Below are 47,105 nucleotides of genomic sequence, written 5' to 3'. Positions count from 1 at the left end.
TTGTTATTTGTGATGTCAATGATCTTTATTCTTTCCGCTTAGCCGGACCGGGGAAAGACGCCCCTTGTTCCGATTTGCGGTTGCAAAAGTAGAAACTTTTTTCCATCTGGCAAAATATTTTCTGAAAAAATTTTGAAATATTTTTTAACTGTCTTAATTTCAGCCAAAAAAACTTCTGAAAAACTCCATCCAAATTCGCCTGTATAAATTACTGCTCTACTGCGCTCCCCGTTCTCTCGATTAGGGACTGCAAAGATAGAAACTTTTTGGAAAACTCAAAATAAAAGCAAAGAAATATTTGTGTATTATGGCTGATTTTTAAGTAATGAATTGATTTTTAGACCCAAAAAAATGAGTTCAACAAATAAAAAATTCCCCTCTAAAATTAATATCACCCCTAATTATTCCCAAAACACACGTAGACATCTGTTTTTTATAAAGTATATCATCTAGGAAAATATAGGTCATGAGTGTAATAGCAATGTTGAATCAAAAAATTTGATAACCTCGCCAGTCGCATATGGATTCTCAATTAGTACTTAAAGCCATTTACCTGCATAAAAAAAAATCCCAGTCTTACGGAAAAGGCTGGGATTAAAAATTTATTAATCTTAATACTTATTTGTTTAATTGCTTACTTAGATTTACCGCATCCTGATAATTTGGATTCAACTGCAGCGATTTTGCTACATAATCCTTTGCTTTAGCCATATCAGTGTCTTTCACCAAGAGTGCGACTGCAAAATAGGCGTAGGACAAGGTCAGCTTGTTAGGTTCCAGTTCCTCGGGTTTTACGGTAGCAATATATTTATCATAACTCGAAATATACTTTTCGTAAGCTGCCTGAGCAAGTTCACCTTGGCCGGCGTGCTGATAAGCTAAACCTTGGCTGTAATAAGCCGGTGACCAATCAGGAAGCAGTCCACTCATTTTTTGCCAAGAGAGAATCGCTCCGTTCCAGTTTTTTACATCCTCGTATGCTTTGGCCAGCATATATAGTGAATTGGTATCTTGAGGATTTGCAAGAACTGCTTTTTTCAAGGATTCAATTTGTGGACTTGTGGGACCAGCATCTACGACCGCCTGGTTGATGCTTCCGCCTCCTTTAATTTTCATCAACTCTTCATCCCACTTCATGGTTTCATCCTTTGCAGCTTTCGCAATGGCTATTTTTTGCTGTGATTCCGCCTGCAAAGTAGCTTTTTTGGCGGGATCTGTTTCTTTTTGGGCCAAACCTGCGGCAATCAATCCATCAAGACCTTGATCCGCCGGCAAAACTCTAGATGGATCTGCTTTTGATATGAAAAGGTCCAAATTGGATTTTGCACCGGTATAATCACCATCCGCAAATAACAAGTAGGCTCTCAGCTTATACTTTATCAAATCGTCAACTTTATCGAAAACCTTATCCAAATATAGCTTTGAATTCTGGTAGTCTTCGTTTGTAAAGAATAATTTTGAAATTTCTAGCTGGGTATCCGGATCTTCATCTGCATATTTTGCGTAGTTAATCAAATCTTGGGTTGCCAATGCGTTTTGCTGATATTTGATGTCATATCCCGCTTTTGCTTTGTAGGCAGGAGCAAAAGTTGGGTCGGTTGCGATTGCACGGTCTATACTTTCTTTCGCTTTCTGCCATTGCTGTGCCTGCATCCACAATGTGCCAATTCTGGTATACACCGATGCTTTGTTTTTCGCTGTTGGAAGTGCCTTTTCATATGCAGTCATCGCAGCTCCCGCTACTTGTGGACTGTTGGTAACTTTCAATCTGTAGGCATCGCCCAACACGTAATAATAATTTGCCGGTGTGCCATTTTTTGCCGATTTTTCTACTGCTTTGTTCAAAAGATCAATCGCTAAATCAGCATTCGCAGATCCTCCAAAAAGAGTTAATGCTTCTGCTGCGCGGAAAAGAACCTCCGCATCTTTTTCTCGAGAATCTTTGACAATATTCTGGATTTCGGCCACCGCTGTTTTATCTCCTTTACCTAATCTCACGGAAGCTAATCCAATTCGGTTCAGGTAACTTTTTTTGTCGATTGCCAATCCTTTATTAAATTCTTCAGTTGCTTTTTCAAAGTTTGGCTCAAATTGAGTTAAATACGAGTTGCCTAAATAAAAATAATTTTCAGCAGTTGCCGATTTTGCTACCATTTCCGTGAAAACCTGTCTTGCCGCTGCATACTTATGACTGTCCGCATTTGCAATTCCCTCCTGCAATGTTTGAGCAAAGACGAAGCCCGATAAAAAGCTTGCCGCAACTCCTAAAGTAATTTTTTTAGTTAGATTCATTATATATTTCATTTTAATTTGTTTGAATTATAAAAATACTTTTTACTATATGCCAATTTTTATACCAAAAAATAAAGAATGGCAAATTTAAAGAAAAGTTTTAAGAAAAAATTAGCGCATCTGCACTTCGCGCTGATAGAGATTGTATTTCTGCAGCCCTTCTTTCTGCACAATCATTTGCCCCAATTGAGTACAAGAAAACCTGATAAATCCGTTTGCTAGGTTAAAATTTGCCTCACTGGTCAAGAAATAAAGCACACGTGAAAAGGGGTATTTCATCTCGCGCAGATTTTCAATATTGGGTTCAAAAAGCCTGCCTTTATCTTCAACTGGCAATACTTTAATCATTGATCGCAGAAATGTGGCTTCTTTTCCGTAGGGACGAGAAATAGTGTTTAAGCTGATTACCCCTATTTTATCAGGATACTTGGATAACTGCTGTACGACGTTTTCGTTACCGGTAATGATATTGAACTTCAGGTCACTTGGCGCTTTACCCAATTTCTGGGCAACAAAATTTAAGTTGCTGCTGTTGGTACCGTCAAAGATGAACCGTTTTTCATCTGATTCCAGGCCCTGTCGGATCTCATCCAATGAAATTTTCTCAATTGACGAGTTCTTAGGAACTATAAATACAACTGCATCCACCGCAAATCTAGCCGGCAAAAGCTCAAGGTCAACTTTATTCTTGAACGCTTCTTTCTCATTTTTCGAAAGATCGCGCGACATGACTATGATTTTTGCCTTTCCATTGAGCAGATCCAAAAACGCCAGATCTTCTTTTTGGGTAACGACTTTTAATTTGGTTTTTGGATAACTTATCATATATCCTTCCGCTAAAGCCTCGGTTACGCTTTTAAATGATTCATCTGCAACGATGGTTAGCTCACCCTCGTTATATGAAGGAACTTTGATTTCAGATTTTTTGCAACTTGCAAAAAAAAGAAAAAGAAAAACTAATAACAGACTACCTTTCATCTCCATTGTTTTTTATTCGGTAAACAGCCCTAATTATCCGAAAGCAGCCATAAAGCACCATCAAACCACCTAAAGCATACGCAATCGGCACTTCCAGCTGGCCGAAAAACCAGCTCCTGACCATGACGAATATTCCTAAAACAATATAGAGCAACCCTGCAAGTAATGATAACCAATTAAACATCGTGGAAACAAATATATTAAAAAATGTAAAAAAGAGAAGCATCTGCTTCTCTTTATGCAATTTACTACTATTAAAAATTATTCAATACGCATAGTAAGTGGTAATCTGTAATATGAACGAACATTTTGCCCGTTGATTTTTGCAGGTGCCCATTTTGTTTTGATGGACTTCACCGTTCTTACCGCTTCAGCATTCATCGCTGAGTTAGATCCTGTAGCTTTCACATCACTGATGCTACCATCTCTTTCTACTACGAAAACTACCGAGGATTTCATTTCTCCTCCTCCGCTGTCTGCAAGACTTTCAGTATCAAAACTGCTCATAATCTTGCCTCTGAAAGCATTGAGTCCACCAGGAAATTCTGCTTGCTGCTCCACATCGCTATAAATCTGTGTTTCGGAAACCGGAGGTTTCACTTCTACAGTTTGTGTCGCATTACCGGTAGATGGAGGTGGCGGCGGCGCAGTGTAGCTTGGTGTCTTCACTCCTTCCTGATTCACCAAACCTGTAGTGGTTTCCAACTGCTTAGAGATTGGCGGCGGCGGCGTTTCCACTTTTGGAGCCTTCACCGGTTCTGGAACCACGTTTTGGATAATCTCCTGTTTCGGTTCTTCTTTTGGTGGTGGCGGTGGTGGTGGCGGTTCATCTTTTGGCTGCTCAATGATCTGTTCTTTATCCGGAAGGATATCGATCAAATTAGCATTTACCTCTGTTGTTTCTTTTGCATTCATCTGCTTGATTTTCATAATCACAAACGGTGTGATCGCAGCGATGCAGAACAAAACGGTTCCCATAATAAATGCTTTGGTGAGCATCTTTCTGTAGTTAGACCTTAGATCATAGGCTCCATACTCCTTATTTCTATGCTCAAATACAATTTCATCCAGTGTTGGAGTACTATTGTAATTATTATCTTCTGCCATTTTTCTTACTTTAAAAAATTAAGAGTAAATATTCTTATTTAGTTGGCGGGTTTACTGCAGCAGTCTCTCCCACTTTCTGTTTGTAAATGGCTTCTTCCCATGGCTTGATATCGGTGATCCCGTAAATCTCGTTTTTGGTAATGGCCATTTCGTCTAGAATATCTACAAAGTTTTTATATACGGCGTCATCCGTTGGTTTGATAATGACGGTAAATTTGTCTTTATCTTTCGCGTTGGCTTTTGCCTGCTCGATTACTTTTGTAATCCCTTCTCTGTCAAAAGTTGTTTCCTTAAGGTTTTCAGCAGTAAGTCCTGCTCTGTCCAACTGGTGATAGAAAATTCTGTTATCTTTTCCTATAATTATAGAAATGGAATTCGTTAAGTCGATTTCCGTATCAGGTGGTTTTTGGTTTTCTTTCGGCTTTGCCGGAAGGCCTAAATCCATCACATTCGGTTTGTTAAAAGTGGTAACTAACATGAAGAATGTAATCAAAAGGAACGCCAAATCCACCATTGGGGTCAAATCCACGTGCGGTACCTGCTTTTTCGAGCGTACCTTACCGCCTTTCCCGCTGCTGTCTTTTACTTGTACTTCTGCCATTTCTTAATTATTTGGTGACACTTCCTGACTTGTTATTAACCAGAATTTTAGGAAATCGATATCCCTCAACCCCTCAAAAAGTGATTTCACTTTCGGGTATTTCGTTTCTACATCTCCTTTAATTGCCAGTTTGTAGTCAGGGTTTACCGCAAGACTTTGCTGCACCCAGTCAATAAGCTGTCTGTTAGTGCTGTCCATTGGGATGCCTGTTTTGCTCTTATATGCCTTTCTATCTTCATCGCTCAAATCAAGGAAACCTTTCATTTGGTTCATTGGGACACCAATCGACTGTACGTTTGCGAATGCAACCTTTTCTTTGTCGGTAAATGTCATGCCATATTTCTGACCCATTTTATCCAGCAATGCCATCCTTTCACTTGCATTTTCCACTGGTGTAAAATAGAATCTTCCGTCTGTGGTGCTGAGAATAGTCATCAAACTCGCATCAGGAAGCAGTTTTTCAGAAATTGAAGATGGCGTTTTGATTGTCTCGACGTCAGGTTTTGCAAACTGAGCCGTGAGGATAAAGAACGTAAGGAGTAGGAAGGAAACGTCCGTCATAGCGGTCATATCCACCCTAATATTATGTCTTTTTGGTTTGACTCTCGCCATTATTTATCTGTTAATTAATTGAACTTCTAATTTTTTTTATTGGAGGGTTTTTTATTAGAAAAGTTAAACCTTCCGAATACTTGCAAAAACTCCTTAGTGGAATTCTGCAAAAGACTGCTGAATTGACATTGCGATCTCATCGATCTTAAACGTCAATCCGTCAATTTTAGAAGTAAAGAAGTTATAGATAATAATCGCAACCGCAGAAGTACCAATACCCAAAGCAGTATTTACAAGTGCTTCAGAGATACCGATTGAAAGCGCTGCAGAGTCTGGGGTACCACCACCTGAACCCAAAGCGTGGAACGCCTTGATCATCCCGATTACCGTACCAAGAAGTGCAACAAGGGTTGCAACTGTACCAAGAGTTGAAAGAATCATCATGTTTTTCTCCAACATTGGCATTTCAAGCGTTGTAGCTTCCTCAATTGACTTGTTAAGTGAAACCATTTTCTGCTCCTTGTTCAAAGAGGTATCGTGTGCTAATGCCTTATAAGTGGTTAAACCTTCTTTTACCACATTACCCACTGAACCCTGCTGAGCATCACACTCTTCCAAAGCCTCATCGATTCTATTTTGGTTAAGAAGCGTTCTAACTTTTGACACGAAGTTATCAAGATTTCCAGCGCCAGAAGCTTTTCTAAGAACGAAGAAACGCTCAATTGCGAAAACGATTACAATAATCATGAAAGAAATCAGGATCGGTACGATCGGTCCTCCCATGTAGATAATTCCTAGGAATCCATCCGGATGAAGCTCTTTGGCTTCCACATCAGAGAATGATACTGATGATAAACCGCTCAGTCTCGGATCTGCCTTAAAATTACCTGGACTTCCCAAAACAAATAAATAAATAGCAATCCCGATAAGGATAAGGATCGGAATTATAAGAACAGGATTTAACCCACCCATCTTTTTAGCAACTACTTGCTCCTCGTTGTTTGAAACATTCATTTCCATACTAAAACTAAATTATAATTGTTATTTTTTAAAATTTTCAAGGTGTAAAATAAAGTCAAAATATTCAATAATGCAAGTATTTACACCTTAACAAAATCATTTTTTTTGTTGTTAAGAAACCTTAACATTGCATTATTATTAATAAATAAATTCAAATTTGATAATAATAGCCGATTTTAAAAATAGTCTTAAAAATTCAAAAGAAATACCCCCTTTTTTTTACGACAGATTTACATTTGTTTTTAAAATATTTTTTTTCAGTGGACAATATTAATGATTTTTTTTGGAACGATTATGATTTTTTTTGCCGAATTTCCCGCCAAATGACTGATAGTTCGCTCATCTTTCATCGCAATTTCCTCGATTTCCTTAGTGGACAAATCTGCCGATAATTCAAGTTTGAACCTCATCTTTCCATTAAAACTTACCGGATATTGAATGGCGTCCTGCTCCAAATATTTCTCATCAAAAACAGGGAATGGCTCGAACTCGATTGAAGTGGAGTAGCCGAGCTTTTCCCAAAGTTCCTCCGCGATATGTGGCGCGTAAGTGGAAACCAAAATTGCAAAAGGTTCCAAGATCTTTCTTTTGTTGGTTTTCAGTTTTTGAAACTCATTTGCCGCAATCATGAACTGCGCCACCGAAGTGTTGAAAGAAAAATTTTCGATGTCTGAAACCACTTTTTTAATTAAGGTATGCAGAACCCGCAATTCCTCTTTCGTAGGCTCCTCCTCTGAAACATTGAACTTGTCCCCATCAAAAAACAGATTGTAAAATTTTTTCAAAAATCCGTAAACTCCACTCAAACCTTGTGTATTCCAAGGTTTGCTTTGTTCCAACGGACCAAGGAACATCTCATACAAGCGAAGACAATCTGCACCGTATTCTTCACAGATATCATCAGGATTAACGACATTGTACTTGGATTTGGACATTTTTTCTACTTCTCGTTCTGTGATGTATTTTTCATTTTCCCATAATAAAACCGCATCAGCAAATTCAGGATTACCTTTCTCTTTCAATTTTTGCAAATCTAATTCATCAGTTGCAGCCTTTAAAAAACTAATATCAATATGTTTATTTGGTTGAAAGTGTAAATTAAATGTATTGTAACCTAAATTATAATCAAAATCCTCAAAACCAAAGTGATTAGCAATCATTTTAAATCTTTCGAGATACTTTAATATTTTCTGATCCAAATCCGACGACAAATCTGGTTTTACTTGCTGCAATTTAATTTCAGCAAGTCTTTGATAATTATCATTTATAAAATTTATATCAGATTTTTTTAATAGGACATATTTCGAATTAGAAAAGCTTAAATAGGAATTTTCCTCATCCTTTACTTTAAAGTGCGGTCTCAAAATGTGAACAAAAGCGCTCATCCCCAAAATCATTCCCTGATTGATCAGTTTCTTGAAAGGCTCATCATGATTAATATACCCTCTGTCCTTCAAAAACATATTCCAGAAACGGGAATAGAGCAAGTGACCGGTTGCGTGTTCGCTTCCACCGATATACAAATCCACCTGCCCCCAATAATCACAGAGTTTTTTGTCGGCAAATACCTCTTCGCTTTTCGGATCCATGTACCTTAAAAAATACCAAGAACTTCCTGCCCAACCCGGCATTGTGGAAAGTTCCATCGGGAAAACTGAAATATGATCGATCAATTCCGTGGAAACCACTTTTTGATTGTTTTCATCCCAAGCGAAATTTTTTGCATTTCCCAATGGCGGATCGCCATCTTCAGTGGGGAGATATTTTTCAACTTCCGGCAATTCCAGCGGAAGTGCGGAAACCGGCAAAGTATATGGCATTCCGTCCTTATAATACACAGGAACCGGTTCTCCCCAATATCTTTGGCGAGAGAAAATAGCATCTCGCTGCCTGTAATTTGTGGTTCCGTGACCAATTCCGCGGTTTTCAATCTCGTCAATGATTTTGGTCTTGGCGGTCTCGTAATCCAGTCCATTCAAAAATTCGGAATTGACACAGACCGAATCTTTCGAATCGTAAGATGCTTCCTGAATGTCGATATCATTTTTAATGACATTCACAATGTCCAATCCAAATTTCTTTGCAAAACGGTGGTCACGTTCGTCATGTGCCGGAACTGCCATTACAGCTCCAGTTCCATAACCCATCAAAACATAATCCGAAATATAAATTGGAATTAGCTTTTCTGTAAACGGATTAATAGCAAAACTCCCTGTAAATGCGCCGGAAACATTTTTCACATCCGCCATCCGATCGCGTTCGGTCTTTTTGGACGTTTCTTCAATATATTGGTCAACTTCAGTTTTTTGCGAAGGAGTTGTGATTTTTTCTACCAAAGGGTTTTCAGGCGCCAAAACCATGAAGGTTGCTCCAAAGATGGTGTCGGGTCGTGTGGTGAAAACCTCAACAATTTCCTGCTCTTCACGATGCTCCGCAGCCGGAACCTCAAATTTCACAGACGCTCCCTGCGATTTCCCGATCCAATATTCCTGGGAATCCTTCAGCGGTTGCGGCCAATCAATTTTATCCAAACCCTGCAACAACCTTTCGGAATATGCGGTAATTCTCATGCTCCACTGCATCATTTTCTTTTGGAAAACCGGAAATCCGCCACGTTCAGATTTTCCGTCTTTCACCTCGTCATTCGCTAAGACTGTTCCCAATGCGGGACACCAATTCACGGTAGTTTCAGCTCGATACGCCAATCTGTAATTCAACAGAATATCCTGCTTGTCCAGTTCTGAAGCATTCTTCCATTCTTCTGCCGAGAAATTGAGCGCATCACTTTGAACAGCCGATAAACCGGCAGTTCCATTTTGTTCAAAAAATTGGATCAAGGTATCGATAGATTCTGCTTTGTCGGTGGCTTTATTATACCAGGAGTGAAAAAGCTGGATAAAAATCCACTGCGTCCATTTATAATAGGAAGGATCAGAAGTTCTTACTTCCCTGTTCCAATCGAAAGAAAAACCAATCTTTCTCAATTGCTCCTCATATCTCGTAATGTTTTCCTGGGTGGTGATCGCGGGATGCTGACCGGTTTGTATCGCGTACTGCTCCGCCGGAAGTCCGAAGGAATCGTAACCAACTGGATGCAACACATTGAAACCCTGATGCCTTTTAAACCGGGCGTAAATATCTGACGCAATGTATCCGAGCGGATGTCCCACGTGCAGTCCCGCACCGGAAGGATATGGAAACATGTCCAAAACATAGAATTTTGGTTTGGTGGTGTCGTTTTCAGTTTTATAGGTTTGATGGTCTTCCCAATATTTCTGCCACTTTTTCTCTATCGCTTGATGGTCGTAAAACATTCTCTTCGAATTAATTTATAATGAATAATTTTAGTAGTCGCAAATTTAAGGTTTTGGAATGAGAAAATCTTTCAATTTATCACCGGATGATTTCAAACGCTGAATGAGTATATTTGCAGAAACACTTTCGATGGCCGAAGTTTCCATTATCACTCCATGTTATAACTCTTCTAGGTTTCTTGATGAAACCATTCGATCGGTGATGAACCAGACTTTCACCGATTGGGAATGGCTTATTACAGATGATCAATCCTGCGATAATTCGGTAGAAATCATTAGAAAAATCAATGACCCCAGAATCATTCTAAGCATCACCGAAAAAAACGGTGGAGCCGGTCATGCACGCAATCTGTCTTTAGCGAAAGCAAACGGAAGATACATCACCTTTCTGGATGCTGATGATTTCTGGGAACCCAACTTCCTGGAAGAAATGGTAGCTTTCATGAAGAACCAAAACGCGGAGCTTGCCTATTCTAACTATGCAAGATGCGATGAACATCTGAATCCGAAAATCGGAGATTTTAACGCCAACAAAGAAGTGACTTTCCATAATTTGCTGAAGACTTGCAGATTGTCTTTGCTAAGTTCCATGTATGATTCCCAAAGAGTTGGAAAAGTGTTTTTCCCCGAGGGAAATAAACGGGAAGACCATGTGATGTGGCTGAATTTGCTGAAAAAAATCCCGGTCGGAAAACCGCTTCCGAAAACTATGGCGAAATACAGGATGCATCCATCGAGCATTTCCCGCAAGAAAAGTCATATAATGAAAGACCAATATCTGGTTTACAAAGATTATATGAAATTCTCTACTTTAAAATCCATGTACTACACCGCAAACTGGGCAATCAACGGGTTTATGAAATATTCCAAGATTTTCAATTAAAACACGAACTGCAATTTCCACCATGGAGATTTAGGCATTCAATGAATTTGCCCAAATACAGGACTTTTTACAAGACCCCTTTGTCAGCAAGGATTTTCTGTACCACGTAATCTGTTGCATTAGGCTGGGAACTGATGAATCTTTCAGCATGTTCTCCCATTTTTTTCATCAGGGTCTCATCGTTTAAGACTTGCAGAATATAAGGTGCGGCAAAAAACTCGTCTTCAAAGGATTTGCCACCATTTTGTGCGATGAGCTCGTCTGCTTCTGGATTTTTTTCATACTGGTCGCCAAAGAAAACCGGTATTCCAAATGTGGCAGCTTCCAGAACATTGTGAAGTCCTTTCGTGTGAAAACCGCCGCCAACAACCGCAATATCGCCGTAGGAATAAAGTTTGGAAAGCAAGCCAATACAGTCAATAATCAAAACCTGTGGATTCAAAATCGCCAGACTGGAAGAATTTGTGATCTGCGAATACAGGATCGCATCCGGAAAAATCCTCTTCAGATGATCCACCCGTTTCAAATCGTGTGGCGCAATAATCAGTTTCACATCCCGGTTTCTACTGGCAATCAACTCTGCGAGTCTTTCCTCCGATTCCCACGAACTTCCGAAAACGATGGTTTTCTTTGACTGTTTAAAATCGTCAATATACTTCACAAAATTATCCCGCTCCCGCAGTTGCTTTACCCGATCAAAACGCGTATCGCCCGCTGTGGAAGATTTTTTCAAACCAATTTCTTTCGCCAATGCCGAAGAATGTTTCGTCTGATGAAAAATCCAGTCCACATTTTGGTCCAGCTGTTTCACAAACCAACTTCCATAAGCCTTAAAGAAAACTTGCGTCTCCCTGAAAAGTGCAGAAACCACATAGATTTTCGCGCCCCGTTTTTTCAATTCGTTTAAAAGATTGTACCAAAATTCATATTTGATAGTGATGAAAATATCGGTATTGAAATTCGACATGAAATCCACAATCCACACCTTCAAATCAAACGGAAGGTAGCAAACCGCATCAGCAATATGATCTTTCTTGATCATGTTATCATATCCGGAAGGCGAAAAAAAGGTAATCAAAATCTTATGTTCGGGAAATTTCACCTTCAATTTTTCCAAAACCGGGAGTCCCTGTTCATATTCTCCCAAACTTGCGGCGTGCATCCAGATCACCTTATCTTTCCGCGAAAATTTTTCATTCACGATTTTGCAGCTCTGCCTCCTTCCCGCCAAACCTTTCTTCAATTTATAATTAAAGACCGCCCCAATTTTCATGGCGGAAATCAAAAGGGAGATGAATATGTTGTATAGGAATTGCACTTTAGTAGAGATGATGATTTAATGCGATAATGTGTAGATGCTGAAAAACGCTTAATTAATCTATGCTTTTTTTCTTCAAAAGCAGCTGCGAATATATCAATATTCCCACTACAAATAAAGCGACCAATCCTAAAACATAATCCGAAATAGGGCTCAATCCATCCATTTCATGTAATGAAACCCGAATACTTTCATAAGTGATGACGGCAAAAATCGCCATCGTCAAAACATTCAGAACATCCACAATAATTCCTGTAAGCTCTCGGTTTTCCTTAATTCTGTTGGGCAGGTTTAGAAATATCGATTGGGGATTCCGTGACAGATAAAACACGAAAACATACATTAAAGTTGAAATTCCCACCAAAAGCCAATTCATGCTTTTTGGACCAAATCCGTCCGCTTTTCCACCGATTCCAAAATGGACGGGAACCGTTTCCGGCAGCTTTGCATAAGTAATCCAGGTGTAAACCCAAATGAAAACCAAAAGGAAAAAGGCAATGATTTTTAGAAAAAATGAAATGTTTTTGAGCATAAAATTTTACTTTTTCCGATTGAAAATCCGTGTAATTGTGAGCGCTTAAAAAATCCTTTTCAAAAACCGCAACTTATGCGTATGCTTCTTCAAATCTGCATTGTAAATTCCTGCGGAATCCAGTGAGTCGATCCGGACTTTTCCATAAGCATGAATAATTTTCTGGTCGTCCAGCATGATTCCCACATGCGAAATCACACCATCCTGGTTTTCAAAAAACGCCAAATCTCCAGGTTCTGCTTCTTCAATGAAATCCAAAACTTCTCCCAGTTCAGCTTGTTGATAGGCATCTCTCGGCAATACTTTTCCGTGAACTTTATAGACCAATTGGGTAAATCCGCTGCAATCGATCCCGAAAAAACTTCGCCCGCTCCACAAATAGGGTACATTTAAAAACTTTTTCGCAGTTTCGGCGATATTTCCGGGATTAGGATTTTCAAATGTCCCGATTTCCGCATTGATTTCGCTTCCGATGGAAAGCAGGGTTTTTCCCTCCTTTAATTCAAAAGTCTCAAAAGTTTTTTTCAGGGTTTCTGTTTTCCGATCTGCAAAATCATCTTCCGAGATCTTTGCAATCTGCTTGGAATCTATCCAGCCTTCGTAACCATCAAAATCAATCCGGATTTTGGAAAAGCTTCCGTCAATCTCCAAGATTTCACAACTTTCGCCATACAAAAGTTGGGAAGTCATTTCCGACTGGTGGCTGTTTTCCGCCCGAATTGGTGCGATGGAAACGGAACAGATATATTTATTTGGCATCGTTCAGATGATTTGATTTTGTTTGAAGTTTCAGGACGATCTGCCAAACGGTAGATTTCAATTTTCAAGTCTTAAAACTAACTGCGAAGAAAATTCACTTACGAAGGAAAATTCACGCGCAGCAATTCACCTACCTCCTTCGCAGCATATTTACTCCATCTCGCAAAGGTAAAATAAGATTTTCAAAATCTTCATCTTTCGCCACCAAATCGTTGAGCTCTTTGATGCTTTTGGTGGATTGCTGTTTCGGGTTTTCCTCCAAAACTTTCCCGTACCAAAGCACATTATCAAACAAAACAACTGAACCCGATTTCAAATGAGGCTTAATGAGCTTAAAATATTCCACATAATTTTCTTTGTCCGCATCGATAAAAACCAAGTCGAAAATCTCGTCGGTTTTCCTTAAATATTCTAATGCATTCTGAATCCGAAAATCAATTCTGCCCGAAAATTCACTTTCCGCAAAATACCTTTTCGGGAGATAGGCCAATTCCTCATTCACATCCAAAGTAGTGATTTTACCGTCCTTTGCCAAACCTTCCGCCATACAAAGTGTGGCATAACCAGTGAAAGTTCCCACTTCCAAAATGTTTTTTGGCTGAAGCATTTTAGAAATTATGGAAAGCAGCCTACCTTGCTGATAACCGGAAATCATGTGCGGTTGGGTAGTTTTCTGGAAAGTTTCCTTTCGCAACCGCTTCAACATTTCCGGTTCCGCCGAAGCGTGGGTTTCTAAATAACGGTCCATTTCCGGACTGTTTTCTTCGAAAAAACTCATTTTAAAAATGTTTGGTATCCAAAATTACTGTTTTCAAAATAAAAAAAAATAAAAAAAAAATAAAAAAAACCTCAAAAAAACCTCATAGGTTTTGAAAACCTATGAGGTTTAATGAGGTTTAATGAAGCTAAAAGCAATTAGCCAATTAATTCTTCACCGGAGCGATATCCATCAATTTCATGAACTCATCGAGTTTCGGCATGATGATGATCTCGGTTCTTCTGTTTTCGGCTCTTCCGGAAACGGAAGCGTTCGTAGTTTTCGGATTATATTCGCTTCTTCCGCCCGCAGTGATTCTGTTTGGATTCACCCCGAATTGGTTTTGCAGGATTTTCGCCATGGAAGTCGCCCTCAAAGCAGAAAGATCCCAGTTGTCTTTAGGCAGGTTTGCAGAATTCAAAGGAACATTATCTGTGTTACCTTCGATCAGCACGGAATAAGTATCATAATCGTTGATCACTTTTGCTACTTTACCCAAAACTTCTGCAGCTTGCGGAAGCACGTTGTAATCTCCAGTTTTGTAAAGCATTTTGTCGGAAAGTGAAATCATCACCACTCCCTTCAAAACTTTCACCTGAACATCCTGATCGGCAACATTGTCCAGAGATCTCTTCAACTTGTTGGAAAGTGCCAAATTCAGACTGTCGTTTTTCGCATTGGTTGAAATCAGCTGCTTGATGTATTTATTGGAAGCATTGATCTCGCCAATCAGCTTGTCGATATTTGCGGAACCTTTCCCGGTATTCGCCAAACAAGCGTCAAGAGAAGATTTTAATGCGCTGTTTTGGTCTTTCAACAAAGTATTTTCGCTGGTCAAACCTGCGTTGGTAGCCTTCAAATCCTGAATTTCTCGCTGTCTTTCACCAATATTGGTAATACACTGGTTATAATTCAAATTCAGAGCGTCATACTGCTTCTTGCTCACACAAGAAGTCATCGTAACCGCCATCACGCCGACGGCAAAAATTTTTCCTAAATTCATAGTACTGTTTCAATTTGTTTAGTCAAAAATAGAGAATTCATTTTAAACGGAAGAATTATCTTTGTACCAATATCGTTAAATAATCCTTAAAAATGCTTACCAGCAAATTGTTTGCCACAATACCGTTTCAACTTTTGCCTGATTTTCAGGAGCAAACTTTTTTGTTGGCGGTAAGCGGCGGAGCAGATTCCATGGTCCTTTTGCATCTGTTTAATGGTTTGGGGTTGAAGTTCGAAGTTGCACATATCAATTACCGACTCAGAAATGAAGATTCCGATCTGGACCAAAAGTTGGTGGAAAATTATTGCTTGAAGCACAACATCGAGTTCCATCTTTACCGGGTTTCCGAAAAAGACCAAAAACCTGAAAACTCGATTCAGCTATGGGCAAGAAATCTGCGCTATGATTTTTTCAGGAAAATCCAAAAAGATCGAAACCTGGAATTTTTGGTGACTGCGCATCATTTGAATGATGAGCTGGAAACCTTCCTGATCAACCTTTCACGCGGTTCCGGAATAAAGGGATTGAGCGGAATTCCTTCTAACGAAAATAAAATCATGCGTCCGCTGCTTCATTTTTCCAAAGCAGAAATTTATGCTTTTGCCGAAAAAAATGGAATTGAGTTCCGGGAAGATTTATCCAACCAAAAAAACGACTATTTAAGAAATGGTTTCCGAAACCAGGTCATTCCGCAAATCCAGGATATCTCACCGAATTTTTTGAATGGCTTTCGGGATTCCATCCATTATTTAAGCGAAGCCAATGATTTTATTCAAAATGAAATTGAAAAAGCCCTGCAGGAAATTGTCCTTAAAAATAATGGTGAGGAAACCACTTTAAACCGAAAAGAAATGCTTTCCAAACCTGCTTTCATCGTCAAAGAAATCATCAGAAGATTCGGCTTTTCAGGAGATGAAATCGATAAGGTGATTTCCGGCGAAAACGGGAAGCTTTTCAGAAGCAAAACGCATGAACTGCATATTTTGCGGGAGGAAATTTTGTGCGTGAAAAGAAAGATAAAGTAAATCATAATGCCTAATTTTGGAGGCTTAATAAAGTTAGAAATGAAATTCAGAAATTATTTAATCCTAATTCTGGTCTTCCTTTTTCAGGGAATTTCGGCACAGATTAAGGATCCGGTAAAATTCAAATACAACATCAATTCCCTTCCCAATAATGAATACGAAGCTGTTTTAACGGCAACAATCGACAAAAACTGGCACATTTATTCCAAAGATTTGCCACCCGATTCTGGAATCCCAACCGAAATGAAATTGACCTCCAAAGACGGAATCCAGCTCATCGGGAAAGTGGTGGAAGTGGGAAAAAAACATGACGAGTTCTCTGAAGCTTTCGGGGCACAAATCGTCTATTATTCTGATCTGGTTCAGTTTAAGCAAAAATTTAAACTTAAAAATAATTCCAAACCGGCAAATGTTGTAGCAGAAATCACCTACCAAACCTGTGATGACCGGGTCTGTCTGGCGCCGAACACTTTGGAATTTGAACAAAAAGTGACACCAAGTGCTGCCGAAACCGAACTGATCACAAATGCTGAAGCCAAACCGGGAACCGAGACAGATCTGGATTCTGCCAACATGACGGAACCAACGGAAACCGTAGCCTCAAAAACAGCTTCACCGGTTCCAACCGAGCAAAAAGGTTTAAAAGTAGCCTCCATCGAACATGAAAATCCACTGACCGATTGCGGCGTGACCAAACAGAAAAACAGCGAAAATTTCTGGACTTATCTGCTGCTTGGATTTTTCGGCGGATTGATCGCATTGCTCACTCCATGCGTATTCCCGATGATTCCACTCACGGTTTCGTTTTTTACCAAAGGTTCTAAAAACAAGGCAAAAGGAAAACGCGACGCAATGATTTACGGATTCTTCATCCTTTTGATTTTCGTGGTGCTTTCCGTGCCATTCCATATTGTGGACGGAATTGCGGGAAATATTTTCAATGAAATTTCCACCTCGGTTTGGCTGAATGTCACTTTTTTTCTGATCTTCTTATTTTTCGCGGGAAGCTTTTTCGGATATTACGACATCACTTTGCCGAGTTCCATTGCCAATAAATCTTCAAAAGCCGAAGAGGCAGGTGGATTGATCGGAATCTTCTTTATGGCATTGACTTTAGTCATCGTTTCGTTTTCCTGTACGGGTCCAATTTTGGGAAGTTTGCTCGGAAGCGCGGTGACCGGTTCGGCAAATGTACCCCTGCTTTTAACTTATGCTTTGGCCGGATTCGGACTGAGTTGGGCAATTATTTTCGGACTTCTGGCCTTATTTCCACAAGCGCTGCAAAGTCTGCCGAAATCTGGTGGCTGGATGAATACCGTGAAAGTGGTTTTGGGATTCATCGAACTGGGATTGGCTTTGAAGTTTCTATCGAAAGCGGATTTGGTTTCGAAAACATTTTTCCTGAAACGGGAACTTTTCATTGTGCTGTGGATCGTGATCACCATTGGTTTGGTTCTTTATTTATTTGGCAAAATCAGATTTCCGCATGATGACAAAAAACCGAGAATTTCATGGGCCAGGAAACTTTTCGGAGTTCTGGGAATTGCGTTTACCGTTTATTTAATCCAAGGACTTTTTCCCGGCGAAAGACCGAAACTCCAGCATTTGAGCGGAATTCTTCCACCGATCAATGTGAGCTATCTTCACGACGAAAAAGACGGCATTCTGGGTATGCATCCTGAACACGACTATTTCAAAGCGATTGAAATGGCCAAAAAAGAAAATAAACCTTTACTCATAGACTTCACCGGTTTCGGTTGCGAAAACTGCCGTAAAATGGAGGAATTTGTCTGGAGCGAACCCGACATCTTACCAATGCTTCAAAACGACGTGGTTCTGGCATCGCTTTATGTGGACGACAAAGAGGAGCTTCCAATACATGAGCAAACATCTGTGGACATGGGAAATGGACAAAAGAAAAAAGTGAAAACCATTGGAGATAAATGGTCGCTTTTCCAGCAGATCAATTTCAATAACAATTCCCAACCGCATTACGTTTTGATGACGCCAGACGGAAAAGTCATCAACCATCCCGTTTCCGGTTACATGCCGAAAGAGGATTTCAAAAACTTCCTGAAATGCGGGATTGAATTTTTTAAAAATAAGCGGTGATTAATTAACGCTGAATATTAAACAGCTAGTAATACAGAATCCCGATCGTTGTGAACTTTCGGGATTTCTTATGTTCCACATTTAAATAAATTATTGAATTGTCAAGATTTTTAAAATTAAGGTATAAATATTGATGTCGAATTTAAAATTACTTATCAGTTTTTAAATAATTTTCAAATCTTATTCAATTCTTAAAAATACCATTATGGAAAATCTTGCCCAAAAACAGACGAATACCGGAAAGAAACCGCTGACCAACAAAAAAGCCATCCATATCGATATGACACCCATGGTGGATTTGGGATTTCTGCTGATTACCTTTTTTATGCTTGCAACCCACTTCTCCCAACCAAATGTAATGGACTTAGGTTTACCCGCGAAAAGCCTCACTCCGACAAACACAGTGATTGATTTCCGCAATCAGATTACTTTCCTCATCGGGAAAGATAACCGAATTTTCTATTACCAAGCCGAATCAAAAGACTTAAATAAAAATGTTTTAAGGGAAACAACTTTCGAGGGGAACCAAATTGCGAAAATCATTTCCAATGCGAAGAAATCCGCTCCAATACCTGACATTTTCACCGTCATCATCAAACCAACAGACGATTCCAGCTATAAAAACTTCGTGGATATGCTGGATAATATGGGTATTACGAATAATGAGCGATATGGAATTTCTGATATAAAACCCATCGAAAAAGATATTTACACAAGCGCGATTGAACCGTAAATAGGGCAGAAAAATCAACTGCCAAAATTTCCTGTAATGCTTTATCTTTAGCTATCGAAAACATTTTGTCATGGATAATTCTTCAGCAATTGGCGGATTACTACTTCTCGGGATGATCGCTTTTATTTGGTTGCTTCCGATATTCAGCATTCTTTTTTCGCGGAAGACTTCGGGCGGCGAAAAGCTAGCCTGGTTGTTAGCGGTCCTATTCGTTTCATGGTTTGCATGGATTTTTTATTTGCTGCTGGCGCCGATCAGCAAAAAGGTTTAGAAACCATTCGTTTCATCGATTATTTCTCAAAAAGTTACAGAAGATGTTCCGAATCACTGGAATCAATTTTTGTTTTTGGTATTTCGGTCGATTTTATAATTCTTAAAAAAAATATCATGGAATTCTCATTTCCATACTCTTCTTTTAATTATATTTGCGAATCTTCAATAAATTAAACTATGAAAAAACTTTTATCAGTTGTTGCCTTTTTGACATGTTTACTAGTCTTTGGCCAAAAGGATTATCAAAAAGTCCGTGTTTATTACAGCAACCAGGCCGAACTCAGCCAGGCCATAAAATTAGCCCAGACTGAACCCAGAACATTTAAAAAAGGAGTTTTCTTTGAATGCGAAATTCCAAAAGTCCTTGCCGACGAAATTCGCAATGCCGGATTGAAAATCGAAATCCTGGAGCCCAATCTCCGGGAATATTACGACCGACTGGAAAAGGAATTCGATGCCAAAAGCATCACCAGTTCCTGCCCTGGTTTTGCCATTACTGATCCTGTGAATTACAAAGCCGGAAGCATGGGTGGGTATCTGAATTACAACGAAGTGATGGCCGAACTGGACCTCATGAAGACGCTTTACCCAAATCTGATTTCAGCTAAGGCGGCAATTTCTACTTATACCACTTTTGAAAACCGTCCGATTTATTACGTGAAAATTTCAGACAATCCGCAAACGGAGCAAAACAAGAAAAGAATCCTGTACACCGCTCTGCACCATGCACGTGAACCCGGATCATCACAGCAGCTGATTTATTATATGTGGTATCTGCTGGAAAACTACGCAACCAATCCCGAAATCAAATCTTTGGTTGATAATACCGAAATCTATTTCGTTCCTGTGGTCAATCCAGACGGATTCGTTTACAACTCTACCACCAATCCCAATGGCGGCGGAATGTGGCGTAAAAACCGCCGTTCCGGTTATGGGGTTGACAACAACCGAAATTATGGTTACCAATGGGGAACAACCGGAGTCAGCACCAATCAAAATAATGACACCTACTGCGGTCCAAGTGCTTTTTCCGAACCAGAAAATCAGGCCATAAAATGGCTTTGTGAACAGAAAAACTTTGGAGTCGCCATCAATGCACATACCAGTGGGAGACTTTTGCTGTATCCCTTTAGTTATGATTACAATAAGCTGACACCCGATGATTTCGCTTTTCAAATGACCTCTGCGGAGATGGTTCGGCACAGCGGTTATCAGAATCAGATTTCTTCAGCACTCTACCCATCTTCTGGAGATGCTGATGACTGGATGTACGGAGATACTTCTACAAAACCAAAGGTGTTTTCATTTACCGCAGAAATCGGTAATAATTTCTACGAACCTTCCGGACAAATCAAAAGCATCAGTGCGGGAATGGTATATACCAATCTTTCTGCATTAAGATTTCTCCATAATTATGCTGTTTTAGATGATACTTCGGATTTTTTTATCAGCACTCAAAATGCTCAGTTTCAATACTCACTGAAAAGGCTCGGATTCGTTGACAATCAAGATTTTGTGGTGAAAATTACGCCGGTTTCGGCAAACATCAACAGTGTGGGCACTCCGAACACCCATTCCGGAATGACTATCGGGCAAACTGTTAATGGATCAATTTCACTGAACCTGAAACCAACCATTGCCAATGGCGAAGCAGTGACTTTCAAAGTGGAAGTGGACAACGGAAATTATGTGCAAACCAATTATGTTACCAAGTTTTATGGAAACGTGGTCAATAAATTCTCCGAACCAGCAAACACCATCGCTCAATGGACCAAAACGGGAAAATGGGATATCACCACTTCCCAATATGTGTCCTCTCCAACTTCGATCACAGATTCACCAACAGGAAACTATTCCAATAATTCGGATACTAACATCCGAACAACCAATGCAATAAATTTGACCAACGCAGTTGCGGCACAGTTAGAATTCAAAGCAAGATGGAACATTGAAAAAGTATACGATTATGTGGCATTGGAAATTTCGACCAATGGTACGACTTGGCAACAACTCTGCGGAAAATATACCAGTCCAGGAACTAGCAATCAGATTTCAGGGCAACCGATTTATGATGGCGTGCAAACTACTTGGATAAAGGAACAGATAGACCTATCTGCCTACATTGGCCAACAAATTTATCTCAGATTCAGATTAAAAAGCGACGCATCAACCACTGCCGACGGGTTCTACTTTGACGACCTTTATGTGAGAACCATTTTAAACGGAAGCTTAGCCGCTTCAAGTACACCAATTGAAAATGCCAAAATATATCCGAACCCGACTTCTGACCGATTGTTTGTGAAGGATTTCGAGAAATTCAAAACCTACAAAATCTTCTCGATGGACGGAAAACTGCTTCAATCAGGAAAAAGCACCGCAACCATTGATGTAACTAAACTTGCAAACGGAATCTATGTCGTTGAACTCGATGGCGGTTCCTTGGTTTTAAGGGAAAAATTAATGATCAAAAAATAGCGGATCCCTCATTAAAAAAGAAACCCATTGTAACATCTACAGTGGGTTTTTTAATATATTTTCGATTCCGGTTTATGGATTCGTATTAGGAACACTGCTGAAACCCAGGGAGGTTTTCACAGAAATATCAGATGTTGGCGATTGTTTCAAAACATAAACCAGCCTTTCCTGAACCGCACCGGATTTCATGATATGGTCAAAAGTGGAGGAAGTGTTCAAGTCCAAGGAAAGCGAAGTTCCCACATTATCCGGAATATCTTCTCTGGAAGCTACCAAAACCTCATTGCTGCCGTTGTTTGACAAATATACTTTCACCGATTTGAAAATTCCCATACTCGTATTGGAACCCACAGATATCGTAGCATTGGAAACCCGGATGTCTTTCACATTTGCTCCCGATCCGGTCAATTGGTTAATGCTTTGCGCCACGGAAACGTTGGAAAGCGTGGTATTCGCAGGCGATCCCGCAGTAACCAAAATGGTCGCATTATAAGGAAACGTATTTTGCAAAATCGATGAAACGGTGGAACAACTCGCTAAAGTTGCGGTGGCAACTATGGCTGATAAAAATAAATTTTTCATAGTGGTAGGTATTAATTGAAACCTTTTATTCAGAAATTGTACCAAGACGAGGTTTTAACAAAAAATTAACGGTCACGAATCTTCAACGCAAAATTACATCCTTTTGCCTTAAAAAACAGAAAAAATGCTTTTGGCACCTCTAAAAAAAATCTGAAACACCTTTATTACATCAGAATTGTTTTCACTTTTTTTCACACCGCCATTCGTCTTCCAATGCATAAGCAATAAGCCAATCGCGATTTGGAGGAAATATGACGGCATCGCCGTGCCAACCGTTCATGAAATCGTCATTTACATTTTGTACAAAATCCTGTAAGTCGATTTCCAATAAAAACGCATATTTTAGCCAGCAAATCAACACTTTTTTTTCTTCAAGTTGGTGCAGCTCCATCAGTTCCCGCATCACTTCATCGGGTTGATTGCCATAGCCGACAACGGGCGCATCCAAAATGTAACGAACCGGATTTGCACTTGGGTATTTTTCCAGGGCGGTTTTAACCTCTTTGTCTTCATTCGTAATCAAAACATCGGAAAGTTTGTATTTTGCCAGATTTTCTTTACGAATATACTCTCGAAGAAGTTCGTGAAACTCCAGCGGAATGCACCGAAATGAAACCACGCTGTATTTGATCCCAGAGTTTTGAAGCTCCTCCAAAACCTCCAGAAAAGGCGCAATGTTACGTGTCACAAATTCGCTGAACCGAATTCGAATCTGCAGTTGAGCCCTCTTTTCCTGGAGTTGGTTTCGTTGGTTGGGATTCATGTTTCAGATGTTATTATTGAAAAAAACTTATTCTTAATTGACGAGTACTTTCTGTTCCCTTGCCGCCAAACCCTCAAAAAAAGATTTGTAAACAGAAGTTCCACTTTGGAAGAAAGGCTCATTAGTGCAGGTAGAACTCCCTACAATCTCTTGAATAATTAGGGTATCCGGAAATGCAAACATATTCACACAAGGGAGCAACTTGTTCCAATTTAAGTTTACTTTTCCCGATGTTTCATTCCAAACCGAACAATTTATTTTTTTTGCAGCGAGTAACATTCGGTTGTTTTCCGAGGTTATCTCTTTGGTGAATGCATCTTGTTTCTGTTTGTACTGCTTTAATTTCGCATCAAATTCATCCGAAAATTGTTTTCGCATTATTTCTGACTCCGCTTCAAGTTTTTTTAAACTGGCGATTTTTAAATTGAATTCTTCTTGCAGTTCCTTTGTTTTTTGTATTTGATTTTTTGTTAAATCTGCTACAAGCTGCGTGATTTCCACAGATAGCGCTCTGTTTTGCTCATTTATGCTTTGAATGCCCTGTTTTTCCTGTTCTGCATCAAGTTGAGTAATGAGTAGCTCGTTTTCTGCTATTTTTTGTTTGTTCTGATCTCTTTGGGCAGCATTGTTTTCTTTGATCCGGGCAAGTTCGGTTTCTTTTTTCTCGTTAAACTCTTTTTCCAGCCAGCCTTTTTTCGCTAAAAGTATTTTTTTGGAGCTAGATTGGATTAGTGCTTTTGAACCGGAGATCAAAACATCTTCCAACCAAATCTTATGTTGTGATTGGGCATCTTCTAACAATTTTTTCTCATAATTCTTGCTGTGTTGGGTAATTTCTTCACACAGTTTGATATTGTTTTTCTTGATTTTTTCGATCTCATCGTATTGCTTGATGATCGCTGGATCTCCTTTTTCAAGATTTTGCAGCTGCACTTTTTTGATGGCTGTTTTTTCAGAAAACGATTTTCTTGTAGTTTCAATTTCTGCAGTAGTAGCTGGGATTGCATAACCTTTCACATCACCCAAATGTTTCTCAAAACTCTCGCCTCTTTTTTCAAAATCCGATTTCCAGCCGCCGCATTGGCTGCATCTCGCACCAATTTTCATGTCGGCAATCAGATTATCGCGTTCTTTGTTTAGCGCCGCTAATTCGTCCCGTAACTTGGCGATATTATCTTTCCAGCGTTTTTCCAATTCGGGGATTTTATTTCTGATCTGGTTTATTTTTTCTTCATTGCCTTCATATAAAGCAGCTTTGCTTTCCACAGCTGTTACTTCTGAAATGCCAATGGTTTGCGCGGATAAAACGGCATGCAAAACAAAAAAAGCTATGAATGCTATATTTTTCATGAATGATTTTTAATAAAATTAATTTCCAAAGGGATCGTCTTCAGCTTTTTCCAAATCAACCAAATACTGGAGTGCTTTCATCAACTTTTTGCCATCTTCTGAATCAATTTTTGGATAATAAAGAATCAAATAAGACTCCAACTTGGACGAGCTGCTTGTATTGTATTCTCTGTAATACCAGTTATAGTCAAAGTTCCGGTTATTGGGATGTTCTTTTTGGGTTTGTGTGTAATCTGTTCTATCTAATTTCACCGCATCAGAGCCAAAGCTTATTTTAATCTTACCTATTGAGGCATTATCAGAATCCACCCCTGCATCGGTAATGGATTTGATATAAGCAGCATTAAAGCTTCTTTCAAACTTGGAACCACTATATCCCCCATTCATTTTATCTTCCCGTACCCATTCATAGTCTTTTATACTTTTTGTTTTACCGTTGCTCCAATACTCATTGTAACTGTATTTTCCTTCTCCGAGAGATTTGAAATTGTTTTCCAGGATATAGACCCGCGTTTTATTTGACCATGCTGATGTGTAACCAACAAGGTCTTTCAGCTTTTTATTAATATAATTTACAGTTTCCTCCTTTGTTAAGCTCGCCCCTTGAGAATAGCACAGGTTAAAGCTTAAAAGCATTAATAAAAAAATTGTTAATCGTTGCATATTTGTCATATTAAAGGTTTACATTTTTTAAAGTGGAAAATGATATGATTTTCTGTTTTAGAACTCCATATTCTCATAATGCCAAAGATATCTGGGATTTCATAACCAAACAATACCCACCACTGGGTATTTTTAACAAAAAATGGATATATTTGAGTTTTGACACCATGTCAATTAAGTATTTATCAGTAAAAGCCAAGATTTATTCCGTATGAAAAACTACGATGACATAGAACAGAAGCTCTTTCAGATCGAGCGGAATCTTTCCAAGGATTCTTTTGACATTGCCGATATTTCAGAAATCATCCCGGCTTCCATCATGGTTCACAGCCTAAGCAAAGGCGCTCCGCAGCAAATCCTGTACATGAATGAGTGGGGCTGCAATAATTTGGGTGTGGAACTTGAAGAGCTCAACAGCTTGCGAGAACAATACTACGAGCAGTTCTTTATCCGGGAAGAGACCAATGCCATCATTCCACAACTTTTAAGCTACTGCAATGAGGGAGACTATTCCCGGCAACTCAATTTTTTCCAGCGCGTGAAGCTTTACAAGTCGGATAAGCACCGGTGGTTTTATACCGTTTGCAAATTATTGGATAAAAATGATGAGCAGCAGTTGATCATGCTCTCGACACCCATTGAAGGTACAGGAACATTGATGGAAAAGGTAAAAAAAGTCCTAGACGAAAACGAGTATATAAGACTCCATTACAAAAAATTCGCATTGCTGACCAAACGTGAAAAAGAAATCCTCGCATTACTAAGCGGCGGAAAGTCATCGGCAGAAATTGCAGACCTGCTTCACATCTCAAAAGAAACGGTTTCCACACACCGCAAAAACATCATCAAAAAATTAGAGGTAAAATCTTTTACGGAACTGCTGCGTTTTGCCCTTGCTTTTGATTTGGTTTCTTAGAGCAGATTGAATAAAATCATCCGGACACCACAAAAACAACCTATATTTGATAAATTTTCCGATATGAAAACCGTCTGTTTCCTTTCCTCAATACTCTTTTCGCTAATTTCCATTATGGCAAATTCACAAAAACTCACCACTTATGTCAATCCTTTTGTCGGAACCAAAAATATGGGCCACACTTTTCCCGGCGCTACCGCTCCATTTGGAATGGTGCAGCTTTCGCCGGAAACCAACCAGGTTCCTTATGCAATGGATGGAAAATACAATCCCGAAACTTACCGATATTGTTCCGGTTATCAATATGATGACAAAACGATATTTGGTTTTTCTCACACCCATTTCAGCGGAGTCGGTCATTCCGATTTGGGCGATTTTCTGGTAATGCCCACCGTAGGGAAACTGAATCTGGAACCCGGAACGGCGGAACAACCAGGAAGCGGATATCACTCCCGGTTTTCAAAAAATACCGAGAAAGCAAGTCCCGGATTTTATCAGGTTTTTCTTGATGATTATGGAATTAAGGCGGAATTGACTTCCAGCGAAAGAGTTGGTTTCCACCGTTACACTTTTCCGAAATCTTCAGCATCGCATATCATTTTGGATTTGATGTCGAACATCTACAATTACGACGCTAAAAATGTGTGGACTTTCGTGCGGGTTGAAGACAACCAAACCATCACCGGATTTCGGGAAACGACTGGTTGGGCAAGAACCCGAAAGGTTTTCTTCGCCATGAAATTTTCAGAACCATTTAAGAACTATGGCAGAAAACGTTACGAAAAAGTGGAATACAACGGCTTTTACCGAAAATTCAACGAAAATGAAAACTTCCCGGAATTTGCAGGAAGACAGATTCGGGCATATTTTGATTTTGACACGAGCGAGCATGAACAGATTTTGGTCAAATTTGCGCTTTCGCCCACGTCAACTTCCGGCGCGCTAAAAAACCTGGAAGCCGAAATTCCGCACTGGGATTTTGATAAAACCAAAAAAGAAACCGAGACAAAATGGGAAAAGGAACTTTCCAAAATCGAGGTAGAAACTTTAACCGAAAACGATAAGAGGACCTTCTACACAGCAATGTACCACACGATGATGTCGCCAATTCTTTACCAAGATGTCGATGGAAAATATTTGGATATCGACCAAAACATTCACAATGCGAAAGATTTTACCAACTACACTATTTTTTCACTTTGGGATACTTATCGGGCGCTTCATCCTTTATACAATATTATCCAGCCGAAAAGGAACAACGATTTTGTGAAATCCATGCTTTCGCATGCGCGACACAGCGTACACAAAGCCTTGCCGATTTGGTCCCATTATGCCAATGAAAACTGGTGCATGATCGGTTATCACGCAGTTTCGGTTCTCGCAGATGCCATGGCAAAAAACACCACCGATGCCGATTTGAAAACCATGCTCAACGCAAGTGTGACCTCATCTAACCTGAAATATTATGACGGAATCGGTGAATACCTAAAATACGGATATGTTCCCGAAGATAAAAGCAATTCCTCCGTTTCAAAAACATTGGAATATGCTTATGACGATTGGTGCATCGCTCAAATCGCCGAAAAACTGGGCGACGAAAAAACCAAATCCGAATACCTGAAACGCAGTGAAAACTACAAAAACGTCTATAATCCGAAATCCGGATTCATGCACCCGAAACTTTCCGATGGAAGTTTTAAAACAGCTTTTGATCCAATGGACACTCACGGACAAGGATTTATAGAAGGAAACGCCTTTAATTATGGACTTTATGTTCCTCAAAATGTTCCGGAAATGATTAAGATGATGGGCGGAAAAAACAAGTTCTCAAAACATCTCGACGAAATTTTCACTACCGAAATCGCCGACAAATACATTGAAAAGAACGAAGACATTACCCGGGACGGAATCATCGGGAATTACGTTCACGGAAACGAGCCCGGTCATCACATTCCGTATTTGTACAATTGGACAAATGACGCCTGGAAAACCCAGGAAAAAGTTCGGATGATCATGCGGAAAATGTATTCAGACGGTGAAGACGGACTCTGCGGAAATGATGATGCCGGACAAATGAGTGCGTGGTATGTTTTTTCGGCGCTCGGTTTTTATCCGGTTTTACCGGGTTCTGCTGAATACCAATTCGGTTCGCCTTTGCTAAAATCCGCAAAAATCAATCTGGAAAACGGGAAAACTTTAAACATCAAAACCGAAAACCAGTCGGAGAAAAATGTATATGTCTCCAAAATTTTCGTGAATGGCAAAGAAATTAAAAACCACATACTGAAACATTCCGATATTGCGAACGGAGGAGAGATTGTTTATGTGATGGATGGTAAAAAGTAAGTGAAAGAAGCACAATTGATGGGTTACTTTCTGCGTAAAACAATTTAAATTCGGGAAATCTGCAAGAAATTAAATATCTTTGAACTTACAAAAAAAAGTAAAATGCTCAATAATTTAAGGCACAATTTGGAAAGGCAATGGTTCGGCGTTCTCACGAGAATGGGCACGAAGCTGGGAATTCCAGTGTCCAAACTCCGGGTATTTTTCATCTATTCCACCTTTGCTACGGCAGGAGTTTTTTTCCTGATTTATTTGGGACTCGCCTTTACACTTTGGATCAAAGATATGTTTATCACCAGAAGACCGGGCGTTTTTGATTTGTGAATTGCCGCCAATGCAAGATTTTTTTTCGAAATTTCAAATTAATGGCATGAAAATTTATGCGAATAATTGATCCGCAAAAATTTTAATTCTCACTAATATTTCATCGTTTTGGAGTTTTTACAATTGACATCATCGGAAGATTTCCGTGCGAAAAACATCTATGAATCCTACTGCGCTTCCTTTATCGAAGACGAAAGACGGAGCGAGAAACAGTTTCAGCAACTCTTTGCACATCCTAAAGTAAAGGTATTTTCGGTAATTGACCAATTTGAAAATATCGGATACCTGATTCTTTGGGAATTGAGCAACTTCACATTTGTGGAGCATCTGGAAATTTTCGTGGAGCATCGGAATAAGAAATACGGTTCTGAAATGATGAGGATTCTTTTTAAGGAATTCTCGCGACTTGTTTTAGAAGCTGAACCCGAAAATCAAGATGACAACTCCAAAAGGAGAATTTCGTTCTACCAAAAAAATGGCTTCACCATTATTGATGAAACCTATATGCAGCCGAGTTACGGCGAAGGAAAAAAACCGCTAAACCTCCTGCTTTTTGCCAATTGGAAACCGGAAAGTCTCGAGCGGATCAAGGAGGAGATTTATGATGTGGTATATGTTTGAATCTTGATTTCAGATCGATACAGGATGCAATTCTTGCAAAGTTTAATCCACCTGATATTCCAGTTTGATGGTGATGCTCGCTTCCTTGTCTTTCGACGAGGTGTTGAACGTTCCGCCATAAGAATATTCTTCCGTGGAATTCGGCGCGGTGATTTGGGTAACTCCCATCGTCGCCTTTTTCAGTTTCCCCAATGAACTTCCGGAGTTTTCAGCGATTTTCTCGGCGCGTTGTCTGGCGTCCTTCGTGGCGTCTGCAATCATTTGGTGTTTCACGTCTGCCAATTTGGAGTAGAAATAATTCGGAGGCGATGAGGTGAACTCAATTCCCAGATTGATGATTTCAGTGATATTTCTGGAGAGGTTTTCAATCTTGGCGACATCATTACTGTCAATGGAAACGGTTTGCGAAAGTTGATAGCCCGCAAAAGTCTGACTGCTTCTTCCGTTGGAATCTGTATTGTAATTGAATTCTTTCTGGATATCTACCGCAGAAAATATGATCTCATTCTTTGGAATTCCCTTTGAAACCAGATAGTTCTCGATTACTTTCCTATCGTTTGCAAGTTGGTCATAAGCAGATTTCAACTCGAAACTGTTGCGCGAGAAATTTCCGCTCCAGGCAATCACGTCTGATGTAAATTTTTTCACGCCTAATCCGGTAACGGAAATAGTGTTTTCAGATTTATTTCTGTTTTTAATGGCGTTTCCTAAGAAAGCGAGCCCAATAACGAATCCAAGTGCTGCGATCGCGATCGCAATGATGTTTTTGTTCATAAAGTGAAGTGGTGTTTATTGAATAACTTTTTGTGATTGCATTGATGATAACAATTCCCGTTCCAAATTTTAAGATTTCTTTAACTTTTAATGGGAATTCTATTAACTTTTTGTTTTTCTGGTTTTCACATATTCTTTATAAGCCAACATCATCTCTGTCGATATTTTGGAAATGTTGAAATTGTTCCGGTATTTTTTCGCCAACTGATAAGTTTGGTCGGCATAAATGAGGAATCGGTCAATTTCATCTTCATCCCAACCTTGGGATATGTAAAAACTTAAATCAAGTTCCAACTTAATCCTGGCGAAAAAATGCTGAGTTTCGGCGTAATTGGCTATAGTCAATGGATTCGCCTCCTTTTTGATCAAGCCATAAATAGCCTTTGCGATTCCCAAAATATTTGCGTGTCCCGCACTGTAATCCTGTCCTTGGAATGCCGATGGCGTCGTCAGTTTCGGAGCAACTTCACTTAGCGGAGTCATCATGTATGCATTTAATGACGAATTGAGCGCAACCACCCTTTTAGGCGGATCAAGTGTTTTGGAATCTTTCTTCAAATTCCCAGTGGGTTGAAAAGCAATCTCTACTTCCGGAATCAGGTACGGAACTCTGTTCAAGAGGACATCGAGCGGTTTCGAAAAATTTTCTTTGGAAATCCTCACGTCAAAGCGGTCATAACCGCTTTTCACAAAACGGAGTTCGTCCGATGGTTTTGCGGCAATCATATAGTTCCCGTCTTTGTCGGAAAGTACTTTCTCATCGGTTCTGGTGTTAATGATGATCGTTTCAAAGATTTCTTTTCCCATTTCTGACTTCACCTTCCCGAAAATATAGGTCTGGGAAAAACCTGAAATCGAACAAGCGAGAAAGAAAATCAAAAGTAGTTTTGTTTTCATGGATTAAACTTTTGTTAAAAGTAAATCCTTTTTTGATTTGGGCGAAGAAGTTTAACCGCTGTTAACGGGTTTTATGAGAATATTGGGAAATTCGATTTTACTATCTTGGAATAAAAATTGCGTATCTTTGCATCCTTACAAAATCCGGGGCAGACTGGTTTCGACAGCAAGACCAATGGATAAGTAAGCATGCAGAGAACCGTGGCGCGATCTCTTTAATCCCTTGCTACAAAATTTTAACTGGCAACCAAGAGTTCGCTCTCGCTGCTTAATCTGAATCATAGTAGGATTAGCGTTTTTCCTGAAGCACAGTAAGGAAACGAGATATCCCGCAGAAGTTCTGTTTCGCGACGTCTGATCACGGGGTATAGCAATGCGGAAATAAGTCCCGAGAGTCTTCGAATCGGGAACGAAAACCTCAGAAGATAAGCGCAAAGTTGGCTGTCCGCTGTCTGCTTTGCGACGAAAACCAAGAACGGAATAAGCATGTAGAAATCTTATGTGTTGCTTGTTTGGACGAGGGTTCGAATCCCTCCTGCTCCACACCTATAAAAATAACCCATTGATAATCAATGGGTTATTTATTTACAGTAGAGTTTATCCCCACATCCTCCCCACATATGGATAATTAGCGCATAAAATGCTTGAAAGTATATTGTAAAAATTCACATCAAAAATCGCATTGTCAATAGCCAGGGGTACTTAAAAATCCAGAAAATGACCCTGGCTATGCTCTGTATATGACTACCCTCTTTCGATATTTTCCAACCAAAAAAGGAACTATGTATTTTGGAACTTGGATTGATGTGGAAGGAGAGTATTTTGATACGGCTCACTTCCCAGATAATCTGAAAAAATATCCATTTCAGGGTGGGGGCGTGTATTTATTGCTTGGATTTGTTGAGGTAGATTTCCACTTCCCAACGATAACCATTACTAAAATGGCTAAGATGCCTTTTATACCTGACCCAAGATATGCTTACGATAAAGAAAAAGCTTTGGAAGCCCAAAGAAATATCAAGGAAGATGTGAGTATGACATGGAGAAAGCCTTATCCACAAGAACATGAAATTGGTTTACCAAGAATAAAGATGAAATAATTTTTTAACTTTACTAAATTTCAAAAACAACTAAGTAGTTATGAGTATGCAAAAAAATAAAAAGGTGAAAATCCAAAATGAAGGTGATTTATGTCTTTGTGGAACTCCAATGGTAAAGAAAATTCCAAACCGTAAATTAAAATCTAATCAAAAATACTATTTCGAATATTATTTTTTGTGTCCATCTTGTAAGTATCAATACAACCCTGAGGAAGCTAAGAGAATTATTGACCAAAACTAAAATCAAAATATAAAACCACCTATGTGTAACTATATTTCACTATTATCAGAAGCTCAAGAGCTTGAAGAATACTTCGAAGCACAATATGTTGGCGAGCCTTATCACAGGGAATTCAGGATTAATGGATTTGCTACACCCCGAGTACCTATTATCGTAGATAGAGACACTTCACATATTGTTCCAGCAGAATGGGGACTTATTGCTTTTTGGAGTAAAAACAGGGACTTTCAGAAGAAGACGCTTAATGCGAGAATTGAAACTGCTGAAGAACTAAAAAGCTACAAAAACTCAGTAAATAATCGTTGTTTAATTCTGGTGAACGGTTTCCATGAATGGCAATGGCAGGACGAAAAAGGAAAAATCAAGCATCAGTATTTAGTTGGCATCAAAGACCAACCTATTTTTGCTCTTGGTGGGATATATAATTTGTGGACAGACCCTGAAACCCAAAAAGAAGTACCTACTGTAACCGTAGTAACTACACAGGCAAATGAACTTATGTCTGAAATCCACAACACTAAGCACAGGATGCCAATAATGCTTGGCAAACAGGTTCAATATCGATGGTTAGACGATATTCCATTGCAGGATTTTTCATTTCCGAATTATGAAGCGGAAGTCGTTGCAACCAACCTATCATTTGAAAATAAATTGTTTTAATTTAAGGACATTTCGAGTTTACAAGTTATTGATTATGTAAGAGTTAAACTATATAAGCATTTGACTTAAGTGCATATGTTTTTAAGTAAGTAGGAAAAGTTCAATAATTTTTAGGTTTTTATCCACAAATATTTTTTGACGGCTAATGCCTACATGTCCGATTAAATCCCAATAAAATTTCTCATGTTGCGTAATTGACGAATCATAAAAGAAAAACTTATCATGAATTTGCCGCTATAAAAATAAGAAGACCAATAATCGCCAAAACAATGATTATACCAACTATGGACATACTGCTATCTTGCTGCTTTATTTTTGTATTTTGAACAGGAGATTTTGTAGAAGTACTTTCATATTCAATATTTTGTTTCACGTTTAGAGTGGGATTACTAGTGAAGTATCTGTCCTTTATAGCTTTCACCTCAGGCACATTTGATACATATTCTATATAGCCATTCACAAAAACCGAGTTCAAATCTCTGCCCGACCTGTAGATTTCCTCGATATCTTTTAATGTGACATCAATTTTTGACCCCCGATTTCCAAATACTTGATATCTCCGAGCAGATGAAGGAACATTTATAGAATGCTGGTTTAGTTTGATAAAATAATTCCTCTCATTAATATTGAGATAAAACGGTTTTTGCACTCCGTTTTTTTCTATTATGATAAGTCTTGAAGCATTGTCCAAAGACAGTTTCAAGGGCGTTGTTCCTAATTTTAAGCCGCTAACTGAATTAAAAAAAACGTTCGCATTGGGAACATCAGCATCAATTGTGAAATATGCTTGTTCGTCTTTGGTTCGAACTTGAGTTGTCTCATTAATTTTCGAAAGAGTTACAGTAGTCGGTTTATGTAACTGTATAGCATTACCGTACAGTTTCAATTCAGACCTTGAAGGTGACGATGTATTTGAAAGCAATTTATCCAAGTAATAGTCTACCGATGGTTGCCGCAAATTTCTTAGTCTCGAAACTAGAATTGATGCGTGAGGTGTTGCGATGTCTTTTGCCCGAAATAGGAAGTTATCACCATCATTAAATCCACCGCTCATGTCTTTATTCCAAAGTGTTTTGTCGAATTTCAACGCTTCGAGAGCAGTGACCATTAACCAAAAAGAAAAACCGTCTATCTTTTCGTCAAAATCATCTTTCGTCCTTCTATTGTGTTGAAATGATGAATGACCTACTTCAACTGCTTTTTCACCTTTCAAACTGGGAATAAACATTGCATCGTAATCAACAAGTCTCAAATTAATGCTGTTTTCATTCTTTTCAACCAGTAAATTTCCAGATTGGATGTCTCCATGTGCAATACCTTTCTTCTCAAGTGACTGACTGAGTTGTAATATTTTGATTATAAGTTCATCTATTTTACTGTTTGAATGTAAAATATCTGTTACATATTCATTAATTAAAATTCCCGAAGTCCAGTCCATCACAACTACTGGAAAATAATGGCCTTTTATTCTGATTCCTCGCTCAATTACACGGCTTTTGCACAACCACGGTTCATTGACCTGAGAAAGAAATTCACTAATCTTTTTTGTTCTTTCAATTCTTTTGGGGTCACCAGCATTAAGAAAACATCTTAAAGCGTAATGATTATATCGAATGTCTTTTACTTTGAAAACGCTCGCAAAAGTTCCTGAACCAAAATTATAGAATTTTATTGGCGTAACTCTATTTGCAACAAACTCATATCTTTCACCAAGATTTAAGATTTGACTGCCATTTTTCTTGATTGCTATTTCGTATTCAGAAAGTAATGGATAATTCATTGACACAACTATTTATTTTTTGGCAGAATCTTCTTGCTTTAGGTCTATTAAAACTTCATCATTCTTTTTATTCGCTTGTTTCACATTATTTTTGGATTTAATTGATGCTGATTTCTCAGAATCTTGAACCTCCAACAAATTTGTTTGTTTAACTTTTGCATCCTCTTCGCCTGCCAATCTTTTGCTGTTAAAGCTTTGCCAAAAAAAGATGATTGCCGAGAGTGCCATAAGCCCTAATATGGAAAATAGAATGTAGCCAAGGGATTTCAGTTTTGAAGATATTCTGTCAATTCTTTTTTCTGAAGTATCAACATTTCTTTTTAGAAACTCGATTTGATTTTGTAGTTCTTTAATTTCTTTCATGTATTGTAAGTTGAAGTTTTTTGTAGATGCGGGATTTTCTTTTGGAAAAGAGAAATCTTCAGGCGGTAAGATTTCTTCAATTACAAAATCAGCATTGTCAAATTCACTGACTTCGATTAACGAGATGTCATCATCCTCCAACAATCTATCTTCCCAAATATTTAAAATATAGTTTTTAAAATCAGCAAAATTTTGAACATTCAATATTTCGATATCTTTAGTCCTCAGAATGTATCTTGCAATTGCATCCGTAACCAGCAACAATTTGCAATCACGCTGTATTTCAACATTTTTTTCATAAAATGTATCTTCAGAAATTTCGTTCCTGATTAATTTTTTTGTCCCTAAGAATCCTTGGTCGGCATCTAATTGCTCTACCGAAGTGAAAGGGTAAGAAGAAAAAATTTTCCCATTTTTCACAACAAAAGAACATACATCTCCAGATGAGATAAATTGCACTTTAATCCCATCTATTTGAACTCCCATAAAGGTTGAAAAACTTCCAAGCTCCCTCTTTTTTTTCTCAATAGCTTTTACAGCAAAGTTTTCATTGAATTCAAACCTAATATCATCGAATTCCTCAGCTTTTGTGGTAAAAAACTCTATAAGGTCGTTTTTCTTAAAGTTGGGAGAAGTTGTAAAAGCCTGAACTAACATTTCAGCCCAAATTTCCGACCTGAAACCTTGGGTTGCACCATCACATAGGGCAACCGTTCTTAAAGCAGGATTAATGAGATATTTGTCCTGAATTTCCGCAAAAGTTTCTGAAGCCTTTTTTTGGATTTGAAATACTCTTATTTTCATCACTATACAGGGTCACTGCTTATTTGTAAAAAGTCCATCAGATTTCTTGCTGTACCATTATAGATATATCCTTTTGAACCTATTTGCGTGTGATAGTTTTTATTTTTTGCGATAGCGACCATCTTATCAGTTAGATTTGTTGAAATTTCAAATAAGAGATTTGCGTGTATATTAGAATTTGCAAGGTGTGTTGGAAATAAAATGCTATCACCTCCGCCTGATGATATATGGATGTTGAAAATATTCACATTCCCGTAGTTAGTACCTAATTTTTTTAAATTATTAACTGTATTGACGAGCTTTGAATCATTATTTTCTGAATCAGTTGGTACACCATCCGATATATTAATGATAATTGGAGGATGACAATCCTTATGATTACCCCAATTTATCCACGCCTCACAAATTCGATGTGCATTTTCGAAAGCCTTGGTCATTGGTGTATCCATACCTGCTTTTGGTCTAATCCAGATGGGGACATCATTTTGTTCACCTATAGCATTCTGAAATACCTCTCCTATCGAAACCACCCAATGGTCTCTAAGATTGCCTTCCCAACCAGGTTCTACAAGCCCTGCTTCCGCACCGTATCCAATGATTGAAAGTTCAAAGCGATTTTTAAGTTCACCGCCTGAACTGTAACATTTTAGTCCTGTTTCGAAAATAATTTCGTTAACGGATTCTGCGAGTTTAACGGCTTTTGAAGTATCATAACCAAAATTTCCAGCCATTGAAGCACTTTGGTCTAAAAGATAAATGATTAAACACGGATGGGTGCTGCTAATTTGAAGAGTGTCTAAATTGTACATATATTAATTTTTTGAGTATGGGTTAGTACTAAGAAAATCTTTTTTGTTTTTATTTCTGCTGAATATTACTACGCAAGGAGTATGACTCTCCAGATTCATCCATCTCTGCGGAAGCATTCTGCCCTCCATTGTATGCGAATCTTTTGGCAGAATCTTTTTTTTTCTTTCAATTTGTCGTGATGATTATCAATCATTTTACCGATGATTACGAACATCAAAAATAGGATTGGTGGTATTAGCATTAGTTCTTTGAATATGGATTATCACTGTTAAATTCTCTTGATTTTTTGGGATGAGTATCTTCTGGTTGTCCACTTTTCAGCCATGTTGCAGATTGATTATTTTGTGAATTGTGACCAGCATTATAGATTGTAGGGTTTGTGCCACCAGTTTTATTCACTATATCTCCAGTATTGTTGACATTTTCTTTCTTTTTAATTACTGGATTAACAGATGTTAGAACTGGCTCATCTTTAGACTTTGACCAAATTAGTTTTAAGATAATCATTTGTATAGCCACAACTATGAATTTTCCAAAAGTTTGACTTTCCATCATTAAACCAATTATTCCTCCACTGATAACCATTGATATAATCGTAAGAGCAACCTTTATTAATGTTTTATAACTTTTCATAATTTAATTTTTTCCGTATAGTTTTGATGGATTAAAGCCTTCTCTTCGAGTAGGGCTAGTTGGAGACGGATTCATTTCAGCGGTGGTTTTATGATGTACGGAAGCATTATCGTACTTATTGTGACCGCCATCATAGCTAAATACCTCATTTGATTTCTCATATCTTTCGGGTGTATCAACGGGATATCGCCGAACTGTATTATTTGAAGTAGGTTTGGAGTTCCTTTTGAGTAAAAACACAAGCAATAAAATAGCACCAATAGCGAGTAACACAAAAATTATTGTATTAGAATTATCAGTCTTAACACCCTTCTTAATATAAGAACCATCTGCTTTCCTGTCATAATGGTCATCTAAGTTGATTTCTGTGACGAAAGGATTTCCATCGCCTACAGAATATGTTAGTGGTTTGTTTGGAGTATTTTGTGCTGGAGAAGATTGCTGATTTTGTGCTTCTTCCACAATATTTAATGGTTTCTGAGATTCGTAAACTTCATTGAATGACGGAGAATTTTCAACAGAACGTTCAATTCTATTCATGTTACTATTTAATTTTTCTCCTATACCCATGCTTTTGTTATTTCTGAGTGCCTCATCAGCCATTTTGACTTGCTCGCTAACGCCACCTGAAGACATTCCAACTGCTGGGTCAATCGGTTGTTCGTTATAAGTCTGTGCATTTGCCAAAAACATTGCACATGAAATAAAAAAGGTCAAGATTGTTTTCATAATAAATTTCATTTTACTTTATTTTTGTACCTTAAATAATTTAAAGCTCCAGCAAAACACAAAAAGCCACCCGCAATCAATAACCTAAGGATTTGTTTTTCCGAGCCATTCCCAGAGGCAATTCCAATAATGACCATCAGTAAAATAAAAGCACCAATTGCCATAAAAATTATTCCCAATAATTTCATAATGTTTAATTTTTTAGTTATATAAAGTTTAATTTAGTTTCTTAAATGATTTTTTCATAAGATTAAATTTTTCAGATAAATTACTCCTTGAAGTGACTTGTAACAGGTAAGATTTATCATATCGATAAAACACAAGTGCTTTTGCTCGAACACCATTTTGGATTATGGTATATTCTAACATCGGAATCCCATCAACAACCACTCGTTGATAGCTGATACCAGCACCTTGTAATTTTGCTGCATAATCGTATATGAATTCTTTTGCACCTCCCGATTCCCTATAGATATTAATGTTATATATGCTTGCATTTGCACTGTCGTTTCTGCTAGAAGCACAAACCAATGATTCAACAATACTTACCTGACCTTTTGCCAACTGCTTGAAAGATGTATTTTCGTACAATGAACAAGGTGTAGAAATCTGAAAATCTAACTTGGGAAATTTTTGGATCAGGTCATTATTTTGAGCTTTTATTAAACTCCCCAATAATGCGAAAATCAATAAAGAATATTTTTTTTTCATATGCATTTGTTGTTTATAAAGCTAAAAAGCGAGGGAACAACTCGACATTTAGTCTGAAAGGTCGGCTAAAACCCAAGCACATAAAACAGGAAGCTCAACTCAATGTAAGCAAGTGTGCTCAGCTGTTTTGCTATTGTGCTTAAAATAAATTAGCCGTTTATCAGACAATGCGAAAAGTTTTACACTTTTTCGATGATGTGTTTTAACAAATATAGCAAATAATACAATAGTTTTATCAAAATTCACAGCCTCCCTTCTTTCTATTTTAAAATTAAACGTAAAATATCAATTCAACCTTTCTGAAAAATTCATCAGCTCAGGTCTATAAGATGGACTTTGAAGACTTTTGTGGATATGAAACTTATGTTTTGCTTCTAACGCTTCTATTGTATCAGATGGTGAGATTAGTGATTTGAACTCCTCTTCGCTATTTGAGTTGAGCAATTTTGCAAACAAGTCCATCTTGAAGACATTTGCAGGAATCTTCCCTTCAATTTCGTGAAAATAGTCCGTTGCCAAACTCATCAGAAATAATCTCCTTCCTTTGGAGTCAAGCTGTTCAAAAGCCTTATTGTCAATTAATTTCTCGTAAGTAGCCAGTTTTTCTTTATAGAACTGGAACTCTGAAAAAAAATTCAAATAAAATGGTAACTGAGTTGAATACAGGTTCACGATACAGTCAAGCCTACTTTGAAAGTTCCCATCAAAAGAACTAAATCTAATTGGAGGAGTTTCAAAAGGAAAAATAAGCGTGGACTCTATTTTCTTTCCTATTCCTACCAATTTGAATCCAGCCAATAAAGAATGCGTTTTAAACTTCACAAAAATCATTTTAATTTTTTTTGCAGAGTTATTCAAATTTTTCTAAATGCTATTTAAAAAGTTATTTTAATACGAAAATATTTCGGAATGTGCAATAGATTAAAACAATTACTTCATCATTGATAATCTGTAATGCAACCTCTCAATAACGATTCACCCACCAGTCTGAAAGAGCATGATTATAAATGTAAAGGGGATTTTCAGATTTAGACAATTGGAAGATGCTTAATTTCTTTTGCTCCGAAAAGCTCTCAAATCGTTCTTGAAATATTCTTTTCCAATAGCTCTCATAGTAATCTCCATCAATGTGAGGTGCTGACTCCCTAAATTTCCTCAGTTCTTGAAGAAGATATTCTTGGGGAAGGCTTACTGAGCTTAGTTGCAGTATTGATGAACACCTCTCGCCAGTATACTTGTTATCTTCATAGTTTATAAATAAGACATCATTGACCTGCCCCTTTAAGATTGTTTCAGCCATTATTTCCATGTTTCTAACTTCACTGTGACCGTCTTCTATGTTTTCGAAAGAAAGCGTCTTAAACTGAATGTATTGAGCTACGGTCTTTTTCAAATCTTTAAAGGCATTCTTTGAAAAACACTTAATATCAAATTCTTTAAAAATCTCCACCCTACTCTTTACTTCTGCTTCATCAAAAAACAACATCATCATTTCGTTTTGCAGATTCACTTTATGTCTATTCAAGCTGTGATAGGGCAACAGATTAGTGAAAAGGAATCGCTTAATAACCGAGGCTGCCTCTTGCTCATAGAAGTTCACCTCTTCATTGAAATAACTCCCTTCGATTCCTCGTAAAGGATATAATGAAACGAATGAAATGAAATACGGCCTTTCAACTGTGAGTTTTATTATGAAGGGATTCTGGTAAATGAAGAACACGATTATTTTATGCACTGCTAAATCTTGGCATTGGTTAATAGTAAATTCCATTCTGTAGGTTGAAAGTGACTCTTTATTGCTTTCAGGTGTTTTACGAGTGTTTTAGTAGTTTTAATCCCAGTAAGCTTCAATAGAACCTTTAACTTAAACTTTTCACCTTTTCCTACTAATTCCTGCATCTTTATCAAAACATTATTTTGATTAATCAGTCCAGTCTGTCTATTTCTGTAAGTTGTAATCATGCTAATTTTGGTTTCTCTTGGAAGTGAAGGGTCTTCAAAGAAAAACCTTCGTGTCTTGTTTGGAAATAATTTATAGTTATCCCTACCATTTAGACAGGATTTACATAAATTATCAGTTTCAGAGAGCAGCTTGGAAGGATAGCATTTTTCCTTGTTAATAGTCCAAATCAAACTCGATAGTTGGTTCAGATTAACATGAGGATTTAAAGTTATCAGTTGGATAGCTATTCGTTGAAGCGTTGCGTGTCTATTCCCTTGATTAATAACTTTAGGAACGTAGACTTGCGTATAATGAATTCTGTTTTCACCCAAATCACACAAGCCATTTTCATCAAACTGTAAGTTGATATTTTCAGATTTTTCATCGAAGTTGTCATATCTCAATTTAGAAAAAGTGGTAACCCTTTCACTATTCATAAAAAAAACATTTTCTTCTATGGGTTGCGTGTTTTTCTCAATTTCTGCCTCTGGGTTGATTTCATTTTGTAGGTATGAAAAGTCAATTACCTCGCTGTTTGGGTTAAAAAAGATATCTGGGTCATAAGAAAGAATGTTTAACTGTGTTTTTCTATCTGCTGACTCATCATAGGGAATGTGTAATGTATCGGCAATAATCTTATATGCCTCATCAAAGTTTTCTGTAGTTACTCCTGAAACTCTAACCAAGGAACCATATCCTGTTCCAGTAACACTCTTCCAATAAGCATAGAAGTAATCTTTATTGAATTCGTAGTTAACTTCTGTACCGTTTTTTCTGTCAACATCAAAATATATTAATCCAGTAGATTCGGTAAGGCACTCTTTCCTTCTGCATCCTGAGGAATCAAAATTCCAGAGAATTGCAGGTAACGAGGTCTTTATTCTATTTGAATCCTCAGTTCCCTTTTCAAGAGTTCTTAATTGTTTGATTTTTGCCAAGTCTGGTCTATCACCTCTGATAAAATTGATTACTTCTTCTGGATTTTTAAATTCTGAAGTTGAATTTTTGCTGAATACGTTGTCGTAAATTTTTAACATTTCTAATTTGTTTATTGACGATTGTTGTTTATGCTGCTTGGTTTAAAGTTAACTTTTGAGAATTTCTTAAGTTTCGTTCTTTGTCGAAATTATGTTTCTCTAATAATCGACATCTTTCATTGAAGACCTTGTCAGTAAGGCTTTCAAAATTTTTAGAGGTTAGTTTTTCATTGAATTCAGAAATGGTATTAATAACTTTAAGTTCTGTATTCAACTGATTCATAATTCCCAGGTCTATCAATGCACACAAGAAGTAATAAAGGCTCCTTTGCTTTGTTGAGGAAGCAGAAGTCTTAAAGGTTGTAATCAAGTTGATTTTTGCTCTAATATCTAAAGCACTTTCAGGATTAACTATGAATTTCACACAGTCATTTTCCAATATCTCATTATTTTGATATCTGTAGATTTTTTTAACAAATCCATCCAGATTTTGACTGCTTAAATGGATACTGAAATGAGAAATCATATGAATTTTAAGGAAATAACTCAATGCTTTTTTGGGCAGGAACGGATTCAATGAAAGAATACATCTACCTATGCTTTGTCCAATTTCTATAGGACTTGAATTCTCGGTCTTTAACTGGTGAATTAATGTGTAAAGATTTGTGTAAGGAAGTCCTTCCTTAATCTCGATAACATCATTGATTTCTTCTTTTGATAGTGAATTGTAATAGTTAGAAGTTACTTCTGCTAAATTGTTTGTACGAATAGATTTCATTTTATTTTTATTTAATTGTTAATTGAGTCACCCTCACCCTGAGGACAACTTCCTGAAAAAAATAAAATGAGCAGAGTTTTTAGAGAGACAAAACACTGTAGTAAGTGAATGGAAGTGTTTCTCTGCCCGATTTTTTTAGGTTTTGGAACAATTGTTCCCGTATCGTTTTCCCACCTTTAACCACGTAAAAACGGGCTTAAAACAAAGGTTGGTCACTCACTTAAGAGCCCTCCTGATACTTAATTTGCAGGCTTCATTGCTGCTTTTATTTCGGACATCAAGCAATATGGCTTACTACCAATTAGATGAGATTTTAAGGTACCTTTACGCACCCAATTATCATATGTAGAAGGACTGATGTCAAGAATCTCACACACTTCTTTCTTGTGCACTATCCTATCCTTGTCTTCAATAAGTTCCTCAATCCTTTGCTCCAATCTCTTCATTTCATAATGCATACACTGCTTAATGATTAACTGTAGCCTTTCGACTTTTACAATGATTGTATCATTGTCTAAAAATGTAATTCCATTCATAATTATGCTATTTTTAAAGTTGTTACTGTATTAATTGCTTTCGCAAATGTTTCTGCTTGTTTTCTGTCTACATCTTGAATATATTCCCTGAACTGCTTTTCGGTTGAATGCCCTGAAGCTACCATTAATGTTGAAGTCTCAATTAAGCCGTAAAAGTTTGTACAGAAACTTCTTCGGCAACAGTGGGAAGTTATAAGCATATGTTTCGGATACATCCCATATCTTTTTCTTACTCTTCCATTTTTGCCTGCTGAGGATATTCCACCTTCACACATCTCATTGATTCCAGCTAACTTAACCACTTCTTTGATGTATTCGTTAAACCTCTGGTCTGATATCTGCCGTGGAAAATTCCAGTTTCTCTTCTCCAGAATTGCTACGATTTTATGATGAAGAGCAAGACGCAAGATTTTTCCTGTCTTCTCCTGTTGAAAACAGATAAAGTAGGTTTTTACACCCTCAATTATCTCTTCCTCAATCATTGACGTACTAAACCTCAAAAGGTCTGATGCTCTTTGCCCACAAAAAGCTCCTATAATTAACCAATCTCTTGCGTTAACCAAATAATCGTTGTCATATCCATGCTTTTCTATAAGCTCCAATTCCTCAAAAGATAATGTTGGAAATTTTCTACGTTCCACCTTTATTTTTATGTGTCTTAACCCAGCATTGTAGGGGTGACCATTAGCAGCTGCATGAAAGACCATAGTTTTAATAAGTTTGAAATTCCTCCCAGTATAACTTGGCAAATATTCCTCAGTAAAAGTGCAATAGTTATCAAACGTTCTATAAAAACTTGCATCTACTTCAGTTACCAAAGGTGGCTCAATACCCTCACTTTCAAATAATCGCTCAAGGATTTTCATAAGTGATTTGCTCTTTTTTATAATAGCTTCTTTAACCTTACCTTTTCTAAATTCCTCCTCTTTGAACGAAAGATAGTCGCTTGCAGCGTTCATAAGGGTATAAGGCTTCTCCTCCTCTTCAACAGCAAATCTTTCTGGAAAAATAATCTGTTGAAGCCAGATTTTATTCAGATTTAACTTATCAGATTTTTTATAAGCCTCCTCAATAGACTCACGGATTTTCTCAAGTTCACGATTTATTTTTGAATTTGCAACCAGCCTTTCTTTTGCCTTTGAATCACGGCTTTGAACTAGCTTGCCATTTTTGAATTCTTCAATAACAGTTAAGCAGGCACCGCTCTTAGAATCCCAATCTTGTAGATTAACATTCTCAGAAGTACTGGATGTAATATCCAACCTTCTTCCTTCACGAACTCTAACCAGAATCGTGTTCTTACCCTCTTTAGGGTTTTTTAGATAAAATTTTACTGTCATAATTTTATATTTTGTTAATATTTATTTTATTCAAATGTTCAGTAAAATCTATCAATCACAATAGAGTACTTCATGACGGAAGTCCCAACTGAATTTGTCATGAAGAAAAAGTAGCTTAAAAAATTGAGGAATATGAGTTTTGAAACTCAGGGATAAAGAATCCCAGTTCTTAATTTTGTTTGCTACTATGTTCTTTTCTTAGCCAAATCCAAGTCTTGTGCAGACTATGAAGCACCGTGAGCTTTAAAACTTCGGTTGCTGTACATGAGGGAGATTTTCCTTGAGGTCGACCCCTTTATACTCTATAGATTTTATGTTAAAGAACGCTTGTCTTGTAATGACTTTGCATAAATACGAAAATATACTGAATTTACCAAAAATTTAACAAACATTAACTAAAAAAATGTATCTTATATAATTTAAATTATATATTTTATAGCCCGAAAAAAAATATGCTATTTGTTCATTTCTTTAAAAATCAGTATTTTTCACGTTAAAATATTGTTAATGAACCACGCCATTCATAATAAACTGGTTTCCTTTATCTGGGGAATTGCTGATGACTGTTTAAGAGATGTATATGTAAGAGGAAAATACAGAGATGTAATTCTCCCTATGGTAGTGCTTAGAAGACTGGACGCACTATTGGAACCTACAAAAGATGCCGTACTGGAAGAAGTGAAGTTCCAGAAAGAGGTGATGAAATTCACCGAATGGGACGAAAAAGGTATGTCAGCAGCTTCAGGATTTGTATTTTACAATACAAGTGAATGGACTCTCCAAAAGCTTTATGCCACTGCGACAAACAGTCAACAGATATTGCTGGGTAACTTTCAGGATTACCTGAACGGTTTCAGTGCCAATGTGCAGGAGATTATTGGGAAATTTCAGCTTAGAAGGCAGATTAAGCATATGGCAGATAAGGATGTTCTGCTTGATGTTTTAGAGAAGTTTACTTCACCAGACATTAATCTAACTCCTTTCGAAAAACTGGATTCCCAAGGAAGAAAATTACCTGCACTGACCAACTTGGGGATGGGATATGTTTTTGAGGAGCTTATAAGAAAGTTCAATGAAGAGAATAATGAAGAAGCTGGAGAGCATTATACACCACGTGAAGTTATCGACCTAATGACCCACATAATCTTTGAACCTATAAAAAATAATATTCCTTCAGTCTTGACTATCTACGATGGGGCAAGTGGCTCGGGCGGCATGCTTACGGAGTCTGAAAATTTTATCATCGACCCCGAGGGGGAGATTAAAGCCACCAATACAGACATTTATCTCTTCGGCAAGGAGGTAAATGACGAAACCTATGCTATCTGTAAATCGGATATGATGATTAAGGGGAAAAATCCTGAACACATCAAAGTAGGCTCTACCTTATCAACAGACGACTTTGCTGGCACTACCTTCGATTTTATGTTATCCAATCCACCGTATGGAAAGTCCTGGGCCTCTGAGCAGAAGTACATCAAAGATGGAAAAGATATTATAGACCCCCGCTTCCAAATCAAACTCAAAAACTACTGGGGTGAAGAAGAGGATGCCGATGCAGTTCCTCGCAGCAGTGACGGCCAATTGCTTTTCCTAATGGATATGGTAGATAAAATGAAACCTCTATCGCAAAGCCCAATGGGAAGCAGAATTGCCTCGGTACATAATGGCTCCAGCCTGTTTACAGGAGATGCAGGTGGCGGTGAGAGCAACATAAGAAGATATATTATAGAAAACGATTTGTTGGAAGCCATTATCCAGCTTCCTAATAATATCTTTTATAACACAGGAATTACAACCTATATCTGGATTTTATCTAATAAAAAATCTCAGAAAAGAAAAGGTAAAGTGCAGCTGATTGATGCTAGCGAAATGTACCAGAAGCTGCGTAAAAATCTAGGTAACAAAAACTGTGAACTCACCAAACAGCACATCAAGGAAATCCTAGACTGCTATGTTGAACTTAAAAAATTAGACAAAAAAGAAACGGGAAATCTTGCTAGTAAAGTTTTTGACAATGATGATTTCGGTTATTTCAAAGTCAATATTGAGAGACCGAAACGGCTGAAAGCACAATTCACTACTGAAAAAATTGAGAGTCTGAAATGGGAAAAAAGCAATCCCGATTTCAGTAAAGTTCTCTTTGAAAAGTATGGATTAGAAGTATACCAAGGACTTGAAAAACATAAGAAAGAAATTGCTGATTATGTAGAGAAAAACGACCTTGGTCTCAATCCGAAACAGTTGGCTTCATTCCTGAAAAAAGAAACTTGGGAAAAGCAGGAAATGTTGTACCAGACTGCTAACAGATTAACGGAAGTTTTGGGAACAGAAACCTATACCAATTTCAATCTCTTCTCAGACAAGGTTGATGAGGTATTAAAGCAGGATAAAACCAAGCTTTCAGCCACGGAAAAGAAACAGATTCTGGATGCTGTAAGCTGGTATGATGAAGAGGCAGACAAAGTGGTAAAAAAAGTTGAGAAACTGAATGACAAAAAGCTTGCAGAACTTTTAGAATACCTGAGCTGTAAGGAAGAAGATTTATCTTATTATGGTTATTTTCCAACAGACAAAGCTGGAGAATATACCATTTATGAAACCGAAGCAGATTTAAGGGACAGCGAGAGCATCCCACTGAAAGAAAACATCCAGGATTATTTCTTAAGAGAAGTAAAACCGTATGCTGAGGAAAGTTGGATTGCTTTGGACACTGTAAAAATTGGGTATG

General features: G+C 37.9%; 43 protein-coding genes, 1 other RNA gene and 1 pseudogene (1 of these 45 running past the window's edge). 14 read left to right on the top strand and 31 right to left on the bottom strand.

Annotation, left to right across the window (positions count from 1 at the left end):
• Positions 1-618 precede the first annotated feature (618 nt).
• From L0951_RS05155 to L0951_RS05125, 7 genes are all read right to left on the bottom strand, one after another.
• Positions 619-2,304: a tetratricopeptide repeat protein gene (locus tag L0951_RS05155; RefSeq protein WP_234109999.1), complete on the bottom strand. Its 1,686-nt coding sequence runs from the start codon at positions 2,302-2,304 to the stop codon at positions 619-621.
• Between the two features lie 99 nt (positions 2,305-2,403).
• Positions 2,404-3,270, bottom strand: a complete 867-nt coding sequence (locus L0951_RS05150) for a PstS family phosphate ABC transporter substrate-binding protein (protein ID WP_234109997.1) — start codon at positions 3,268-3,270, stop codon at positions 2,404-2,406.
• Between the two features lie 261 nt (positions 3,271-3,531).
• Positions 3,532-4,377, bottom strand: coding sequence for an energy transducer TonB (locus L0951_RS05145; protein ID WP_234109996.1), 846 nt, complete (start codon positions 4,375-4,377; stop codon positions 3,532-3,534).
• 34 nt (positions 4,378-4,411) lie between these two features.
• Positions 4,412-4,978 (bottom strand): ExbD/TolR family protein, encoded by a 567-nt coding sequence (locus tag L0951_RS05140; protein ID WP_234109995.1) that lies wholly within the window; start codon positions 4,976-4,978, stop codon positions 4,412-4,414.
• Between the two features lie 3 nt (positions 4,979-4,981).
• Complete coding sequence (locus L0951_RS05135) at positions 4,982-5,590, bottom strand: ExbD/TolR family protein (protein ID WP_048500418.1); 609 nt, start codon at positions 5,588-5,590, stop codon at positions 4,982-4,984.
• A gap of 93 nt (positions 5,591-5,683) precedes the next feature.
• The gene (locus L0951_RS05130; RefSeq protein WP_048500419.1) at positions 5,684-6,550 is read right to left on the bottom strand and encodes a MotA/TolQ/ExbB proton channel family protein; all 867 of its coding nucleotides are present in this window, start codon (positions 6,548-6,550) and stop codon (positions 5,684-5,686) included.
• A gap of 257 nt (positions 6,551-6,807) precedes the next feature.
• Positions 6,808-9,864, bottom strand: coding sequence for a leucine--tRNA ligase (locus L0951_RS05125; RefSeq protein WP_234109993.1), 3,057 nt, complete (start codon positions 9,862-9,864; stop codon positions 6,808-6,810).
• 130 nt (positions 9,865-9,994) lie between these two features.
• On the opposite strand from L0951_RS05125, the gene L0951_RS05120 reads away from it, so the two are divergent.
• Positions 9,995-10,747 carry a glycosyltransferase family 2 protein gene (locus L0951_RS05120; protein WP_234110007.1) on the top strand — a complete coding sequence of 251 codons (753 nt, stop codon included), beginning with the start codon at positions 9,995-9,997 and terminating at the stop codon, positions 10,745-10,747.
• 67 nt (positions 10,748-10,814) lie between these two features.
• On the opposite strand, the gene L0951_RS05115 is transcribed toward L0951_RS05120, so the two are convergent.
• The 5 genes from L0951_RS05115 to L0951_RS05095 form a co-directional block, all read right to left on the bottom strand.
• Positions 10,815-12,065 (bottom strand): 3-deoxy-D-manno-octulosonic acid transferase, encoded by a 1,251-nt coding sequence (locus L0951_RS05115; RefSeq protein WP_234109991.1) that lies wholly within the window; start codon positions 12,063-12,065, stop codon positions 10,815-10,817.
• A gap of 55 nt (positions 12,066-12,120) precedes the next feature.
• Positions 12,121-12,597 (bottom strand): DUF1648 domain-containing protein, encoded by a 477-nt coding sequence (locus tag L0951_RS05110; RefSeq protein ID WP_234109989.1) that lies wholly within the window; start codon positions 12,595-12,597, stop codon positions 12,121-12,123.
• 45 nt (positions 12,598-12,642) lie between these two features.
• Complete coding sequence (locus L0951_RS05105; protein WP_234109987.1) at positions 12,643-13,356, bottom strand: C40 family peptidase; 714 nt, start codon at positions 13,354-13,356, stop codon at positions 12,643-12,645.
• 130 nt (positions 13,357-13,486) lie between these two features.
• Positions 13,487-14,134 carry an O-methyltransferase gene (locus L0951_RS05100; protein WP_234109985.1) on the bottom strand — a complete coding sequence of 216 codons (648 nt, stop codon included), beginning with the start codon at positions 14,132-14,134 and terminating at the stop codon, positions 13,487-13,489.
• 145 nt (positions 14,135-14,279) lie between these two features.
• Positions 14,280-15,116, bottom strand: coding sequence for an OmpA family protein (locus L0951_RS05095; RefSeq protein WP_048500426.1), 837 nt, complete (start codon positions 15,114-15,116; stop codon positions 14,280-14,282).
• A 92-nt stretch (positions 15,117-15,208) separates the two neighbouring features.
• Between L0951_RS05095 and tilS the strand changes: the two genes are divergently transcribed.
• The 5 genes from tilS (at position 15,209) to L0951_RS05070 (ending at position 21,734) form a co-directional block, all read left to right on the top strand.
• Positions 15,209-16,141 carry a tRNA lysidine(34) synthetase TilS gene (gene tilS / locus L0951_RS05090; RefSeq protein ID WP_234109983.1) on the top strand — a complete coding sequence of 311 codons (933 nt, stop codon included), beginning with the start codon at positions 15,209-15,211 and terminating at the stop codon, positions 16,139-16,141.
• 39 nt (positions 16,142-16,180) lie between these two features.
• Entirely contained in the window at positions 16,181-18,253 is a 2,073-nt protein-coding gene (locus tag L0951_RS05085; RefSeq protein WP_234109981.1) for a protein-disulfide reductase DsbD family protein, read from the top strand.
• A gap of 202 nt (positions 18,254-18,455) precedes the next feature.
• Entirely contained in the window at positions 18,456-18,986 is a 531-nt protein-coding gene (locus L0951_RS05080) for an ExbD/TolR family protein (RefSeq protein WP_410686006.1), read from the top strand.
• A 70-nt stretch (positions 18,987-19,056) separates the two neighbouring features.
• Complete coding sequence (locus L0951_RS05075; protein ID WP_234109979.1) at positions 19,057-19,257, top strand: PLDc N-terminal domain-containing protein; 201 nt, start codon at positions 19,057-19,059, stop codon at positions 19,255-19,257.
• Positions 19,258-19,436: 179 nt separating this feature from the next.
• The gene (locus L0951_RS05070) at positions 19,437-21,734 is read left to right on the top strand and encodes a M14 family metallopeptidase (RefSeq protein ID WP_234109978.1); all 2,298 of its coding nucleotides are present in this window, start codon (positions 19,437-19,439) and stop codon (positions 21,732-21,734) included.
• A gap of 72 nt (positions 21,735-21,806) precedes the next feature.
• Here L0951_RS05070 and L0951_RS05065 read toward each other — a convergent pair whose 3' ends face one another.
• The 4 genes from L0951_RS05065 to L0951_RS05050 all read right to left on the bottom strand — a co-directional run bounded on the left by L0951_RS05065 (position 21,807) and on the right by L0951_RS05050 (position 25,101).
• Entirely contained in the window at positions 21,807-22,316 is a 510-nt protein-coding gene (locus L0951_RS05065; protein WP_234109976.1) for a hypothetical protein, read from the bottom strand.
• Between the two features lie 181 nt (positions 22,317-22,497).
• A complete protein-coding gene (locus L0951_RS05060) occupies positions 22,498-23,079 on the bottom strand; it encodes a DUF2067 domain-containing protein (protein WP_234109974.1) in 582 nt (193 codons plus the stop codon).
• A gap of 33 nt (positions 23,080-23,112) precedes the next feature.
• Positions 23,113-24,429, bottom strand: a complete 1,317-nt coding sequence (locus tag L0951_RS05055; RefSeq protein WP_234109972.1) for a hypothetical protein — start codon at positions 24,427-24,429, stop codon at positions 23,113-23,115.
• Positions 24,430-24,447: 18 nt separating this feature from the next.
• Positions 24,448-25,101, bottom strand: coding sequence for a hypothetical protein (locus tag L0951_RS05050; RefSeq protein ID WP_234109970.1), 654 nt, complete (start codon positions 25,099-25,101; stop codon positions 24,448-24,450).
• A gap of 202 nt (positions 25,102-25,303) precedes the next feature.
• Here L0951_RS05050 and L0951_RS05045 point away from each other — a divergent pair, with 202 nt between their 5' ends.
• The 4 genes from L0951_RS05045 (at position 25,304) to L0951_RS05030 (ending at position 29,299) form a co-directional block, all read left to right on the top strand.
• Positions 25,304-26,008: a response regulator transcription factor gene (locus L0951_RS05045; protein WP_053215472.1), complete on the top strand. Its 705-nt coding sequence runs from the start codon at positions 25,304-25,306 to the stop codon at positions 26,006-26,008.
• 63 nt (positions 26,009-26,071) lie between these two features.
• The gene (locus L0951_RS05040) at positions 26,072-28,354 is read left to right on the top strand and encodes a GH92 family glycosyl hydrolase (RefSeq protein WP_262908439.1); all 2,283 of its coding nucleotides are present in this window, start codon (positions 26,072-26,074) and stop codon (positions 28,352-28,354) included.
• A 102-nt stretch (positions 28,355-28,456) separates the two neighbouring features.
• On the top strand, positions 28,457-28,678 hold the full coding sequence (locus L0951_RS05035) for a PspC family transcriptional regulator (protein WP_234109966.1): 222 nt from the start codon (positions 28,457-28,459) through the stop codon (positions 28,676-28,678).
• A gap of 108 nt (positions 28,679-28,786) precedes the next feature.
• Positions 28,787-29,299: a GNAT family N-acetyltransferase gene (locus L0951_RS05030; protein ID WP_234109964.1), complete on the top strand. Its 513-nt coding sequence runs from the start codon at positions 28,787-28,789 to the stop codon at positions 29,297-29,299.
• A 42-nt stretch (positions 29,300-29,341) separates the two neighbouring features.
• Here L0951_RS05030 and L0951_RS05025 read toward each other — a convergent pair whose 3' ends face one another.
• Positions 29,342-30,073 carry an SIMPL domain-containing protein gene (locus tag L0951_RS05025; protein WP_234109963.1) on the bottom strand — a complete coding sequence of 244 codons (732 nt, stop codon included), beginning with the start codon at positions 30,071-30,073 and terminating at the stop codon, positions 29,342-29,344.
• Positions 30,074-30,175: 102 nt separating this feature from the next.
• Complete coding sequence (locus L0951_RS05020; RefSeq protein WP_234109962.1) at positions 30,176-30,970, bottom strand: hypothetical protein; 795 nt, start codon at positions 30,968-30,970, stop codon at positions 30,176-30,178.
• A 146-nt stretch (positions 30,971-31,116) separates the two neighbouring features.
• Between L0951_RS05020 and ssrA the strand changes: the two genes are divergently transcribed.
• From ssrA to L0951_RS05005, 3 genes and pseudogenes are all read left to right on the top strand, one after another.
• Positions 31,117-31,516, top strand: a transfer-messenger RNA (tmRNA) gene (ssrA, locus tag L0951_RS05015).
• Positions 31,517-31,725: 209 nt separating this feature from the next.
• Positions 31,726-32,070: pseudogene (locus tag L0951_RS05010) on the top strand (DNA polymerase III subunit alpha); the annotation flags it as partial.
• A gap of 262 nt (positions 32,071-32,332) precedes the next feature.
• Entirely contained in the window at positions 32,333-32,971 is a 639-nt protein-coding gene (locus L0951_RS05005) for an SOS response-associated peptidase (RefSeq protein ID WP_234109960.1), read from the top strand.
• 220 nt (positions 32,972-33,191) lie between these two features.
• On the opposite strand, the gene L0951_RS05000 is transcribed toward L0951_RS05005, so the two are convergent.
• From L0951_RS05000 to L0951_RS04940, 13 genes are all read right to left on the bottom strand, one after another.
• A complete protein-coding gene (locus tag L0951_RS05000; RefSeq protein WP_234109958.1) occupies positions 33,192-34,751 on the bottom strand; it encodes a hypothetical protein in 1,560 nt (519 codons plus the stop codon).
• 12 nt (positions 34,752-34,763) lie between these two features.
• Positions 34,764-35,918 carry a hypothetical protein gene (locus L0951_RS04995; protein WP_234109956.1) on the bottom strand — a complete coding sequence of 385 codons (1,155 nt, stop codon included), beginning with the start codon at positions 35,916-35,918 and terminating at the stop codon, positions 34,764-34,766.
• A 2-nt stretch (positions 35,919-35,920) separates the two neighbouring features.
• Positions 35,921-36,727, bottom strand: coding sequence for a vWA domain-containing protein (locus L0951_RS04990; RefSeq protein ID WP_234109954.1), 807 nt, complete (start codon positions 36,725-36,727; stop codon positions 35,921-35,923).
• 241 nt (positions 36,728-36,968) lie between these two features.
• A complete protein-coding gene (locus tag L0951_RS04985) occupies positions 36,969-37,361 on the bottom strand; it encodes a hypothetical protein (protein ID WP_234109953.1) in 393 nt (130 codons plus the stop codon).
• 3 nt (positions 37,362-37,364) lie between these two features.
• Positions 37,365-38,090 carry a hypothetical protein gene (locus L0951_RS04980; RefSeq protein WP_234109951.1) on the bottom strand — a complete coding sequence of 242 codons (726 nt, stop codon included), beginning with the start codon at positions 38,088-38,090 and terminating at the stop codon, positions 37,365-37,367.
• An 8-nt stretch (positions 38,091-38,098) separates the two neighbouring features.
• Entirely contained in the window at positions 38,099-38,278 is a 180-nt protein-coding gene (locus L0951_RS04975; RefSeq protein ID WP_234109949.1) for a hypothetical protein, read from the bottom strand.
• A 28-nt stretch (positions 38,279-38,306) separates the two neighbouring features.
• Complete coding sequence (locus L0951_RS04970) at positions 38,307-38,801, bottom strand: hypothetical protein (RefSeq protein WP_234109947.1); 495 nt, start codon at positions 38,799-38,801, stop codon at positions 38,307-38,309.
• A 285-nt stretch (positions 38,802-39,086) separates the two neighbouring features.
• Entirely contained in the window at positions 39,087-39,623 is a 537-nt protein-coding gene (locus L0951_RS04965; RefSeq protein WP_234109945.1) for a hypothetical protein, read from the bottom strand.
• A gap of 142 nt (positions 39,624-39,765) precedes the next feature.
• The gene (locus tag L0951_RS04960; RefSeq protein ID WP_234109943.1) at positions 39,766-40,572 is read right to left on the bottom strand and encodes a hypothetical protein; all 807 of its coding nucleotides are present in this window, start codon (positions 40,570-40,572) and stop codon (positions 39,766-39,768) included.
• The gene (locus tag L0951_RS04955) at positions 40,539-41,780 is read right to left on the bottom strand and encodes a BT4734/BF3469 family protein (protein ID WP_234109942.1); all 1,242 of its coding nucleotides are present in this window, start codon (positions 41,778-41,780) and stop codon (positions 40,539-40,541) included. Before L0951_RS04955 ends, L0951_RS04960 begins: the two co-directional genes overlap by 34 nt.
• A gap of 28 nt (positions 41,781-41,808) precedes the next feature.
• On the bottom strand, positions 41,809-42,498 hold the full coding sequence (locus tag L0951_RS04950; RefSeq protein ID WP_234109940.1) for a hypothetical protein: 690 nt from the start codon (positions 42,496-42,498) through the stop codon (positions 41,809-41,811).
• Positions 42,499-42,737: 239 nt separating this feature from the next.
• Positions 42,738-43,034, bottom strand: coding sequence for a hypothetical protein (locus L0951_RS04945; protein ID WP_234109938.1), 297 nt, complete (start codon positions 43,032-43,034; stop codon positions 42,738-42,740).
• 2 nt (positions 43,035-43,036) lie between these two features.
• Entirely contained in the window at positions 43,037-44,374 is a 1,338-nt protein-coding gene (locus tag L0951_RS04940; RefSeq protein ID WP_234109936.1) for a hypothetical protein, read from the bottom strand.
• Positions 44,375-44,881: 507 nt separating this feature from the next.
• Between L0951_RS04940 and L0951_RS04935 the strand changes: the two genes are divergently transcribed.
• Positions 44,882-47,105, top strand: partial view of a class I SAM-dependent DNA methyltransferase gene (locus tag L0951_RS04935; protein ID WP_234109935.1) — the 5' portion only. 125 nt of this gene lie beyond the right edge of the window; the window shows 2,224 of its 2,349 coding nt (coding positions 1-2,224); its start codon is at positions 44,882-44,884; its stop codon lies off the right edge, out of view.

This window comes from Chryseobacterium sp. R2A-55 (assembly GCF_021401085.1).
GTDB lineage: Bacteria > Bacteroidota > Bacteroidia > Flavobacteriales > Weeksellaceae > Kaistella.
This window is presented reverse-complemented; position numbering and strand designations above follow the sequence as displayed.

What these genes read in the sequence shown, in the direction of transcription:
- L0951_RS05155 (WP_234109999.1), bottom strand. Translation starts at nt 2,304, where the DNA reads ATGAAATATATAATGAATCTAACTAAAAAAATTACTTTAGGAGTTGCG.
- L0951_RS05150 (WP_234109997.1), bottom strand. Translation starts at nt 3,270, where the DNA reads ATGAAAGGTAGTCTGTTATTAGTTTTTCTTTTTCTTTTTTTTGCAAGT.
- L0951_RS05145 (WP_234109996.1), bottom strand. Translation starts at nt 4,377, where the DNA reads ATGGCAGAAGATAATAATTACAATAGTACTCCAACACTGGATGAAATT.
- L0951_RS05140 (WP_234109995.1), bottom strand. Translation starts at nt 4,978, where the DNA reads ATGGCAGAAGTACAAGTAAAAGACAGCAGCGGGAAAGGCGGTAAGGTA.
- L0951_RS05135 (WP_048500418.1), bottom strand. Translation starts at nt 5,590, where the DNA reads ATGGCGAGAGTCAAACCAAAAAGACATAATATTAGGGTGGATATGACC.
- L0951_RS05130 (WP_048500419.1), bottom strand. Translation starts at nt 6,550, where the DNA reads ATGGAAATGAATGTTTCAAACAACGAGGAGCAAGTAGTTGCTAAAAAG.
- L0951_RS05125 (WP_234109993.1), bottom strand. Translation starts at nt 9,864, where the DNA reads ATGTTTTACGACCATCAAGCGATAGAGAAAAAGTGGCAGAAATATTGG.
- L0951_RS05120 (WP_234110007.1), top strand. Translation starts at nt 9,995, where the DNA reads ATGGCCGAAGTTTCCATTATCACTCCATGTTATAACTCTTCTAGGTTT.
- L0951_RS05110 (WP_234109989.1), bottom strand. Translation starts at nt 12,597, where the DNA reads ATGCTCAAAAACATTTCATTTTTTCTAAAAATCATTGCCTTTTTCCTT.
- L0951_RS05105 (WP_234109987.1), bottom strand. Translation starts at nt 13,356, where the DNA reads ATGCCAAATAAATATATCTGTTCCGTTTCCATCGCACCAATTCGGGCG.
- L0951_RS05100 (WP_234109985.1), bottom strand. Translation starts at nt 14,134, where the DNA reads ATGAGTTTTTTCGAAGAAAACAGTCCGGAAATGGACCGTTATTTAGAA.
- L0951_RS05095 (WP_048500426.1), bottom strand. Translation starts at nt 15,116, where the DNA reads ATGAATTTAGGAAAAATTTTTGCCGTCGGCGTGATGGCGGTTACGATG.
- tilS (WP_234109983.1), top strand. Translation starts at nt 15,209, where the DNA reads ATGCTTACCAGCAAATTGTTTGCCACAATACCGTTTCAACTTTTGCCT.
- L0951_RS05085 (WP_234109981.1), top strand. Translation starts at nt 16,181, where the DNA reads ATGAAATTCAGAAATTATTTAATCCTAATTCTGGTCTTCCTTTTTCAG.
- L0951_RS05075 (WP_234109979.1), top strand. Translation starts at nt 19,057, where the DNA reads ATGGATAATTCTTCAGCAATTGGCGGATTACTACTTCTCGGGATGATC.
- L0951_RS05070 (WP_234109978.1), top strand. Translation starts at nt 19,437, where the DNA reads ATGAAAAAACTTTTATCAGTTGTTGCCTTTTTGACATGTTTACTAGTC.
- L0951_RS05065 (WP_234109976.1), bottom strand. Translation starts at nt 22,316, where the DNA reads ATGAAAAATTTATTTTTATCAGCCATAGTTGCCACCGCAACTTTAGCG.
- L0951_RS05060 (WP_234109974.1), bottom strand. Translation starts at nt 23,079, where the DNA reads ATGAATCCCAACCAACGAAACCAACTCCAGGAAAAGAGGGCTCAACTG.
- L0951_RS05055 (WP_234109972.1), bottom strand. Translation starts at nt 24,429, where the DNA reads ATGAAAAATATAGCATTCATAGCTTTTTTTGTTTTGCATGCCGTTTTA.
- L0951_RS05050 (WP_234109970.1), bottom strand. Translation starts at nt 25,101, where the DNA reads ATGACAAATATGCAACGATTAACAATTTTTTTATTAATGCTTTTAAGC.
- L0951_RS05045 (WP_053215472.1), top strand. Translation starts at nt 25,304, where the DNA reads ATGAAAAACTACGATGACATAGAACAGAAGCTCTTTCAGATCGAGCGG.
- L0951_RS05040 (WP_262908439.1), top strand. Translation starts at nt 26,072, where the DNA reads ATGAAAACCGTCTGTTTCCTTTCCTCAATACTCTTTTCGCTAATTTCC.
- L0951_RS05035 (WP_234109966.1), top strand. Translation starts at nt 28,457, where the DNA reads ATGCTCAATAATTTAAGGCACAATTTGGAAAGGCAATGGTTCGGCGTT.
- L0951_RS05025 (WP_234109963.1), bottom strand. Translation starts at nt 30,073, where the DNA reads ATGAACAAAAACATCATTGCGATCGCGATCGCAGCACTTGGATTCGTT.
- L0951_RS05020 (WP_234109962.1), bottom strand. Translation starts at nt 30,970, where the DNA reads ATGAAAACAAAACTACTTTTGATTTTCTTTCTCGCTTGTTCGATTTCA.
- L0951_RS05005 (WP_234109960.1), top strand. Translation starts at nt 32,333, where the DNA reads ATGTGTAACTATATTTCACTATTATCAGAAGCTCAAGAGCTTGAAGAA.
- L0951_RS05000 (WP_234109958.1), bottom strand. Translation starts at nt 34,751, where the DNA reads ATGAATTATCCATTACTTTCTGAATACGAAATAGCAATCAAGAAAAAT.
- L0951_RS04995 (WP_234109956.1), bottom strand. Translation starts at nt 35,918, where the DNA reads ATGAAAATAAGAGTATTTCAAATCCAAAAAAAGGCTTCAGAAACTTTT.
- L0951_RS04990 (WP_234109954.1), bottom strand. Translation starts at nt 36,727, where the DNA reads ATGTACAATTTAGACACTCTTCAAATTAGCAGCACCCATCCGTGTTTA.
- L0951_RS04985 (WP_234109953.1), bottom strand. Translation starts at nt 37,361, where the DNA reads ATGAAAAGTTATAAAACATTAATAAAGGTTGCTCTTACGATTATATCA.
- L0951_RS04980 (WP_234109951.1), bottom strand. Translation starts at nt 38,090, where the DNA reads ATGAAAACAATCTTGACCTTTTTTATTTCATGTGCAATGTTTTTGGCA.
- L0951_RS04975 (WP_234109949.1), bottom strand. Translation starts at nt 38,278, where the DNA reads ATGAAATTATTGGGAATAATTTTTATGGCAATTGGTGCTTTTATTTTA.
- L0951_RS04970 (WP_234109947.1), bottom strand. Translation starts at nt 38,801, where the DNA reads ATGAAAAAAAAATATTCTTTATTGATTTTCGCATTATTGGGGAGTTTA.
- L0951_RS04960 (WP_234109943.1), bottom strand. Translation starts at nt 40,572, where the DNA reads ATGGAATTTACTATTAACCAATGCCAAGATTTAGCAGTGCATAAAATA.
- L0951_RS04955 (WP_234109942.1), bottom strand. Translation starts at nt 41,780, where the DNA reads ATGTTAAAAATTTACGACAACGTATTCAGCAAAAATTCAACTTCAGAA.
- L0951_RS04950 (WP_234109940.1), bottom strand. Translation starts at nt 42,498, where the DNA reads ATGAAATCTATTCGTACAAACAATTTAGCAGAAGTAACTTCTAACTAT.
- L0951_RS04945 (WP_234109938.1), bottom strand. Translation starts at nt 43,034, where the DNA reads ATGAATGGAATTACATTTTTAGACAATGATACAATCATTGTAAAAGTC.
- L0951_RS04940 (WP_234109936.1), bottom strand. Translation starts at nt 44,374, where the DNA reads ATGACAGTAAAATTTTATCTAAAAAACCCTAAAGAGGGTAAGAACACG.